This window comes from Pseudomaricurvus sp., from assembly GCF_965662505.1.
Taxonomy (GTDB): Bacteria; Pseudomonadota; Gammaproteobacteria; order Pseudomonadales; family Cellvibrionaceae; genus Pseudomaricurvus.
In genome coordinates, this window is sequence record NZ_CBFIHX010000009.1 from 1 (window position 1) to 56,206 (window position 56,206).

48 protein-coding genes are annotated in these 56,206 nt (G+C 49.5%); 32 read left to right on the forward strand and 16 right to left on the reverse strand.

The annotated features are described in order from the left end of the window. The 12 genes from ACTG33_RS02145 to ACTG33_RS02200 all read left to right on the forward strand — a co-directional run. The coding region (locus ACTG33_RS02145) for a TonB-dependent receptor (protein WP_439133531.1) at window positions 1-2,072 on the forward strand (2,072 nt) is incomplete at its 5' end. A gap of 548 nt (window positions 2,073-2,620) precedes the next feature. After that, window positions 2,621-5,074, forward strand: a complete 2,454-nt coding sequence (locus ACTG33_RS02150; protein WP_439133532.1) for a TonB-dependent receptor — start codon at window positions 2,621-2,623, stop codon at window positions 5,072-5,074. 308 nt (window positions 5,075-5,382) lie between these two features. Further along, window positions 5,383-6,642: an acetyl-CoA C-acetyltransferase gene (locus ACTG33_RS02155; RefSeq protein ID WP_439133533.1), complete on the forward strand. Its 1,260-nt coding sequence runs from the start codon at window positions 5,383-5,385 to the stop codon at window positions 6,640-6,642. 128 nt (window positions 6,643-6,770) lie between these two features. Next, on the forward strand, window positions 6,771-7,442 hold the full coding sequence (locus tag ACTG33_RS02160; RefSeq protein WP_439133534.1) for a TetR/AcrR family transcriptional regulator: 672 nt from the start codon (window positions 6,771-6,773) through the stop codon (window positions 7,440-7,442). Window positions 7,443-7,540: 98 nt separating this feature from the next. After that, window positions 7,541-8,284: a 2-oxo acid dehydrogenase subunit E2 gene (locus tag ACTG33_RS02165; protein WP_439133535.1), complete on the forward strand. Its 744-nt coding sequence runs from the start codon at window positions 7,541-7,543 to the stop codon at window positions 8,282-8,284. Between the two features lie 322 nt (window positions 8,285-8,606). Further along, window positions 8,607-9,632 carry an NAD-dependent epimerase/dehydratase family protein gene (locus ACTG33_RS02170; RefSeq protein ID WP_439133536.1) on the forward strand — a complete coding sequence of 342 codons (1,026 nt, stop codon included), beginning with the start codon at window positions 8,607-8,609 and terminating at the stop codon, window positions 9,630-9,632. Window positions 9,633-9,844: 212 nt separating this feature from the next. Beyond that, complete coding sequence (locus tag ACTG33_RS02175; protein ID WP_439133537.1) at window positions 9,845-10,486, forward strand: TetR/AcrR family transcriptional regulator; 642 nt, start codon at window positions 9,845-9,847, stop codon at window positions 10,484-10,486. Between the two features lie 284 nt (window positions 10,487-10,770). Further along, window positions 10,771-11,532, forward strand: a complete 762-nt coding sequence (locus tag ACTG33_RS02180) for an SDR family NAD(P)-dependent oxidoreductase (protein ID WP_439133538.1) — start codon at window positions 10,771-10,773, stop codon at window positions 11,530-11,532. Window positions 11,533-11,591: 59 nt separating this feature from the next. Next, window positions 11,592-12,821: a CaiB/BaiF CoA transferase family protein gene (locus tag ACTG33_RS02185; RefSeq protein WP_439133539.1), complete on the forward strand. Its 1,230-nt coding sequence runs from the start codon at window positions 11,592-11,594 to the stop codon at window positions 12,819-12,821. A 28-nt stretch (window positions 12,822-12,849) separates the two neighbouring features. Further along, window positions 12,850-13,611 carry an SDR family NAD(P)-dependent oxidoreductase gene (locus ACTG33_RS02190; protein WP_439133540.1) on the forward strand — a complete coding sequence of 254 codons (762 nt, stop codon included), beginning with the start codon at window positions 12,850-12,852 and terminating at the stop codon, window positions 13,609-13,611. A gap of 34 nt (window positions 13,612-13,645) precedes the next feature. After that, window positions 13,646-14,056, forward strand: a complete 411-nt coding sequence (locus ACTG33_RS02195; protein ID WP_439133541.1) for a nuclear transport factor 2 family protein — start codon at window positions 13,646-13,648, stop codon at window positions 14,054-14,056. Window positions 14,057-14,108: 52 nt separating this feature from the next. Further along, the gene (locus tag ACTG33_RS02200; RefSeq protein WP_439133542.1) at window positions 14,109-15,707 is read left to right on the forward strand and encodes an SMP-30/gluconolactonase/LRE family protein; all 1,599 of its coding nucleotides are present in this window, start codon (window positions 14,109-14,111) and stop codon (window positions 15,705-15,707) included. Window positions 15,708-15,789: 82 nt separating this feature from the next. Here ACTG33_RS02200 and ACTG33_RS02205 read toward each other — a convergent pair whose 3' ends face one another. Then, entirely contained in the window at window positions 15,790-16,443 is a 654-nt protein-coding gene (locus tag ACTG33_RS02205) for a carboxymuconolactone decarboxylase family protein (RefSeq protein ID WP_439133543.1), read from the reverse strand. A gap of 84 nt (window positions 16,444-16,527) precedes the next feature. Between ACTG33_RS02205 and ACTG33_RS02210 the strand changes: the two genes are divergently transcribed. Next, window positions 16,528-17,127: a pentapeptide repeat-containing protein gene (locus ACTG33_RS02210; protein WP_439133544.1), complete on the forward strand. Its 600-nt coding sequence runs from the start codon at window positions 16,528-16,530 to the stop codon at window positions 17,125-17,127. Between the two features lie 111 nt (window positions 17,128-17,238). Next, window positions 17,239-18,543, forward strand: a complete 1,305-nt coding sequence (locus ACTG33_RS02215; RefSeq protein WP_439133545.1) for an MATE family efflux transporter — start codon at window positions 17,239-17,241, stop codon at window positions 18,541-18,543. 36 nt (window positions 18,544-18,579) lie between these two features. Here the strand turns inward: ACTG33_RS02215 and ACTG33_RS02220 are convergent, their stop codons facing one another. Continuing rightward, on the reverse strand, window positions 18,580-19,386 hold the full coding sequence (locus tag ACTG33_RS02220; RefSeq protein WP_439133546.1) for an IclR family transcriptional regulator: 807 nt from the start codon (window positions 19,384-19,386) through the stop codon (window positions 18,580-18,582). A 152-nt stretch (window positions 19,387-19,538) separates the two neighbouring features. Between ACTG33_RS02220 and ACTG33_RS02225 the strand changes: the two genes are divergently transcribed. The 5 genes from ACTG33_RS02225 to ACTG33_RS02245 all read left to right on the forward strand — a co-directional run bounded on the left by ACTG33_RS02225 (window position 19,539) and on the right by ACTG33_RS02245 (window position 25,197). After that, entirely contained in the window at window positions 19,539-21,104 is a 1,566-nt protein-coding gene (locus ACTG33_RS02225; RefSeq protein WP_439133547.1) for an acyl-CoA synthetase, read from the forward strand. Window positions 21,105-21,121: 17 nt separating this feature from the next. Next, a complete protein-coding gene (locus ACTG33_RS02230; RefSeq protein WP_439133548.1) occupies window positions 21,122-22,249 on the forward strand; it encodes an FAS1-like dehydratase domain-containing protein in 1,128 nt (375 codons plus the stop codon). Window positions 22,250-22,470: 221 nt separating this feature from the next. Next, window positions 22,471-23,688 carry a CaiB/BaiF CoA transferase family protein gene (locus ACTG33_RS02235; RefSeq protein WP_439133549.1) on the forward strand — a complete coding sequence of 406 codons (1,218 nt, stop codon included), beginning with the start codon at window positions 22,471-22,473 and terminating at the stop codon, window positions 23,686-23,688. A 172-nt stretch (window positions 23,689-23,860) separates the two neighbouring features. Continuing rightward, window positions 23,861-24,772 carry an SDR family NAD(P)-dependent oxidoreductase gene (locus ACTG33_RS02240; RefSeq protein WP_439133550.1) on the forward strand — a complete coding sequence of 304 codons (912 nt, stop codon included), beginning with the start codon at window positions 23,861-23,863 and terminating at the stop codon, window positions 24,770-24,772. A 26-nt stretch (window positions 24,773-24,798) separates the two neighbouring features. Next, complete coding sequence (locus tag ACTG33_RS02245; protein ID WP_439133578.1) at window positions 24,799-25,197, forward strand: PaaI family thioesterase; 399 nt, start codon at window positions 24,799-24,801, stop codon at window positions 25,195-25,197. 200 nt (window positions 25,198-25,397) lie between these two features. Here ACTG33_RS02245 and ACTG33_RS02250 read toward each other — a convergent pair whose 3' ends face one another. Together ACTG33_RS02250 and ACTG33_RS02255 are read right to left on the reverse strand one after the other, a co-directional pair. Continuing rightward, window positions 25,398-25,685: a hypothetical protein gene (locus ACTG33_RS02250; protein ID WP_439133551.1), complete on the reverse strand. Its 288-nt coding sequence runs from the start codon at window positions 25,683-25,685 to the stop codon at window positions 25,398-25,400. A 166-nt stretch (window positions 25,686-25,851) separates the two neighbouring features. Continuing rightward, window positions 25,852-26,025, reverse strand: a complete 174-nt coding sequence (locus ACTG33_RS02255; protein WP_439133552.1) for a YqaE/Pmp3 family membrane protein — start codon at window positions 26,023-26,025, stop codon at window positions 25,852-25,854. Window positions 26,026-26,301: 276 nt separating this feature from the next. Here ACTG33_RS02255 and ACTG33_RS02260 point away from each other — a divergent pair, with 276 nt between their 5' ends. Beyond that, entirely contained in the window at window positions 26,302-27,381 is a 1,080-nt protein-coding gene (locus ACTG33_RS02260; protein WP_439133553.1) for an alpha/beta hydrolase, read from the forward strand. A 101-nt stretch (window positions 27,382-27,482) separates the two neighbouring features. Continuing rightward, window positions 27,483-28,292: a CLCA_X family protein gene (locus ACTG33_RS02265; RefSeq protein ID WP_439133554.1), complete on the forward strand. Its 810-nt coding sequence runs from the start codon at window positions 27,483-27,485 to the stop codon at window positions 28,290-28,292. Between the two features lie 4 nt (window positions 28,293-28,296). Here the strand turns inward: ACTG33_RS02265 and eutC are convergent, their stop codons facing one another. The 6 genes from eutC to ACTG33_RS02295 form a co-directional block, all read right to left on the reverse strand. After that, the gene (gene eutC / locus ACTG33_RS02270) at window positions 28,297-29,226 is read right to left on the reverse strand and encodes an ethanolamine ammonia-lyase subunit EutC (protein ID WP_439133555.1); all 930 of its coding nucleotides are present in this window, start codon (window positions 29,224-29,226) and stop codon (window positions 28,297-28,299) included. Then, window positions 29,223-30,644 carry an ethanolamine ammonia-lyase subunit EutB gene (locus ACTG33_RS02275; RefSeq protein WP_439133556.1) on the reverse strand — a complete coding sequence of 474 codons (1,422 nt, stop codon included), beginning with the start codon at window positions 30,642-30,644 and terminating at the stop codon, window positions 29,223-29,225. Before ACTG33_RS02275 ends, eutC begins: the two co-directional genes overlap by 4 nt. Before the next feature lie 50 nt (window positions 30,645-30,694). Then, complete coding sequence (locus ACTG33_RS02280) at window positions 30,695-31,741, reverse strand: mechanosensitive ion channel family protein (RefSeq protein ID WP_439133557.1); 1,047 nt, start codon at window positions 31,739-31,741, stop codon at window positions 30,695-30,697. 280 nt (window positions 31,742-32,021) lie between these two features. Continuing rightward, window positions 32,022-33,332 (reverse strand): GGDEF domain-containing protein, encoded by a 1,311-nt coding sequence (locus tag ACTG33_RS02285; RefSeq protein ID WP_439133558.1) that lies wholly within the window; start codon window positions 33,330-33,332, stop codon window positions 32,022-32,024. Between the two features lie 88 nt (window positions 33,333-33,420). Continuing rightward, window positions 33,421-33,807 (reverse strand): hypothetical protein, encoded by a 387-nt coding sequence (locus ACTG33_RS02290; RefSeq protein WP_439133559.1) that lies wholly within the window; start codon window positions 33,805-33,807, stop codon window positions 33,421-33,423. A gap of 58 nt (window positions 33,808-33,865) precedes the next feature. After that, complete coding sequence (locus ACTG33_RS02295; protein WP_439133560.1) at window positions 33,866-34,741, reverse strand: alpha/beta fold hydrolase; 876 nt, start codon at window positions 34,739-34,741, stop codon at window positions 33,866-33,868. Between the two features lie 320 nt (window positions 34,742-35,061). Here ACTG33_RS02295 and ACTG33_RS02300 point away from each other — a divergent pair, with 320 nt between their 5' ends. The 10 genes from ACTG33_RS02300 (at window position 35,062) to ACTG33_RS02345 (ending at window position 48,066) form a co-directional block, all read left to right on the forward strand. Beyond that, complete coding sequence (locus ACTG33_RS02300) at window positions 35,062-35,388, forward strand: glycine zipper domain-containing protein (protein WP_439133561.1); 327 nt, start codon at window positions 35,062-35,064, stop codon at window positions 35,386-35,388. Window positions 35,389-35,712: 324 nt separating this feature from the next. After that, entirely contained in the window at window positions 35,713-36,210 is a 498-nt protein-coding gene (locus tag ACTG33_RS02305; protein WP_439133562.1) for a nuclear transport factor 2 family protein, read from the forward strand. Between the two features lie 234 nt (window positions 36,211-36,444). Then, window positions 36,445-37,200 carry an IclR family transcriptional regulator gene (locus tag ACTG33_RS02310; RefSeq protein WP_439133563.1) on the forward strand — a complete coding sequence of 252 codons (756 nt, stop codon included), beginning with the start codon at window positions 36,445-36,447 and terminating at the stop codon, window positions 37,198-37,200. Window positions 37,201-37,362: 162 nt separating this feature from the next. Beyond that, window positions 37,363-38,211, forward strand: coding sequence for a TauD/TfdA dioxygenase family protein (locus ACTG33_RS02315; protein ID WP_439133564.1), 849 nt, complete (start codon window positions 37,363-37,365; stop codon window positions 38,209-38,211). Between the two features lie 65 nt (window positions 38,212-38,276). Continuing rightward, window positions 38,277-39,056, forward strand: a complete 780-nt coding sequence (locus ACTG33_RS02320; RefSeq protein ID WP_439133565.1) for an SDR family NAD(P)-dependent oxidoreductase — start codon at window positions 38,277-38,279, stop codon at window positions 39,054-39,056. 363 nt (window positions 39,057-39,419) lie between these two features. Continuing rightward, the gene (locus ACTG33_RS02325; protein WP_439133566.1) at window positions 39,420-41,276 is read left to right on the forward strand and encodes a flavin-containing monooxygenase; all 1,857 of its coding nucleotides are present in this window, start codon (window positions 39,420-39,422) and stop codon (window positions 41,274-41,276) included. 94 nt (window positions 41,277-41,370) lie between these two features. Further along, complete coding sequence (locus tag ACTG33_RS02330; RefSeq protein ID WP_439133567.1) at window positions 41,371-42,771, forward strand: aromatic ring-hydroxylating oxygenase subunit alpha; 1,401 nt, start codon at window positions 41,371-41,373, stop codon at window positions 42,769-42,771. A gap of 100 nt (window positions 42,772-42,871) precedes the next feature. Continuing rightward, entirely contained in the window at window positions 42,872-44,623 is a 1,752-nt protein-coding gene (locus ACTG33_RS02335; protein ID WP_439133568.1) for a thiamine pyrophosphate-binding protein, read from the forward strand. Between the two features lie 202 nt (window positions 44,624-44,825). After that, the gene (locus ACTG33_RS02340) at window positions 44,826-46,262 is read left to right on the forward strand and encodes an aldehyde dehydrogenase family protein (protein WP_439133569.1); all 1,437 of its coding nucleotides are present in this window, start codon (window positions 44,826-44,828) and stop codon (window positions 46,260-46,262) included. A gap of 109 nt (window positions 46,263-46,371) precedes the next feature. Further along, window positions 46,372-48,066, forward strand: coding sequence for a class I adenylate-forming enzyme family protein (locus ACTG33_RS02345; protein WP_439133570.1), 1,695 nt, complete (start codon window positions 46,372-46,374; stop codon window positions 48,064-48,066). A gap of 267 nt (window positions 48,067-48,333) precedes the next feature. Here ACTG33_RS02345 and ACTG33_RS02350 read toward each other — a convergent pair whose 3' ends face one another. The 4 genes from ACTG33_RS02350 to ACTG33_RS02365 form a co-directional block, all read right to left on the reverse strand. Further along, on the reverse strand, window positions 48,334-49,665 hold the full coding sequence (locus ACTG33_RS02350; RefSeq protein ID WP_439133571.1) for a malonyl-CoA decarboxylase: 1,332 nt from the start codon (window positions 49,663-49,665) through the stop codon (window positions 48,334-48,336). A 286-nt stretch (window positions 49,666-49,951) separates the two neighbouring features. Then, the gene (locus ACTG33_RS02355) at window positions 49,952-51,418 is read right to left on the reverse strand and encodes a class I adenylate-forming enzyme family protein (protein WP_439133572.1); all 1,467 of its coding nucleotides are present in this window, start codon (window positions 51,416-51,418) and stop codon (window positions 49,952-49,954) included. A 75-nt stretch (window positions 51,419-51,493) separates the two neighbouring features. Next, window positions 51,494-51,784 (reverse strand): hypothetical protein, encoded by a 291-nt coding sequence (locus ACTG33_RS02360; protein WP_439133573.1) that lies wholly within the window; start codon window positions 51,782-51,784, stop codon window positions 51,494-51,496. A gap of 112 nt (window positions 51,785-51,896) precedes the next feature. After that, complete coding sequence (locus ACTG33_RS02365) at window positions 51,897-53,123, reverse strand: CaiB/BaiF CoA transferase family protein (RefSeq protein WP_439133574.1); 1,227 nt, start codon at window positions 53,121-53,123, stop codon at window positions 51,897-51,899. 220 nt (window positions 53,124-53,343) lie between these two features. On the opposite strand from ACTG33_RS02365, the gene ACTG33_RS02370 reads away from it, so the two are divergent. Next, window positions 53,344-54,123 carry an SDR family NAD(P)-dependent oxidoreductase gene (locus ACTG33_RS02370; RefSeq protein WP_439133575.1) on the forward strand — a complete coding sequence of 260 codons (780 nt, stop codon included), beginning with the start codon at window positions 53,344-53,346 and terminating at the stop codon, window positions 54,121-54,123. Window positions 54,124-54,211: 88 nt separating this feature from the next. On the opposite strand, the gene ACTG33_RS02375 is transcribed toward ACTG33_RS02370, so the two are convergent. After that, window positions 54,212-55,264 (reverse strand): alpha/beta hydrolase, encoded by a 1,053-nt coding sequence (locus ACTG33_RS02375; RefSeq protein ID WP_439133576.1) that lies wholly within the window; start codon window positions 55,262-55,264, stop codon window positions 54,212-54,214. Window positions 55,265-55,529: 265 nt separating this feature from the next. After that, window positions 55,530-56,057 (reverse strand): chemotaxis protein CheD, encoded by a 528-nt coding sequence (locus ACTG33_RS02380; RefSeq protein ID WP_439133577.1) that lies wholly within the window; start codon window positions 56,055-56,057, stop codon window positions 55,530-55,532. Window positions 56,058-56,206 lie beyond the last annotated feature (149 nt).

The window sequence follows — 56,206 nt, forward strand, 5'->3', positions numbered from 1 at the left end:
AGAGCGTTCAAGTACTGAAAGGGCCGCAAGGGACACTGTTTGGTCGTAACAGTACTGGTGGTGCATTGTTAATGACGCCTACCCGCCCGGGGGATGCCCTTGGTGGTTATGTTGAGGCGAAAATAGGCGACTATAATCTGACAAGCATTGAAGGAGCCATTGATGTCCCTCTCACCGATGAGTTGGCAATCCGTCTTGTCGGACGGAAAGTAGATCGCGATGGTTATCAAAAGAATATTGCTGATAATGTGCTGAATGGCGAGAGGGCTCGCGGAGAAGATTCAGAAGGGCTTCGATTGAGTGTGAGTTATCAAGGCGATAGTCTGAGTAACTTAACCGTGCTGTCCTATGATAAGAATGAAATGAATTCGCCGGTTCCTCAAATTAGAGCATTGAATACATCAACTCAGGGTGGAAGCACTATTAATACATTCTTCCCTGAATATGTTGGTGCTCTTCAGGAAAATGTGGATCGTGATGATCCCTGGAGATTTAAATCCGACATCCGTGCTAAAGATTCAATTGAAAACACCTTTGCTTCAAATACTTTTGAATTTGAGATTACGGATGGCCTGTCTATTAAAAATATTCTGGGTTATCGAAAATTAAAAGCCTCAACAGGAAATGATGCGGATGGCACAGCATTACCCGTTGCTGGTAGCGTGGTGTCCACTTATGATCCTACTCAGACTGATTATGTGGATAATGGCTATGGGTTGGGTATCACCGGCGCAGATTTGAATCCGGTTGAGGCTGACCCGACTATTTCAGAGCAATACACTGCTGAGTTGCAGCTGCTGGGCAATTCTTTCGACGAGCGTTTAGATTGGATTGTGGGCGCTTACTGGTCAAAGATGGAGGGTACTGCTAGCCAGGAGTTGCAACAAATTGGCGCACGTCTTGATTTTCCGGGTTTTGCCTGGCCGGGCGTATACGAAACCACTGCAACTTCAGCATTGAATACGGGTTATGCGGTCTTTGGTGAGGCAACTTATCACTTTTCAGATGCGTGGTCTTTGACGGCTGGATTACGTCAAAGCTGGGATGAGCGAGAGTTGACCGTTCGTAAATTTGCCAGTGCACCATTTGGTGGCTATCCGGATAATTTACCCTGCGCAGTGACTGGACCTGGTGGAGCCGTGTTGACCGAGTGTGCTCGTACAGTCAGTGAAGAGTTTGATAAACCAACAGGCCGAATTTCCGTTAACTATATGCCTAGTGATGGAACGCTTGTGTACGGTAGTATTTCGACGGGCTATAAAGCGGGCGGTTTCAATTCCCGTGGTGTTGATGACGCGACACTCGAGCCGTTTGAGCCAGAAACTGTAACCACTTATGAGTTGGGCAGTAAAATCGACTGGAATATTGGGGGCGCACCCGTACGTACTAACCTGGCGGTCTATCTGCAGGACTACGAGGATATCCAGCAAACCAAGCCTATTGATGTGAACGGCACCTTGGCAACACAAACCGTGAATGCAGCCAAGGCCCAAATTAAAGGGTTTGAAGCTGACATCACTGTGTTACCGACAGATAGTTTGTCTTTGAGTTTTTCATATTCGTATGTGGATGCAGGGTATGATGAGAATGTAGCCAGCGTCCCAAATGGTAGTGGCGGTCTTTACGAATTTGATACATCAGATAATGATTTTGTCTACATTCCTGAACAGTCCCTGACTGCCTCGGCAACTTATACTTTCCCAATGGATGGTGATTTGGGTGAGATGTCGCTGACGGCCAGCTACTACTGGCAAGATGACATGACAACTCATGCTTTGGCGGGTGACTTTAGTCAATTCCAGAGTGGTGCTATTGCTCCGGCGGCGCGCTGGACCGATGAAAACGTTGCCTTGGCAGAAAGCGTTTCTCAAGTGGATTCCTACGGTGTCTGGAACCTGCGTTACGATTGGCGCAACATTATGGGCTCGAACTTTGACTTTGCGGCCTACATGAACAATGTTTCTGACGAACAATATGTGCTGGGTGGATTGAATGTGATCGATGTGTTCTACACCGGTTATACCTACGGTGCTCCACGTACCTTCGGTGCCTCAGTGCGTTATCAGTTCTGATCGTTAAGTAATGTTCATTCCCCTGCGGGAGAACAACTTTGTTGTTCCGCAGGGGCTTTATAGAAAACCTGGTAAGATAAAAACCTGATAGGCGGCCTGGCTGTTTTTTTTGGGTTTACCCCTATTTTTCTTCGCGAGCCGAATCCTAGTCGCGCTCTCCTTTGTCTATTGCCTTCACTGCAGGGCTAGATCATTTAGTTATACCCGCCTCAATAATATCTTCAAAACTACTGGATGCCCTACCCATTGTTTCTCATTTGAGATGCATGAATTGTCTCGTTGTGTAATGCAGATTGACCCAATTTTAAATAGACAGTACTGTTGACTATATATACATAATCCGAATAAATAGTGTTCTAATAATTTAGTTTTTGTCTATTAACTTTTTAAAACTCATGGCGATAACAAGCCATCAAATAGCCGATAAGAGCTCTGAGTTTTCTTAGGTACGAGGTTTCCTGTTTGATTTGTGGGTTTCATAAGATGTAACTCATCAGGTTGTGATAGCTGACACCCGCAATAAGACACCAATAAGAGAGAGAGTCATAATGAAAAGTGAAAAGTATCAAACCGAAAGTCTGAAGAAGTCTTCCAATAAGCCCTTACAGTTTGCGAGCCTGGCTTTGGCCATTGCGTCTGCCAACTGTATTCCTGGCGCTGTAGCTCAGGAGCAGGGACAAGGATTTGGTTTCCTGGAAGAGATTGTTGTAACCGCTCGTCGTCGTGAAGAAAGTCTGCAGGATATTCCTGTCGCCGTGACCGCGATGGATTCCGAGGCTTTGCGTTCTCAGGGTGTTGGAGAGTTGAGTGATCTGGGTACTCAGGTTCCGTCTTTGCGTATCTCCAATGCGGGGGCGTCAACCAATGACCCTATTATTTCTCTGCGCGGTCAGCGCCCTACGACTGCGGGTCTGAATCAGGAAGCTGCAGTTCCCATGTATTTTGGCGATGTAGTGATGACCCCGTCTCAGGGTAGCAACCTGGCGATGTACGATCTGCAAAGTGTGCAGGTATTGAAAGGGCCACAGGGAACTCTGTTTGGTCGTAACAGTACCGGTGGTGCCATTTTGGTTCAGCCTAAAACCCCCGGTGTTGATATGGGTGGCTATCTGGAAGCTACCGTGGGTGATTACAACAAGCGAGGCGTGGAAGGTGCTGTTGATTTGCCCGTAAGTGATGTCCTGCAATTCCGTTTGGCGGGTCGTATGATCGATCGTGACGGTTATCAGGAAAACGTTGCTGATAATGCCTTGCATGGTGACGATTATTGGGATGAGCATTCACGCAGCTTGCGTTTAAGCACCAATCTGGAGATCTCGGAAAACCTGAGCAACCTTTTGGTGTTGTCTTACGACAGAAACGAAATGATGGCTCGGATTCCCTCTCCGATTGTGTACAACAACGAGACTGGCCTAGGTGGTCTGATTGGTTCCATATACGGTGCTGGAGATATTCAGGATGCGGTGGCTGCGGCTAATGCGCGTGATGAGTTTGACATTGCTACCGATATGCGTGCGAAAGAGATGGTTGAGAACCAGTTTGCCGCCAACACAACTGAGTTCCACATTAATGATAACCTGACTGTGAAGAACATTTTTGGTTATCGCAAAATGAAGCTGGTCACCTCGGCTGACATCGATGGCACTGCGTTCCCTCTGTTTGGTGCGAGGACTTCGCCTACCGACAGTGTCACTTATGACCCAAGCACCACAAAGAGAACCTCCGAGCAATTCAGTAATGAGTTTCAGTTGCTGGGTAGCTACGATCAGGTGGATTGGATTGTCGGTGGTTATTGGTACGAAATGTCCGCCACTGCTGAAGATTATTCACAGGTCTTCGGTGTTAACCCGGCAAATCCGACAATCTGGATGCCACAGCGTACCCCTAACGGCGACGTAAAAAATGAAGCGTTGGGCTTGTTTGCTGAAGGGACTTACACGTTTAATGAAACTTGGTCGACGACCGTGGGTATTCGTCAAAGTTGGGATGAGCGTTCTGTAACTGCGCGGAATTATACTTCCAGTGTTGGTGGTGCTCCTACTGGCGCCAATAACTTGCCAGTGTGTGCCATGACCGATGTAGACGGCAACCAGTTGCCTGCTAACGCTTGTGAACGTGAAGAGAGCGCTGACTTTGACAGCCCTACCTGGAGGGCGTCACTTAACTACACGCCACGTGATGGTCTGTTGATGTACGGTAGTGTCTCCACGGGTTATCGTGCGGGTGGTATCGATTTGCGCGGCACCGATAACGTATCGTTAACGCCGTTCGATGAAGAAACTGTTATTACTTATGAGTTTGGTCATAAGGCTGACTGGGAGTTGGGTTCTGGTTCCTTGCGTACCAACCTGGCGGTTTATTTGCAGGAATACACAGATATCCAGAAGACCGAGTCCGCCCTGAAGGGGGGTACGTTCGGTACGCAAACGGCCAATGCGGCTGAGGCCGAAATTAAGGGTCTGGAGCTGGAAGCAACTTACTTCCCGACCGCTAATCTGTCCTTTAACCTGTCGTATTCCTATGTAGATGCGGAGTATAAAGAGTGGGATAAGGCAGTTCAGACTTCTACCGGTCTCGCTACTGTTGATTATTCAGATGCTAAGTTTACCTATATTCCTGAGAACTCTCTGACGGCGTCGGCAAAGTATACCTTGCCACTGGATGTCAGTCTGGGTGAAGTGACCATCATGACCAGTGTTTACTGGCAGGATGAGATGGATACTGTAGCGGATGCGTTCAATTATGCGTCTAAAGGTTGGAGTGCGGGGACCTATCAGAAAGCTATGGGCGCCAGCACTGCTGATGACTACGCTGTTTGGAATTTGCGTCTGGACTGGTTCAACGTGATGGGCTCTAACTTTGATGCTGCGGCTTATGTAAATAATGCTACGGATGAAGCTTATGTTGTCGGTGGTCTGAACGTGCTGGATTCTTTGGGTTGGGCTTCTGCCACTTACGGAGCTCCCCGTACCATTGGTGCATCTCTGCGCTATCAGTTCTAAGTTCGAAGTGTGAGTCGTCAGATCGGGTATTCTCCGGTCTGACGGCGCCTTCTCTCCATTTCATGATTTGGGCGACAGTGGGTTACCACTGTCGCCTTTTTTTGTTTGTAGGATTTGCGCTTTAACTGTGCGCGAGAGCCCGGATTATCGCCTATACATATAAACAACACTGTCGTACAATAAGTGAAAGATGTGTAAATTTTGATGCCATTTTGTTGGTTGCTTTTGTGAGTCGGTATGGGCATCCGCCAGCGATGCAAAGGTATAGCACAAATCGCATAAACAGTTGTGGTGATAAGGAGAATAAGATGTCCGAAGCGTTCATTATTGATTCTGTAAGAACCCCCCGAGGCACGGGCAAAGTGGGCAAGGGCGCACTGGCTCATATGCATCCCCAGCACTTGGCTGCCACTGTGCTGAAGGCGCTTGCTGATCGCAACGGTTTCAATACCGCAGATGTGGATGACGTTATCTGGGGCACCAGTGCCCAGAAAGGGCTGCAAGGCGGGGATATGGGCCGCATGGCGGCTCTGGATGCGGGGTACGATCCGTCTGTCAGTGGTATCACCATGGATCGCTTTTGTGGCAGTGGCCTGTCAGCAGTCAATTTTGCAGCAGCCCAGCTGATGTCCGGTATGGAACAGCTGGTGGTGGCCGGTGGCACGGAAATGATGTCTCACATCACCGATTTTGGCAATAAAGAGCGCGAGGCCGGTCTGCGTATTCCGGGTGTTGGTCTGGGAACTGGCAACCTGCGCCTGCAAGCCAAGTACCCGCAATCCCACCAGGGGTTGTGCGCTGACGCCATTGCCTCGATGGAAGGCATTAGCCGCGAAGACCTTGACGCGTTTTCGGCTGAAAGCCAACGTCGCGCGGCGATAGCCATTGAGAATGGCTATTTTGACAAGTCAATTGTTCCCGTTCTCGATGATGACGGCAAGCTGGTGTTGGATAAAGATGAGCATCCTCGTCCGGGCAGTACCGCTGAGAAATTGGCGGAATTGGAGCCCAGCTTTGCCAAGCTGGCTGACATGCCATTGGATAAAGACGGCACGACCTTCCGCAAAATGATTAACTCCCGCTATCCCGATCTGGATATTCAGTGTGTGCATCATGCGGGCAGCTCTTCCGGTGTGGTGGACGGCGCTGCGGCCATGCTGTTGGCATCCGCTGAGTATGTTGAACAGCATGGATTGAAACCCCGTGCCCGCATCATTGCGACCGCGAACATGGGTGATGATCCGACGTTGATGTTGAATGCACCAGTCCCGGCTGCCAAGAAAGTATTGGAAAAAGCCGGTCTAACAAAAGACGACATCGATTTGTGGGAAGTGAACGAAGCATTTGCCGTTGTGGTTGAAAAGTTTATCCGTGATATGGACATTGATCGCGACACGATCAATGTGAATGGCGGTGCCATTGCTTTGGGTCACCCTATTGGTGCCACAGGTGCTGTGTTGATTGGCACGGTATTGGATGAGCTGGAACGACGTAATCTTAAGCGCGGCCTGATTACCATGTGTGCTGCAGGTGGTATGGCTCCTGCGATTATCATTGAGCGGGTCTAAGCTTTAGATTGAACCCGTATTGCATAACATCACACTAGAAGATGATGAAATCTGGATATTGCTCAGAGGCAGTCAAGGAATGACTGGATAATATCCCTTGTCGTATGACCTTAATTTAAGGAATTCACATGAGTGAAGTTGAAGCACCAAAAACCAATAAGCGTCGTAGAGATCCTGAGCGAACTCGAGAGGCTATTTTGGAGGTGGCTGGTAAACTGTTGGCCAGTGATGGACCCGAAGGGTTGAGTGTGTCAAAGGTTGCACAGATGGTCGGAGTGAACCGCGGCACGGCTTATCATCATTTCCAAACCCGCGACCAACTGTTGAGTGCGACTGTTTCCTGGGTGAGTGAAAAATTATGTCGTGAGTCTTTTGGTGAGGCTGATTCTCTGTCGCCTGCTACCAAGATGCGTCCAGGACAGCTGGCGGAAAATCTGGCCAAATTTGCCATTGAGAATCCAGAGTACGGCCGAGTTTGGTTGGTATCGATTCTGGACCCGGTAAAGAGGGCGCAGGATCCGTACTGGAAGCGTTATACCGCGATGATGGAAAGGTTTCTAAAATCGGACCGGGCGGAGCCGGGTATTGATACCGAAGTTCATGCGATGATGATGGTCGTCAGTTCCGTACTTTGGCCGGTTTGGTCTGGTGCAAGTAAGAGTAGTGATACAGAGCGAGATCGTCTGGTGAAACAGTTCACGGGTGAAGTATTGAGGCTTAACTTGAATGGCATCATCAAGGGCGGTCAATTGCCCGATTATGATGATGACGAAGCTGTGCACGAAGAAATTAAGTGGTAGGCCTGGAATTTATAAAACCAGGTGTGTTTCAGAATCAAGCGATGATTACAGTGTCGCTGTTATAGAAAAGTGCAGAATTTGGCTGCAGGAGTTTAAAAATGAGTGATCAGTTTACAAAAATGATGCCTTGGCCAGAGATGGACTTCTCTGTGTTTGGTGAAGTAGAAGAAAAAGCGGTTGGTAAAACTCAGGCGTATGTCGCCAAGGCCATGCATCGTAACTGGGCATCTATTCCCCATGTAACCCATAACGACGATGCGGATATCACTGAGTTTGAGTCACGTCGTAAAGCCTGGAATCAGGCGAATCCAGACAAAAAACGTACGTTGTTACCGGCTTTGATGAAGGCCACCGTCGCTGCGTTAAAAGAATACCCACAGTTCAATACGTCTTTAAGTGCCGATGGCACCAAGCTGTTTCAAAAGCATTATTACCACATTGGCATTGCGGTGGATGTTCCCAGTGGTTTGCTGGTACCTGCCATTAAAGATTGTGATAAGAAAACCGAAGACGAGTTGGCTGCAGAGCTGGCCGCGACATCAGAAAAGGCTCGTACTAAAGGCCTGTCGATGGCGGAGATGTCCGGTGGTTGTTTCACCCTGTCTTCACTGGGACACATTGGCGGCACCAGCTTTTCGCCAATCATTAATGCTCCAGAAGTCGGTATCTTGGGTATTACCCGTGCTCGCAGTCAGTTTTTACCCGATGAAAATGGTCAGCCGGAATTGCGTCAATTGCTACCTCTTTCATTAAGCTACGATCACCGCGTGATTAACGGTGCAGACGCCGCGCGTTTTGTACGTTTCGTGGCGGACTTTTTGGCTTCTTACGAATTCAAGTAAGAGGCAAGCTGTCTAAAACAACTTCTGTGCCTGTATTAGGGGGCAGAAGTTGTGGTCTGTCAAAGGATTACTCATAGGTTAATTGAGACATAAACTCTTAGATAATACTCAATAGCCTATAACGCAGAACAGCATTCCAGCCTGATTATCTTCAGTTCTTCGTTCTGCACCTGACCGGGTTTAACACTGGGCTGCATGCAGAAATTAGAGCGATCGTCATCAAATGACAGACTCCCTACAAGTTTCAACTGCCTTTCATCATAAAAATTACTGTTGAAAGGAAAGGTCCGTGTGAGTCAAATTTGAGGGTAGGGGTAAAACAATGAGTGAAGAAACTTCAGAATACCTGTCGAAACCGGTACTGGTTACAGGCGCCAGCGGATTTATGGGCAGTCATATTGCCCGCAAGCTGGTCGAGCAAGGGCGTAAGGTCCGGGTTTTGTTGCGCAAAACCAGTAATACCGAAGCGGTGAAAGACTTACCCGTGGAAATTTTTTATGGCGATGTGCTGGACTCTGAATCCATGCGTCCGGCCATGGAAGGCTGTGGAACGGTCTTCTACAGTGTCGTCGATCCTCGCTTTTGGTTAACCGATCCGGCCCCTATCTATCGCAACAATGTTGAAGGCCTGGTAAATGCCATGGAAGTGGCTCTGTCCGTTGGTATTGAGCGTTTTATTTTTACCAGCAGCATGGGAACTTTGGGTTTTAATCCCGACGGCCCAGTGACGGAAGACATCGAATTCAATTGGCGTGACAAGGCTTCGCCTTACATATTGGCGCGCTTGGAAGCAGAAGTGCAGTTGTTGAAATACGCCAAGGAAAAAGGTCTGCCGGGTATTGCCCTGTGTGTGGCTAATACTTATGGACCGCAAGATTATCAGCCTACCCCACACGGTGGTGCTCTGTGGGAAGTGGCTAGCGGGAAAATGAAAGCCGCGCTGGATGCCAGTGCGCCTTCAGTGGACATTCGCGATGCAGCCGATGCGGCTTTGTTGGCTGAAGTACACGGAACAGTGGGTGAGCGTTACATCATCGCTAACGAATACATCAGCAACCGGGATTTCTATGGTGTTGCTACTGCTGAATACGGTACTCAGCCACCCAGGTTTATTCCCTTAAAGCTGGCTTATGGGATCGCTTGGGTGACCGAGCGAGTGTTTAAGTTAATGGGCCGCAAAGATTATTTGGTCAGCACCGATGCTGTGTATTTGTCCAATGCATTTAAGGAAATGGACAACAGTAAAGCACGTCGGGAGTTGCACTGGAATCCTCGACCTGTGGCTGAGACGGTGAAAGATGCGTTGGCGTGGTACGCGCAAAGAGAGAGAGATACGAATGGCTCTTAAAAGTCACGCCTTTAAGAGTGATTAAGACAGCTCAGTTGGGTGTACGCTTGTCTTCGCTTGTATCTAGATGACATGAAAACTTGATTCATTGGGTATTGTGGCAATTACTTACCGGAGATTGGTTGACAGCCAGCTTGGCGAGAACCAATATTCTTCATTGAGTGAACGACACTGATGTCTATTCGAATAATCATAAAAATAGAGGGCGCAGGGTGCGTAAATCCAGCAAAGAAGTAACACGCGAAGCCATATTAACGGCAGCACGAACCGTGCTCGCATCCGATGGCCCTGAAGCGCTTAAAGTATCCAGAGTTGCCAGCCTGGCTGGTGTCAACCGGGGTACTGCCTATCAACACTTCCAGACTCGTGAAGACCTCATCCATGCGACGGTCGCGTGGGTTGGCGAGCACCTCTCTAATACCGTTTTCGGCGATGTTGAATTGAATGAAGAGGGTGAGGCTAAAGAGCTTAAGCAGGGCGATATCTATAAAGTCATTTCCACACTGGTGAATTTTGCGGTGGAAAATCCGACCCTGGGACGGGTTTGGCTGTTCGAATTGCTAGCGTCTGAAAACCCGGGCGAAGATGCTTTTTTCCGCAAATTTAAACAAACCACAAAACAGTTGGCGGAAAGTCAATTCAGTCAGGATGGTATCGATGTTGAAGCTTTGTCAGTGATTGCTTTGTCCGGATACTTTATTTGGCCTGAGTGGGTCAGAGCCCATGCGAATACAGATGATGAGCGCGAAGCTATGGCTGAACGTATGCGTCGTGAAATGCTGCGTTTGTTTCTTCATGGTGTTCTAAAAAATGAAGAGTTCCCTCAATTTGAGGACATTCTTAAAGGCGCCTGAAGGCGCCTTTGTTGTCTCTGTGACGCAATTATAATTCGCGCTGATCTTGTTAGGCTGGAGAGTTGTAACGGACTTCTCGGCGTCCTTTCCCCTCTGCGCCGCTCCTTTGCCAAGCTGTCAAAAACAGGTCTTATCAGGCCGTTTGTCAGGTTTTTCGGCGCCCGAAATGATGGGAATATTAGGGCGATTAGTATATATTAAACAACAGTGGTGTTTATATGACGCGCATCTGTAATTTTAAGATCGGGCTTGCCTGGTAAGCCATTCAATGTAAGGAATTGATAATGACCGAATCTGCAAAAGTTGCCGTAGTCACTGGCGGTGCTTCCGGTATTGGAGCCGAAGTGTGCCGCTTTTTGGCCAAAGACGGCAACGATATTGCTATCTGGGATCTCAACGAGTCGCTGATGGCCGAGATTGCTGAAGAAATCAAAGGCATGGGTGTGCGTGTCACAACCGCTGTTGTTGATGTTTCCAGCCGTGAATCTATTGAGGCTGGCGCAGCAAAAACCCGCGCTGACTTGGGTCCAGTTACCATTTTGGTGAACAGTGCCGGCATGCACTCTACAGCGCCACTGGCTGAAATTGACGATGCCACCTGGAACAAGGTCATGGCCGTTAACCTGACCGGCTCTTATCTGGTAGCGCAAGTTCTGGTTCCGGATATGGAAGCTGCGGGTTGGGGACGTATTGTCTTTATTTCGTCTTCCAGCACCCAAACGGGCTCACCCAATATGGCAGCCTATATCGCTTCCAAAGGCGGGGTGATTGCATTGACCAAAGCGCTTGCCGTTGAATTAGGTCCCAAAGGCATTACTGTTAATAACGTACCTCCGGGTATGGTGGTTACACCGATGCTGAAAAACTTGGAATCCCAAGGTGGTTTGGGCCCCGGTGGTGCTGAAGCTTTGGGTCAACATTTACCGGTACGTAAAGCAGGTAGACCTGAAAACCTGGCAAAAGCGGTTTCCTACCTGTGTTCTGAAGACGCAGATTACGTTACCGGTCACACCTTGAGTGTGAACGGTGGTCGTTACATGAATTGATCAGGCGTCACCTTGAGCCGCTAACGACTGTTTTATTTTAGGTAGAGAGAGGATTACAAATGAGCGATTCACAAGCTCTTGCGGGCGTCCGCGTACTGGATCTGACCCGTGTTCTGGCTGGCCCTATTTGTGGTCAGATACTTGGTGATCTGGGTGCGGATGTGACGAAAATCGAACGCCCCGGTGTCGGTGATGATGGCCGTATGTATGGTTTTTCATCCTTGACAGACAGCGAGGGTAACAAAACTCGTGAATCGGCGTTTTATTTGACGGCGAACCGTAACAAGCAATCGGTGACCTGCAATATCTCAAAGCCTGAAGGGCAGGAATTGATTCGTCGTTTGGCGGCTGACAGTGATGTTCTGATAGAGAACTATAAAGTCGGTAACCTCAAGCGTTACGGCCTCGACTATGAAAGTCTGAAAGAAATTAATCCCAAGCTGATTTACTGTTCCATTACCGGCTTTGGCCAAACGGGTCCTATGGCGACTCGCCCTGGCTATGACGGTCTGTTTCAGGCTACAGGTGGCATGATGGCAGTAACCGGACATCCAGAAGGTCAGCCAGGCGCTGGCCCCTTGAAAGCTGGTCCGAGTCTGGTTGATGTGTTTACCGGTCACAACGCCGCGCTGGCGATTTTAGGTGCTCTTAATCAGCGTCATAATACCGGTGTTGGTCAGTACATTGATGTTGCCCTGCTGGATTGTTCCGTGGCGATGACTTCCCACATTATGCAGGACTATCTGGTATCCGGTAATGCGCCGCCGCGTTTGGGTAATGGCGGTAATGGTGGCGGTCCAGCGGATCTGATCAACTGTTCAGACGGTATTATCTACATTACAGCGGGTACCGATGAGCACTGGCGTCTGCTGTGCGAATTGATGGAGCGTCCGGATTTGTTTGATGATCCGCGCTTCAACTCCAATCCCAAACGCGGTACTAACCGCAATGAGTTGGTGGCTATCATCAATCAGTGGAGCATGGGCTGGAAAGCCGCAGATCTGCTTGAGTCTCTGGACGGTATTGGCTTGCCCGCGGCACGTTATAACGAATTGCCGGAAGTGTTTGATGATGTTCAGGTTCAGCATCGAGAATTGAAGGTCACTGTACCGCATCCGGTTTCTGGAGAAGTGACGATGCTTGCGAGTCCATTGGCTTATATGTCGGGATCACCGATGAAATACCAGGCACCTCCGACGATTGGTCAGCACACGGATGAAATCCTCAGTGCGCGACTGAACATGTCCGCCGACGAGATCAGCCGTTTGCGTGAAACAGGCCTTATCTGAATCGATTACAGAACAGGGTAGAATTCCAATGAAAGTAGCAATTATTACCGGCGCTGGCAGCGGCATTGGCTTGGCCACCGCAAAACAAATGCACGAAATGGGAATGGCCATTGTTGGTGTAGGTCGCAGCCAAGACAAACTCGACGCGTTGGTATCCGAGTTGGGCAACAGTGATCGTGTTGCCACAATCTCCGTGGATATTACTGCGGTAGACGCGCCCAAAAAAATCGTGGATTTCGCACTGGAGCGCTTTGGCCAGATCAACTTCCTGGTGAACAACGCAGGCATCGGTGCACCAAAACCACTGCACGAAACCGATGACGAAACTCTGGATTATTTCCTCGATATCATGTTGAGAGCGCCATTCCGTTTGTGTCGCGATGTGATTGGTCACATGAAAGATGGCGATGCCATTGTCAACATTACCTCGACCTATGCCGTCATTGGTGGTCGTCGTGGTGGCGCCTATTCTGCTGCGAAAGGTGGATTGGCTTCACTGACCGAACACATGGCTTGCGAATACGGCCCACAAGGTATTCGCTCCAACTGTGTGGCGCCTGGGGTGACCATGACCGATATGGTGAAAGAGCGCATGAATGATAAGGCGTTCCGCCGCACAAATATTGAAACTACACCATTCCCTCGTTTGGGCACAGCGGAAGAAGTCGCCGGTACGGTTGCGTTTCTTTGTTCTCCAGCGGCTGGTGCTATCAATGGTCAGCAGATCGTAGTGGATTGTGGTTGGACCTCAACCAAGTATTTGTCTCAAGCGGTGCTAGATCTGGATTAATACAACCAACAGTCTAAGTCGGAGGAGAGAGTAAATGAGTAAAGGTTCCGTAGAAGAGCGTTTGGCAATTCGTGAGTTAATTGAAACGTTCGCGGTAGGCGTTACGACCATTGACCCTGAATTGTGGGCCAGCACCTGGGCTGACGAGGGCTGTTGGAAAACGCCTTCAATGCCAGCCCTTGTCGAAGGCAAAGAAGCCGTGGTCGAAAAGTTCAAAGAGATGATGGCTTATGTCAAGTTTATGAGCATGAGCGCCATTCCATCGCCCACAGATCTTGTTTTCGATGGTGATAAAGCCAAAGGGCGTGCCTATTGTCGTGAACTGATCTTTCCAAAGGCGGGTGGTCAGAAAATCGTCATTGGCTTCTTCGATGATGAATACGTGAAGCGCGATGGTCGCTGGTTGTTTACCTCTCGAATTTATACCGTCATTGGTGCCGAATAACTGCTGAGACGATTACCGGCCTGAACACCGGGGAATAATAAGAGGACTATGTATGGCAGAGCAATCTGGGCGTTATACACTTCCTGCGGACACCCGTCTTGCAGAAAGCTGGAGCATGAAGCGCATCACCCAGCCCAGCCGCTTGTTTGGTGCGAATGGTATTCGGACCGGACAGGATGGCCGTATTTATGTGGCACAAGTTTCTGGTAGCCAGATCAGTGCCGTGGATGTTGATAGCGGGGAAGTGAGTACCGTTAGCCCGATGGGTGGTGATATCGTTGGCCCTGATGACTTGGCGTTTGATGATCACGGCAACATGTTTGTCACCGAGTTTACTGAAGGTCGGGTGAGCGTACTTGAAACCAACGGTAAAACGCGCGTTGTTCGCGCTGAGATGCCTTCTGCCAACCCCATTACTGTTTTCAATGGTCGTTTATTTGCCGGTGAATGTCGTCCTGATGGTCGCATTATGGAGCTGGATTTGTATGGCGGTGAGCCACGCATCATTCTCAATAATGTGCCCATGCCTAATGCGATGGAAGTGGGTCCGGATGGCAAGCTGTACATTCCTATCATGGGCACCAACGAAATCTGGCGAGTCAGTCTCGATGGCGGTCAGCACGAAGTGGTGGCCACAGAACTGGGCGTTCCGGATTCTGTTAAATTTGATGCTCAAGGATTTATTGTGTCCACGCAGGTGGGTAGTGGGCAGGTTTTGCGCATTAACCCGAATACCGGAGAGAAAACGGTTTTAGCCGATGTGGCGCCCGGTTTGGATAACTGTACTTTTGTCGGCGACCGATTGTTTGTATCCAGTATTTCTGGTCAGATCAATGAAGTATTGGCGGATGGAAAACTGCGGTCTCTGGTTCCTGACGGTATGCAATGGCCTTTGGGCTTGGCCGTGGATGAAAACGGCGTATTGTTTATTGCCGACGGTGGTTACACTTATACCATGACGCCTGACGGTGCGCCTCAGTGTGTGGGCATGCTGTTTACTCCGGGGTTTCCTGGTTATACCCGCGGTGTGATATCTATCGGTTCCGGGGAATACATTGTGACGACGGCTAATGGTCAGGTCTCACACTGGAATCCGGCGAAGATGGAGAGTGAAGTTCTGGCCGAAGGCTTTGATCGCCTCTACGGTCTGGCTCGAACGGACAGTGGCGCTGTGGTTTTTGCTGAAGGTGGCGGAGGACGTGTCCTTGCGGTTAAAGATGGACACGTCGATGAGCTGGCCACCGACCTTAATGAACCTATGGGCGTGGCACTCACTTCAGGTGGTGAGGTTCTGGTTGCTGAGAGTGGAGCTGGACGAGTCGTGAAACTGGTGTCCGGTGGAACTGAGGTTGTGGTCGATGAACTGCACACACCGCAGGGTATGTTGGTGGTAGACGATAAGCTGTATATCGTTGATGCTGGCGCGAAAGAGCTGGTTGAGTTTGACCTCAATTCCAGCTCTCGTAGTCTCATTGCCACAGACTTACCGGTGGGGCCACCAGAAGGTGTGGTGCCTAAACCTCTACAAGCAGTGCCACCCTTGTCGGGACCGATGGGGCCCTTTGCCGGTATTGCTGTAGACTCTCATGGCACGCTTTATGTGTCTGCGGATGCTGACGGCAGCGTGCTGACCTTCTCTGCGAATCGGTAAGTAATGAGAAAAAATAAGTAAGTAATGATAAAAAAGGCCACATTGCTTCTGCATTGTGGCCTTTTTTTATCGCTTGATGATGTTATCTTGCATCAAGACCTTGTTTGCCTTTAGGAATAGGCAGACGCAAACTATTTTGCATATAGGCGACAGTTTTGTATTGCCCGGCAATCACCGTCAGTTCGATCAATTCACGTTCTGAATAGACTTCGGCCAAGTCGGCCCAGGTTTTATCGGTAATCATAGAATCGAAATGCAGCTCTTCCATGGCGCGAATGGTGGCACGGTCTTTTTTGTTCCAGCCTGCAGCAGATGACCCTTCAATCATCCACTCGATTTCTTCGGCGGAAATGCCATTGCGTTTTGCGATGACAACATGCGACCCCCATTCAAACGGAGCTTGTGACAACCAGCCAATACGCAGAATGGCCAGCTCGCGATCTCTGATGGAAAGGTCGCATCCTGACAGAAATTGTTTACCCACGCCCAGATGCGCCAGGTAAAGTTCTGAATGACGGATCAGAATTTCAAGACAGTCAATGTCTTCACGGGGTTTGCGCACACCATCCACAACCACCATGCTAATCTCGTCCAGCGTCTTTTGTTGAGCCTCGGTTCGCTCTTCCGGTGCCAGAGGCGGGATGCGAGGTGGTTGACCAAGAATATATTCTTCACGAGCGGAGGTGTCGGGGGTGAGCGTTTGGAATTGACTGTTTGGGTTATTTTTATCTGACACGGAAACGATCCTCAGGCAAACTGGATAATGACTGGCATAGTAACATTTAATCTTCTAAACATTTAACCTTCTATAAGGTACCTCATGACTTCCCATCTGGATAAACCCGAGTACTACGATGAATCCTTTGAAAAAGTTGATTTTTCCGCTTGCGAGATAGACTCGGTAGAATTTGAAGAGTGTACATTTATTGATTGTAACTTTAGTGAAGTGATATTTAATCGTTGCAACTTTGTAAGTTGTGATTTCAATAAATGTAATTTGAGTGTGGCCAACATCCAGTACAGTAGGTTATTTGAAGTGACTTTCTCTGATTGCAAACTGGTGGGTATCGACTGGACCAAGATCAATTGGTCAAAGTTATCATTTACGTCACCGGTTAATTTTCATCACTGCATATTGAACGATTCTTCTTTTTCAGGATTGAGTTTTCAGGAGTTGGTTATGGAGGGGTGTAAAGTTCACAACGTCGACTTTCGGGATGGTGATTTCAGCGAGGGAAATTTCACCTACTCCGATTTTACAGGTTCCCTTTTTAACAACACTAACTTAAGTCGCGCGGACTTTTCTGAAGCAACAGATTACGATATTGATGTGTTGAATAACAAAATCAAACACGCAAAATTCAGTCGATTTGAAGCGGTCAGATTGTTGGAAAGTCTTAATATTGAGCTGGTTAATTGACGCGTATCGCAATAGTGCCGTAATAGCTGCGTAATTATGGTTTAATGGCCGGCTTACTTTTTCGGGGAATCGAACTCAGTGACTCAAGCTATTTCATATACGCAGGGCCCCGTGGGGCGTCAGCTTTACCGATTGGCAATGCCCGGAGTATGGGGGCTCGCAGCGACCCTCACTTTTAGTGCCGCAGATGCGTTCTTCGTCGGTCAGTTGGGCAGTCACTCGTTGGCAGCGATGAGTTTTACGTTTCCGGTCGCGCTGCTGGTCACCACTATTGCTGTTGGGTTTGCGACAGGTGCGTCTTCTGTTTACGCACGTTTACTAGGCAATGGCATGCGACCTGAGGCGCGACGTGTGGCTGCTGACACTCTGGTTCTAAGTGTGTTTGTTTCCCTGGTGGTCATGCTTGCGGGTTGGTCACTGATGAATCCGACCTTTCAGTTGCTGGGTGCAGGTCCTGAAGTATTACCCCTTATTGAAGCCTATATGTGGCCTTGGTATTGGAATGCCCCGTTTTTTGCCTGTTCGACAGTCATGGCCTCAATACTACAGGCATCCGGTCACACCAAAGTGGCGGGAATGATGATGGTGGGGGCCGCGCTGGTGAACATTATTCTCGATCCTTTATTGATCTTTGGGTTAGGTCCCTTCCCGCGAATGGAGATTGCCGGTGCAGCCTGGACAACGGTATTTTCCCGCGTTTTGTTGGTGGTGGTTGGTGCGTATTTTGTGGTGTGGCGGTATCAACTGATCAGCCTGCCTCATGTCAATTTGACGCCCTTACTGAAGTCCTGGCGTTCGGTTTTGCATGTCGGTTTGCCTTCTGTTGCGACGGGCGTAGTGGTGCCAGTGGCAGGCAGTATTATTCTCATATTGGTTGCCGGTTACGGTCCGGATGCCGTTGCGGCACTGGGTGTAGTGCAGCGTCTTGAACCATTATTACTGATTGTGTTCTTTTCCTTGTCAGGGGTGGTGGGACCGTTCTTTGGTCAGAATATGGCCGCGACCCATCGCCATCGGCTGGATGAAGCGGTGCGGCTGCTCTTTAAATTCAGTATGGTCTTTAGCGCCATTGTCGCCTTGGTGTTGTGGCTATCCGGCCCCGTCATTGGCAGTTGGTTTTCCGATTCGGAAGAGGTGATTGCCGTAGTGGCGCTCTATTTCGTCATTATGCCGATCAGCTATGGCTTCATAGGTTTGTCTATCAGTGCCACATCGGCTTTTAATGGCATGGGTAAGCCTTTGCCGGGCATGGTGTTGTCGATGTTACGGGTGATTGGTTTTAATGTGCCTTTTGCTTTGGCTGGCCAGTGGCTCTGGGGTTTACCGGGTTTGTTTTTAGGTGTTTCTCTGGCGAATGTGTTGGCGGGCGGACTGAGCCAAGTCTGGATCAGCCGCGCATTAAAGAAAATGGCTTGAAGCTGTTTGCAGTCAGTGTAAGCGGCTACAGTTTGATCAGACATCATCACCGCTGAGCTGATTCGACAGTGCCCGCCCGGCCGCGGCCATTGCGCTCTGCAGTTCCGGCAGCCCTTCGCGTTGAATGGCGCTGCCGATACCAATGGCTACCAGTGCGTGGCTTAATTTATCGCGGCTTTTCCAAACCGGTGCTGCGAGTACCGTAACGCCGGAAATGTAATTGCCGGAATCAATCGCAAAACCCTGTTCGCGGGTTTGCTCAACCTGAGATTTCCACTCGTCAAACGCGGGCGCATCATCCCAGCGCAAGGTGTGAAACCTCGTTTCAATTTCTTCTTCCGAGTGATTACCGAAGGCGGCAATGCAGCGGCCAGTGGCGCTGATTAACGCCGGGAAACGGCTTCCCACCTGGGCGCTGATCTGAAAGCTGTTGCCATTAGCTTGAGATGTCGCCACCACAACGATGTGCTCCAGACCCACAATATGTACACCGAGCATGGTAACCCCAAACTGCTGGCTGATGCGTTCCAGGAAGGGTTGTGCGAGGTCAGTGAATTGATTGCGTCTGAGCCAATGGCGAGCCAGTGTCAGTACGCCAGCTTCCAGTGCGTAGCGTTTGGTGTCCGGATCGAAGGAAACCAGCTCTTCTACAACCAGAGCCCGCAGGACGTGCAAACAGGTGCTGGGCACCAGGTTCAGTGTGTTGGCAATGGTCTGCAATCCCAGAGATGAATCGCTTTTTCCCAGCAGCCGCAAAATGGCTGCTGCGCGAGCAATGGCGGGCGCTTTGCTGGTTTTTACAGATTCGGCAAGTTTCCGATCTTGTGTGGTTTTTGAAGACATATTGTTGAGCTCGTTTGGTCGACTGGGATGCCAGTTTGTTCCCTTTATTCTAACATTGCATATATAAAATACAATTCTATATTTACAATAATCTGAGTTTGTGAGATTGTTTGGTTTCTAACAATAAACACCAATGTTGAATGGTTGACTAAATGGCTAAGCTCACAGACTACACTTCCTATGCCGATGCCCAGGCTCACGCCAACTCCACGGCTCTGTGGGAATTGTTTGATGGCGATAAGGAATACCTCAATATCGCCAATGAATGTATGACTCGCCATGCCGATGGCAGTGGTCGCACAGCCGTGCGAATAGCCCACGACAATGGCGCTGACGAAATTCTGAGTTTCGACGAGATCGCTACCCGCTCAGCTCAGTTTGCACACTGGTTGGTAGAGAAAGGCATCAAGCCGGGTGACCGTATTGCTTTTATGCTGGAACCTTCGCTGCCGTTTTACACCAGCTTGTTTGGGGCCATGATGATGGGCGCAATCAGCGTGCCCTTGTTCACTCTGTTCGGCCTTGACGGTCTGCGTCTGCGTGTCGATGACTGTAAGCCCAGTTTGTTGGTGACTAACGAAGAAAAACTCGGGATCGCGGAGCAGGTTGAAGGTCTGAATGTGGTTGTTGCCAACGACAGCTTGCTGGAAGAGATCGGTCATTATCCGACATCCTTTGAGGCGCAATCCAAAGCCAGTGATCTGGCAGTGTTTCAGTACACGTCCGGCACGACCCGTGAATTACCGGCTGCGGTTAAGCACACTCACAAATCGCTGGTGACGTTAATGTTCGCTGCCCTTTACGGGACTGGCATTCGTCCGGGAGATGAATACTTCTGTCCATCCTCTCCTGCCTGGGGTCACGGCTTGTGGCATGGAACCCTGGCACCTTTGGCGATGGGGGTGACTACCGGTACCTTTGCCGGTCGCTTCGACGCCGAGCGTTTGATGAAAGCGATGCAGGATTACAAGATCACCAACATGTCGGCTGCCGCCACACATTACCGCATGATGAGAAACTCCGGCACCGCAAACAAGTTCACTTTTGCCATCAAGAAACTGTCCTTTACCGGCGAACCTTGTGATTCGGCAACGCTGGATTTTATTGAGGACACTTTCCACGTTCCTGCCTGCAGCATGTACGGCACCACCGAAATTGGTGTTGTATTGGTCAACTTCCCGGGAGCAGAGGATTACGAAGTTCGTCCAGGCTCCCTGGGTAAACCGATTCCGGGTCTGAAACTGGAAGTCCAGCGCGCGGACGGTACACCGACATCGCCGGACGAAGTGGGTGAGTTGATGTTGTGGAAACGCGATCATTGGGAAACCACCAAAGATCTGGCTCGTGTGGATGCCGACGGTTATCTGTATCACTGCGGCCGTGCGGATGATGTCATCATTTCTGCCGGTTGGACCATGAGCGCTGTCGAAATTGAAAACACCATGCTGAAACACGAGAACGTGCAAGAGGTCGCCATCATTGGTGTGCCGGATGAGGCACGTGGTCAAGTTGTCAAAGGCTTTGTGGTTTCCGATCGTTCGGAAAGCGATGAGTTTGTCAAAGAGTTACAGAATTTTACCCGAGAGCGATTGGCTCAACATGAGTTCCCACGGGTGATTGAATTTGTGAATGAGCTGCCGAAAACGCCAGCAGGCAAGGTTCATCGCAAAATTTTACGTGACCGCGAAGCTGCGAAAGCAGCAGTGGCCAGCAATTAAACTGAGGAGAAGAGAGAATGTCTACCAACAAGTTTCCAAAAATTACTGAAGAAGGCCTGGCCTCTCTTCGCGAGCGTATCGGGGTTAAAATCACCAATACTATTGAACCGTGGAACTACGAAGCCACTCGCGATGCGATTCGTCACTACGCACATGGTATCGGCGATAACAACCCTTTGTGGTGTGATCCAGAGTATGCCAAGAAAACCCAATATGGTGATGTCGTCGCACTGCCAAGCTTTATGTTTACCACTAGCCGTATTATCTCCGGTTACTGTGGTGGTCTGTCAGGCGTTCACGCCATGTGGGCCGGTGCTGACTGGAACTGGCACAAGCCGGTTCTGCGTAACGACACCATTACCACCGAGGCTTACCTGAAGGATTTGGTTGAGCACAACACCAAGTTTGCCGGTCGTGCGTTCCAGCAAATTTACCACGTAGATTTCTACAATCAGGACGGTGATCTGGTCGCAGATGCGGACAGCTGGGTATTCCGTACCGACCGTGACGAAGCTCGTGAGCGCGGCACCAAGTACACCGAAGCTCGTGGTCGTGTTGAGCCTTTCACCGATGAGCAGCTGGCTGAATGGGGTAAGTTATACGACGAAGAAGAAATTCGTGGTGCTGAAAAGCGTTATTGGGAAGATGTTAACGAAGGCGATGAACTGCCACGTATGATGAAAGGTCCAATGACGGTAACCGGTTTCATCTGTTACGCTCAGGGCTGGGGCGGTCTGTATATTCGTGCCAACAAACTGGCTCACGAAATGCAGAAGAAGCATCCGGGTACTGGTATTAAAAACCGTTTCAATGTGCCTGACTGCCCTGAGCGAGTTCATTGGGATGAAGAGTTTGCTCTGGAAGTTGGCGCACCTGGTGCTTACGATTACGGTCCCGAGCGCTGCTCCTGGTTGACGCATCAGGCGACCAACTGGATGGGTGATGATGGCTTTCTGCGTAAGAGCAAGAGCGAAATCCGTCGCCATAACCCGGATGGTGATGTAATCTTTATCGACGGAACTGTGACTCGCAAGTGGGTTGAAGATGGCAAGCATCTGGTTGAAATCAAGCAGGTTGCCAAGACCCATCGCGATGAGTTGTCTGCTCAGGGGTATTCTATTGTTGAGTTGCCGACTCGCGGATAATACGTGAGGTAAAGGTAAGTTAAACAATAATGGCGGTTCCTTATTCTTCTAGGAACCGCCGTTTTTATTAAAAAATATTCTGCAGCACAATGTTATATTGATAGCGTATTTTTCAATAAAAACTGAACGAAACGTTCACTGAAATAATCATAATAAAATGGATTGCTGTTCTCGAGGCAATCTTCATACAGAGTTGTCACTGACTGCAGGGTTGCCCATCTATGCAAGAAGAGAATGACGCCCCAACCTGGGATGGTCCTTTACAGGGAATCAGAGTTCTGGATTTTACGCGCGTACTGGCGGGGCCTTCGGCTTCTCTGGCGCTGGCGGATCTGGGTGCAGAAATTATCAAGGTTGAACCACCTGGAATCGGTGATGAAACCCGTACCTTCCCGCCGTTTCGCAATGGTGAAAGCCACTACTATCTGAGCATCAATCGCGGCAAGAAAAGTATTGTGATTGATTTAAAGACGGAAGCGGGTATTAATTTAGCGAAAGATCTCGCATCGAAGTGTGACGTGGTCATTGAGAATTATCGCCCAGGAGTCATGGATCGTTTGGGGTTAGGTTATGACGTATTGTCAGCCATGAATCCGAAACTGATTTACTGTTCCATTTCTGGTTTCGGGCAGGATGGTCCAATGCGTGACAGGCCTTCGTTTGATATCGTCCTGCAGGCGTTGTCTGGCGCGATGAGTATCAATGGTGAGCAGGGTGGAGCGCCAACCAAGATGGGTATTCCGTTAGGCGACTTGATTGGTGGAATAAACGGTCCGATTGGTATTTTGGCGGCACTCCACGAGCGGAATACCACAGGCCGCGGTCGTCTTATTGATGTCAGTCTTCTGGATGGCATGATGGGAATGCTGGGGTATTTGGCTCAGATGGCCTTTTTCTCAGGAGAAGACCCTAAGCCACAGGGTTCTCAACACCCCAATCTGGTGCCTTATGGCAGTTTTCCCGCAGCCGACGGCTCTATCATTATTGCCTGCTTAACGAACAGTTTCTGGGTGCGTGTCTGTCAGGCGCTGGGCTGCCCTGAGCTTGCTACAGACCCTCGGTTTGACATGATTGAGAAGCGGCGCGATGCTCGAGAGTTGGTCAATAGTATCGTGTCAGACTTCACGCAACAGAAGACAGTTCAGGAGCTGGTAGACCTCTTCAATGAGTTTCAGGTTCCCAATGCCCCTATTCTGGGGATACACGATGCCTTATCTCAGCCTCAGGCGGTTGCTCGTAACATGGTGGTTGAAACAGAGCATCAGTCATTGGGTAATATTCCGATTGTGAACCGACCGATTAAATTTCCTGGCGATGAACAGCCAGTGCCCTCTGCGCCGCCAGTTTTGGGGCAGGATACCGATGGCATTCTCAAGGACGTGCTGGGTATGAGTGAGGCTGATATTCAGGCCCTTAGAACCGCTCAAACAGTCAATTGAATTGGTTGTTATTTGATCAAAATTAACCTGTATTAGGTTTCTGTTGATGCTCGTGGTGATTTGACCCTGTGTCCATGACTTCCCCGACTTTAGAGCATAGAATCTGGAGCATAAAACTTGCTCGGCAAGTGATGTTCAAAGACAAAATACAGCAAAGAGACAGGGGTAAAGCATGTCAGAATTGAGATTTGATGATCGCGTAGCGGTAATTACTGGTGCCGGACGAGGACTGGGTCGAGCCTACGCTTTGCTTCTTGCGTCCAAAGGGGCCAAAGTCGTTGTCAATGACCCCGGTGTCAGCATGAAGGGCGATGGGGTAGACGCAGGGCCGGCGGAAGAAGTGGTTCAGGAAATCAAAGCCGCCGGTGGCGAAGCCGTTGCCAATACCGATTCAGTCGCGACCCCCGAAGGTGGTCAGGCCATGATTGATACGGCGCTGAGCAACTACGGACGAGTTGACATCCTGATTCACAACGCTGGCATTGTGCGTCGTGCCACATTGGATGAGATGAGTATTGACGACTTTGAAGATGTACTCGATGTCCATTTGCGCGGTGGTTTTCATGTGGTGCGCGCAGCGTATCCACACATGAAAAAGGCTGGCTACGGTCGCATCGTGATGACCGGTTCCATCAACGGTCTGTACGGCAACGCTGGCGCTGCCAATTACAGTGTGGCCAAAGCGGGCCTGCAGGGCTTGTCCAATGTGGCTGCGATTGAGGGCGAAGAGTTTGGCATCAAGAGCAATGTGATTCTGCCTGCAGCGGTGACCCGTATGTCTGAAGGCGTCGATACCAGCGCCTTTCCGCCGATGGATCCGAATCAAGTAGCACCGGCGGTGGGCTGGTTGGCTCATGAGTCCTGTTCAGTCACTGGCGAAATGCTGATTTCTGCTGCTGGTCGCGTGGCCAGAGCCTACTCAGTTGAGACACCAGGGGTTTACCAACCAACCTGGACTGTCGAGCAGATCAGTGAGCAGATGGAGAATATCCGCAATGCGGATGAGACGCAGGTATTTGACCCCGTGCCACTCGGCCATATTGATCATCTGAAGTTCAGCTTCGCCATGGCCAGTAAAAAATAAATGTTCCGAAGGATAGCAGCGTGACGATGGAAAACTGGACGCGGAAAGAAATGAAGGGCATTCCAGCATCACTGAATGCCCTGTGGACGCAGAAAGGTGAAGACGGCTGGCGTTACGCTGTGCAGTTGGATGAAAGTCACGCTAATGCTCAGGGCGTTATCCATGGTGGTGTCTTGATGACCTTTATGGATCACGCTTTGTCTTTGATGGTGTGGGAAAAGTCAGATCGAGCCTTATGTTCCACCGTTCATTTAGACAGTCATTTCCTCAGCGCCGTCCATCCTCCAGCTTTTGTCGAGCTTGAAGGCGAGATCCTGAAACAGGGACGAAAGCTGGCCTTTGCCCGCGGTGTCCTCAAAGTGGATGGCAAAGCCGTGATGGAAGGTAAGGGTGTGTGGAGTATTAGCCGCCCTTCTAAAAAGTAGTCGTCCTCCTAAAAAATAGACGCCCTTTTAAAGAGTCGTGGTCAATACATTCTCACTCTAAGTTAAAATCCTAAGTGAAAAATCCAAGGTAAGGGCTACCCGCCCTTACCTTGGATTATAACGAGCCGTCAGCTAGTGGCCACATATGTATCTCTGACGTTTTATCAGTGAAGATATGCCGATGTGTGGCGAACCATTATTTAGTCGTTAACATCATCGTCTTCAGGCATATCGACATTTACGTCGGGTACACTTATCGTCTCGGTCTTGGTATCCACGTCGACGTCGACGTCTGGCACTTCCATTTCGACCTCTTTAGACTCCACAGAAACATCTGCAGTATCGACATCATATTCGGGCATATTCCCTCCTTCCATGGAAACATCCACATCGGGAAGTTCGCCCTCTTCAGTTTGGTCGACGTCACAAGCTGACAAAGTAGCTACGGCACTCAATAACATGGCACTGTAAATCATTTTACGTTTCATTTGTGGAACTCCTTTTTTGGGGGTTACTTAGGTTTAAGCAAAAGTCACACCAAACCAAAGTGCTAAATTTCTGATCTTAAAAGGCGATGTGAGCTGCCCATTTAATTACTTGAGCGAGATATATGACGTGTATGCTCTCTGATCTCTAACACGGTCGGGTTAGCCATCAATGCTTCAAGATTACATACAAGGCGTGAATAATCCCTGGGACAAAACCAAGCATTGTAAGAAGAATATTCAACCAGAAATGGCCTTTCAGCCCAATTTCCAGAAACACTCCAAGGGGAGGGAGTAATATGGCAAAGAGGATTTTTATGGGGTCTGTCGCTGTGACTGGCATGTAAGATCCTTATTGAGTTACTAATTCTTACCTTGAGTATATATGCACTTATCATGCCATAGCCTATCCCGCGGAGTTTAAGCGCATTTGGCAGGTTTATTGTGTCGTTTTTACAGTCGAAATTGTAAATATGATCATTGATGTTTTATAAGGTGGAATATTGAGCTTGGGTGTGGACTCTGAAAGTCGTTAAGAGTAACTGTGTTAGTGGATATAATTTTCAGGGCGTCAGTCTTAACACCAATAATTTTCAGCATAATAATTACGGAGAATAAAATGAGAAGATTAAATAAATTATTGTTGTGTATGGCGGGAGCCCTCAGTCTTCTGCACTCGGGTGGTTTTGTCTCGGCCAATCATCATGAAGAGAACGCCAACAAGGAAGCACCAGTGGAACACGCAACAGGGCCTTATATTAAACCCGATGTACGTGCGTATCTCGATAATCTTAAAGCGCACCCCCGTCCTAAATTTACTCGCCAAATGTTGACAATGATCCACAAACTGCCGCCCGAGAAGATGAAGAATACCGATGATCTTCCCGTGGGTGATTTAGCAACGGTTGAAGATGTCATCATGCCGGGTCCAGACGGCGATATCAGAATGCGTTTATACGACTCTCGTGCTGAGCGTGAGGCAGGGCCGGTGGTTGTATTTTTCCATGGTGGTGGTTTTGTTGTGGGTAGTATCGAAACCCACGAGGGGCTGACTGCGGAAATGGCTCGACAGCTTGATCTCCCCGTTATCTCGGTGAACTACCGATTAGCGCCGGAAAGTCCTTGGCCAGCTGCAGTGGATGATGGCGAAGCAGCCGCTCGTTGGGTGGCCGAAAATAGTAAAGCATTCGATCGAAACTTTACCGGGCTCATCATCAGCGGCGACAGCGCGGGCGGAAACATTACTCTGGTCACGACGTTGGCGTTGCGTGATAAACCAGCGGCTTTGCCAGTAATCATGCAGCTGCCTATTTACCCTGCCTCAGACAGCACAAAAAAGTATCCCTCTGCCGAACAATTCGGCCAAGGCTTTGCTCTCGATATATCTGATGACAAGAATGACTTTTATGCTGCTGACCCGCAAAGCGTTCGTACTTCACCTTTGCTCGCCAACCTTGAAGGTTTGCCGCCTACGGTGCTGGTCACTGCTTCGCTAGACCCTCTTCGCGATCAGGGACGAGCTTATGCGGCCAAGCTGATCGAAGCTGGCGTGCCCACCATCTATTATGAAGCCAAGGGGAATATTCACGGGTTTGCCACTTATCGCAAAGCCATTCCGTCTGCTCAGCAGGATACGTTAGCGTTTTTGAGGCTGGCGAATGCGATGCTAAAAGAGGTGTTGAGCGACGTGAGACGTTAAGCCACCTTGTCGGGTAGGCACAGCTGAGAGTTCTTGCTCAGAATAGTTTGCTGTATTAATATACAGTAATTAATTCTGAGCAATTTCTTAAAAAACTAACCATGAATCCATCTCGTCAGTTTTATCGCCGAGGACTCAACCACAAAGGTTTGAATGAAAGCTTGGTTGACTCCGTGGACGCCACCCCTGTCAGCTTTGTCGACGTCAGGAGGCGGTTTGGCTTTCGCTCCATCAGTGTCGGACGCTGGGTTACCGAGCAAGAGCGCGATCGTGCGGCAGGGTTGTTTTACGATGCTCTGGTGGATTTAATGACGATTCTACAAGGGCCTGAAACCTTGATTTCGCTGCGAGGTGCGCTGTCTTTTCAGTATGGGATTGGCGGCCGACCCGGTATTTCGGCGTTTTATAACCCTTCAGCCAGAAGTTTTTCTCTGGCAAAAAATGCTGGCCCCGGCTCCATTGCCCATGAGTGGTTTCACGCGCTGGATCACTATCTGGCTGATAAGGCGTTCAGTGATGTGTCTTCTGACTGTTATGCGTCCGAGGCCTGGCTGAGTGAGGCGACGCCAGTTGCACATCCGATTAACGATTACCTCTTTGCTTGTTTTAGAGCAATTTTTCTGGATGAAAATTCCGATAAGCCCAGTGAACTGGTTCGTATTTCTCTTCAAGTGGATAAAGCGCAAGGCTGCAACTACTTCAGCAAACCGGTAGAGCTGTGTGCCCGCGCCTTTGAAGCCTTTGTGCAAGATTCTCAGATCAGTAATAATTTTCTGGTGTCCGGAACGAAAGCCACGGAAGAGGCGCGTATGGGACTTTATCCTACAGGCGCTCACAGAGAGAGGATTAACTCGGCTTTCCAAAACTATTTCTCGTGCCTGGGTTATGCGTTACAGGCCCGATCGGGTTAATGCGTTATACGCTTGTATCTTCTCTGCCAGGTGAGGGTACTAAAAAATTGTTGTTAGGGTTGTGGCTTTTATCTTCAATATTGACCTCCTCCGACCGTTCTTTAAGTTGAACTCCAGAGAGCTGGCGCCTTCGGGCTTCCGTCAAAAGATAGACCGCTTTGTGACAGGCGTCAGAGTATTGCAATCCCGCGGGTCGAATATTGGAAATACAATTGCGCTGAGCATCACTGCGACCCACCTTGGGATTCCAGGTCAGATACAAGCCCATACTGTCGGGAGAGCTAAGACCGGGACGCTCACCGATCAAGACCATCACACACTGTGCTGACAACAGTTCACCTACCATATCGCCAATCGCAACTCGTCCCTGTTCAACAATGCACAAAGGAGCGATGCGCCACGGTGAGGGACTTTGCAATAGTTTAGGAATTAACGTTTCCAAAAAGGGTACAACGTTTTCCTCAATGGCCAGCGCAGACAGACCGTCGGCAATTACAATAACCAGCTCGACGGGTTCTTCTGATTCTACTACTTCTGCTTCTACTAGATGACCGGTGAGCTTTTGTTTCGACGCAGTGTTTAAGCTTCGACCATAATCCGGGCGTTGCAGGTAACTGGCACGATCAGGTGCTTCGCTGTGCAAACAGAAAACCTCGTTTGAGGCTGACCATGGCTGTTGTTCACCAGATTGTTGTTCAAACGGTTGCTTAAGTCTTCGTTTTAGCTCTAGGGCCAGTCTGTCCACATCAAAAGGATGGTGAACGGCGTCCTGCGCCCTGGCATGATCCAGCTGAAAGGCCAGTAAGTGTTGCGTGGGAAGGCTGATACCCGCGCGGCCGAGGCCAATACGGGCATCGGTGAAAGCCTGCAGTCGCTGCCAGGTATTCTCAATAACCGGGCTTTTCGCTTTAGAGACAGAATCGGGTTTGATCATAGTTGCCGGTCAGATAAATGATTTAAAGGACGCTGAAATACCTCTGGAACATTTGGGTTAAGCGTGAAATTGTCACGATTGCGTAATATATCCATGGACTGCAGCCAGTCATAAAATTCTGGTGCGGGTTTTAAACCCAGTGCACGGCGAAGATAGAGTGCATCGTGAAACGAGGTGGTTTGGTAGTTGAGCATGATGTCGTCAGCACCGGGGACGCCCATTATAAAATTGCATCCGGCGACGCCCAGTAAGGTCAATAAATTATCCATATCGTTTTGATCGGTTTCGGCGTGGTTGGTGTAGCACACATCGCAGCCCATGGGTAAGCCGAGTAATTTTCCACAGAAATGATCTTCTAGACCGGCGCGGGTTATCTCTTTGCCGTCGTATAGGTATTCAGGACCAATAAAGCCCACAACCGTATTCACTAATAACGGATTAAACTTTCGAGCCACGGCGTAAGCGCGGGCTTCGCAGGTTTGCTGATCCAGATTGTGATGCGCACCGGCCGACAGAGCGCTGCCCTGGCCGGTTTCAAAATACATGACGTTGTTGCCCCGGGTGCCGCGGTTGAGTGAAAGGGCTGCGTCCTGTGCTTCCGCCAGAGTGGCAAGGCTAAACCCAAAGCTGTCGTTGGTTATCTGTGTCCCCCCAATGGATTGAAACACCAGATCCACAGCAGCGCCCTGTTCAATCGCTTCGAGGGTATTGGTGACGTGAGTCAGGATGCAGGATTGGGTGGGAATCTCATAATGCTCAATGATCTCAGCTGTCATGTTTAGAAGTCGGCAGGTTTGTGCGACGTTATCAGTGGCGGGGTTGATGCCAATAACCGCATCGCCGTTGGCGAATAACAGTCCGTCTAGAATACTTGCCGCGATACCGGTTAAATCGTCCGTGGGGTGATTAGGTTGTAGGCGGGTCGATAAGTGGCCGGGCAGGCCCAGCGTATTGCGAAAGGCGGTTGTCACATGGCATTTTTTAGCCACCAATATCAAATCCTGATTGCGCATGATCTTACTGACCGCGGCCGCCATTTCAGGGGTAGTACCAGCCCGAATCTGGCTCAATAACTCAGGGGACGCCAAATCACTGAGCAGCCAATCTCTGAAATCTCCTACGGTTAAATGAGAAATGGGCTCAAACGCCGCTTTCTCATGATCATCAATGATTAATCGAGTGACGTCATCTTTCTCGTAAGGAATCAAAACATCGTCTAAAAACTGTTTCAGTGGTACAGATGCCAGTGTCATTTGGGCGACGACACGTTCTTCAGCTGAGACTGCGGCTATACCCGCAAGCCGGTCTCCTGCCCGGTCGGGCGTTGCTTTGGCCATCAGTTCCGCGAGATCTCGAAATTGATATGTCAGTGCTCCGACGGTGTTGTGAAATTGAAACCTGCGATCCGACCTTGTCATGGCTTATTCGCCTGATGGAATATGTTGTATAAGATATCCTGGTGTGAGCATTATTTGATGGCTTCTGCTTGATGACTGGATGAGGCCTCATGAACATCCTGTGTTTGTGTGGCTTTTGTCGGGTTTTGGGCCTGCAGAGCATTGTTAACGGGTACCTTTTCCTGGGCGAGGTTGACGGCACGAATCGGATAAGGAATGACTATGCCCTCACTCTTGAACCGTTTATGTAACGCTTTGATAAATGCGGAACGAATAAAAAATTGGTGAAAGTACTCCTGGGCTCGCAGCATTACGGTAAAGTTGATACTGGAACTGTCGAACGTGTGATAAACCACAAAAGTATCGTAGGTTTCGACACCCCAGGGGTGATCGTTCAGAATCTCTCTGGCGACTTCCAGCGTCACTTCCTCAACCCGCTCTAAATCGGAGTCGTAATGCACACTGACTTCGACGGGAACTGACATTTCTTTTGCCGGATAAAAGTAATTAATAATTTTTGATTTGGATAACTCACTGTTTGGCATGATAACTGTGTTGTTTGGCAGCATCTTGATCCAGGTAGAACGCCAGCCAATATGTTCAACAAATCCCTGTTCACCAGAATCCAACTCAATAAAATCGCCCACCCGAATGGGCTTGTCGATGATCAATTGCACACCGGAGAAAAAATTCTCCAGCGTAGGTTGCAAGGCTAGTGCAACCGCCAATGAACCAATGCCCAGTGACGCGATAATGGGCGTGATCGAAATACCCAATGTGCTCAGCAACATCAGCAGGCCAATGCCGATAATAAACGCGCGGCTGAGACCTTTTACAATGGTTTGGCTGTCGCGCAAGACTTCGGATTTCTTGACGTGGCGGCTGATCGAAGCCACGCACACGCGATCAATAAAAATCACTATCGCCAGTACGAATAAAATAATACTGGCAATATGGCTGTATTGAGAAATTCCTGAGTGAACAATATCGCTCGCAGTAAGCAGGTGATTTAAAAGGTTTATATGCAGCAGGATAATAAGCAGTGTAAGTGGCAAACTGCTGGATTCAATAATCAGACTGTCAAACCAGAAACTGGTTTTGCTTATCCAGCGGGTCAAATGTCTTAATACTATCCTTTTCAGCAACAGGAAAATAAGTAATGAGATGAGGCTGATGAGCAGGCAGGTAACCAGAGGAGAATCAATTATAGAAGCAAGATCGAAGCTTTGTATGATCGGTTCCTTCATAGATCTAACCTGATTTCACGAAAGAATGATCAATACATTATGCAAGCTCTATTCCGTTAATGACGTAAGGAATAAGTAGTGATATGACAAAATACTGCATCAATAGGCAGCGTTTTAGAGGAGGGCGAACACATTTGGTGCCTGCCAAGCCCTATGAGTGAATCTCGCTGATGGTTCGGTTGCGTCCTGCTTCCTTGGCCTGATAAAGATGGTTGTCCGCGGTATCCAGCATTTTCATTGAATCCGATGGGTCCAGTTGAGTGCACAGGCCAAAACTGATCGTGACTTGAAGATCTGGATGGATTGTCTGCCATGGGTATTGCTCAACGGACTTTCGTATACGTTCAGTGATGGTAAATGCTTCATGTGCATCGGACTCAGAAAAAATGATGGCAATTTCCTCACCACCGTAGCGAGCCACCACATCACCATCTCGCACACTCTTCTGAATGATATGTGCTACGGCGGTTAGCACTTGGTCGCCAATCAGGTGAGAGAAGTTATCGTTGATGGATTTAAATTTATCGATATCACCGAGGACGATTACAAACGGATGGTTATAGCGTACGGCATTGGCGTGTAACAAAGTAAACTGTTCATTAAAAAAGCGGCGGTTGTGCAAACCGGTGAGCTCATCGCGAACACTGAGTTCTTTTAATTCCAGAGCCTGCTTTTCGATGGTTTGATGAGACGTTTTAAGTTCTTGATAGGCACTGGCCAGTTCGTTGTTCATTCGATTGAAGGCGCTCGCAAAGACACCAATCTCGTCATTAGAGGTAATGTTCACTTGTTGACGTAATTCACCATTACCCATGTTCTTAACTGCAGAAGTAAGCTTTTTAAGCGCTGAAGACAGCCGCGTTCCCAAGAAAAAGCCCACAACCAGATTGATAGCAAGTGCAATGATAAGTCCTGTGTAAAGGGAGGTCTTTAGTACATCCAGATAGGCTTTGTCATTATCATTTAGGGGAGGGTCTTCATGGGTAATGACAAAAGCAACCGTGCTGCCATTCACCTGGAGGGTATCTTTATGGGAGAAGTCTGCAAATTTCACTTGCTCTCCCACATCATGGGTTTTTGTGGGTACAAGAACATGACCAACCGGATCAACCACCAAAAATTCAAAGGGAGGAGAGGTTCGACGCTCCGGACGAGGTGGAGGGGGTGATCCGGGGCCCATTCTTGGAGGCCCAAAAGAATGCCGTGGTCTCTGTCGGTTGCGGTCCATATACCCCCGCAAAAAGCTGGAAAACTGCCGTGCTTGCTCTGAAGTGCCCAAGCTGGCACCCGTGCCCAGAAATGCCCCAATACTCTGTTGAAAGACCTGATAATGCTGCTTTTTGGCCATCGACACAAAACGCTGCTCGATCAGACGAGGAGTAATTATAGCCACTACAGTCAATGTCAGAAGACTGGTGGTGAGCATGGCAAGGGTCAGTTTGACCGTTAAAGAACGTAACATATTCAGTCTGGGGGTGAATTAGTAAAGTTTCACATGATAGCGGGATTGGTGGAGTTGTTACAGGGGATGCTGATGCGGTGAACGCGTGTCAAGGCTTGGCTTCAAAGATGTAAGTCCCCTTGTGATCCATCAGTGTGGCATGGCTGACATTATGAAATTGCACTTCTTCACTATCCAAATCCAGGGTCCCGGTAATGTGAGCGTCGAGGATGTATGGTGTGGTAGGGTTCTTATTAGGAGACAGGTTGCGGCGAATAAATTCCAACAGAGCAGAGTCCGAAATTTTTATACGTTCATTCTTTGCATCAGGTATCGTTACAGAATGTAAAATATCTTCTAGGGAGTGTTGTGAAAACTTGGCTTTATTGTTCTCTGACCCGTCCAGTAAATATAGATTCAGCACACCGTATTCGTCTTCGTAGCCGATAAGTAACCCTAATACATCGACCACACAGAACTTGTGATTATTAAACATACCAAACCTACTTGGATTGATGTTAGGCGCATCCCTGTTTTTAAAAACTAGTCAAACATTATTGATCGTTGAAGAAGGTGTTTAGAGCCTTCATAAATTCATCGAACTGATCGTGATGAATCCAATGGCCAGCGTTTTCGAATTCCACACTTTGATGATTGCAGAAGTGTGCTGCACTACCATCTATGGCTGGGCTGCTGGTCCAGCTGTCAGAGCCCCAACAGATTAACGTGGGTGATGTGATTTCACGCCAGTAGGCTTCAAGGCTAATGGCAAAGTCTTCGGGTAGAAAATTGCCGGTGGCCGGATCGTACTTCCAGCCATAGCCATCATCGTATTGACACACGCCATGGGTGGCCAAGTGACTGACTTGCTCGGCGGATAAATGTTTATTGACCTTGGCCATACGGGCAATGGCTTCATCCAGGGTTGCGAAACCTCGTGGAACTTTGTTCGCTGTTTTCTGACTTTTTTCCAGCCAGTAGCGTGAGCGGTTAACAACGCCATGCTTGTTCCAGGCTTCGACAACCGAAGGGTAGGGGCCCATGGCATCCACCAGTACCAGTTTGTCGACTCTCTTAGGATATAACGCGGCAAAGCGTGTTGCAGGGTTTCCCCCTAGTGAATGGGCGACGATGGTTACGGTTTCAGCATCGAGACTGTCCACAAGGTCCACTAAATCGTGCAATAGGTAAGGGTTGTGGTAGGCGCGGTCTGGCGACCAGCCACTGTCACCATGACCTCGTAAGTCCACAGCGATCACGTGCCAGTTTTGACTCAGGTCACGAGCTACCCAGTCCCAGCTGCGGGCATGATCATGCATGCCGTGCACCAGTATCAGCGTCGGAGCTAAGGTATTACCCCAATCCAGATAGTGCAGCTTTAACCCTTGAGAATGAAAGAATTTTGATGTGGGCTCAGTGTTGTCGGACATTTGTGTGACTCTGTTTGCAATTATTTTAGCTATCTGATGCAGATTTCTATGATCGTCGAGAGTTATATCCTACTGGAAACTGTCAGAGTTCGCATCGAAAGTGTTTGTTCACCCTCTATAAAGGTTGGCGTTAAGAGTTTTGTGGTTTCTACATGCGGTGTGATATTGGTCAAAAATTTCAAAAGCTCACCGAAATCATTTCGCAAATATTGAAACCTATATCTGTCCGTTCACAAATGATACAGCTGCTCTATTTATACTGGAAGTTATAGCGATACGACTATTTTCAATAACACAAATTATTAAGCGAGGATAAAACTATGCGATTACATGTGCTAGTGACCATACTGTCGTTAACCGCAACTTCCTTTGCAGTGGCCGATGATAAAACGGTAGATGCAGCTATTGGCGGCGGAATCGGCGGTGCCATTGGTGCGGCGGTCGGTAATGAAGTGGGCGGTCGTGACGGGGCTATTCTTGGTGGCGCGATTGGTGCGGCAACAGGTGCTGCGGTAACAACTCAGGACAATGACCGTGATCAATACCGGGATGAGCATCGTAAACATCGGCATTATGAACATCACGGGAAATACAAAAAACATAGCCACTTTTGTCCGCCGGGACAGGCGAAAAAAGGGAACTGCTAAAACCCTGAAATCATCTGGTTAAGACATGTTCTTAACCAGATGATCATTTCAATTTATCCCGTTAGCTCCCTTTGGAATGTGCAAGTTCCGTGAGAGTGTGCTTATCTATTCGAGCAGCTATTTGACTGCTGAATTGGTATTTCCGTATTCATTGTTCCTGGCGATATTTCCAGCGCCAATCAAGCGATTCAGTTTGTATGATTGTGCTCTATTACGGCTCTTCTGCGGTGATGGGGTAGTTGCTCCTTGCTGTACACGGATGTTGAACTATAGAATCCAGAGTATAACGATCATAGATTAACGCAGAGTTGAAAGGAGCAGAATATGTCTGAATTACTGGTTGCAGATTACGAAATCCGTCAATTGTACGGCCGCTTTATTGACGCCGTATATCGCAAGGATGGTAATGCTTATGGAAATCTATTCGCGGAAAACGGCGAGTGGAAGCTGGCGGGAATGCATATGAAGGGTCGTGATGAAATCCGCGCAACTTTTGACAAGCTACTGGGGTATACCGCTCAGGTACAAATGATCCTGGGTTACCCAACCCTGAAAGTGGATGGTGATGAAGCCATTGCCCGTATTCATTGTACTGAAATTACCAAGATGCCGGATGGCAGTTCGTCCATGGCGCAGGGGGTTTACTATGACCGCTTTGTGAAGGAAAACGGTCACTGGGTATTTCGCTGGAGACACTTCTCACTGGGCTATCGCGGACCGATCGATTTTTCTGAAGAGCTGGTGGACGGGCCGGATTACGGCCCATTCCCCGGTATGCCCGAGTGGGATGAGGTGACTCAAACCCGCCTCAAGCAGGACTGATTTCGCAGTCTGCACTGTACTACCCTCAGTAACAAAACCCTATTGGTCAGTATGTCCAGTGTAACCGCTGTGCATACTGACAATATCGCCAAAATCACATCTCGCCAGCAATGTAATGGCTTCTGTGCGGGAAAGCCTCGGTTGTGTGGGAAAGTCTCGGTCGATTTTTGGCGCAGAACCCGTGATCAAATACCGATACACTGAGCTCATAAATAATTGTAATCAGAGATAAGAATGATGAAAAACTCCGGTTCACCCAAACTGGTGAAGTCTGCCATTCGCACCATGGAATTGTTTGCGGCGTTTGCCGAAGCCAAGCGACCGCTGTCTCTGGCTGAAGTGGCGGAGGCCATGGCAGCTCCGAAAAGCAGCTGTCATGAATTGATTCAGACACTGGTGCATCTTGGTTACGTGTTGGTGATTGATGGCGGTAAACATTACTACCCCTCGCGACGCTTGATGGATTTGGGCGAGCAAATAAACCGCTTCAATCCGATCAAGGAACGTGTCGAGAATATCTTGAAGCGTCTGCGGGACGTTACCGGCGAGACCATATTTATCGGTCGCCTTCAGGGACAGCAAGCGGTATATACCGAAGTGTTTGAGGGCATTCATGCTATTCGGTTTACCGCGAGGGCGGGAGACTTAAAAGATCTACACGTCAGTTCCATGGGGAAGGCATTGCTGGCCATCATGGAGCATGGAGAGCGCGATCGATTGATTTCAAAATTGGAATTGACCAGCTTTAATGACAACAGCATCACGGAAGCAGCGGCATTGATACAAAGTCTTCAGGCCGGTTTAGAAAAAGGCTTTTTTACCTCTGAGGGTGAATCACTGTCGGATGTGATGGGGGTGGCTGTACCGGTCAGAATACAGGGGCACCAACTGGCTTTTGGTCTTGCGGGGCCTATTTCGCGGGTGAAGAAAAACCTGCCTTCTTATGTGAAGGTGCTGAAAGAAGGGAGAGAGAAGCTTCAGCGCCAATAACCTGATTTCAAGATGATGAATGACAAAATGCCTCTTTAATGTATTCAGCAGGGTTGATTAGTCGTTCAGACGTTGTACTATCTCATCAGTTGTTTGTATCTGCATAATATTGTTCGTATATGCGAACATAAAGTTATAATAATAGCCAACCAGGAGCAGAGTATGACTGAGCTATCCGTAGAATCCATTTCCCCGGAATTGGGTGCACGAGTCTATGTCGCACCGGATCATTTGCTGGATGAAGGCGTGCCGGAACAGTGTCTGGAGTTGTTGAATAAGCATGGTGTGCTGGTGTTTCCCGCTATTGGCATCAGTGATGAATTGCAGGTCGAATTCAGTAACCGCGTGGGAAAGATGAAGCCTTCTAAGATCTATTCATCCGGTAATGGCGAGGAGAAATCCTTGGGCATTTACAAAGTGACTATGGATCCGAAGCGCGCCAAATTTATCGATTACATCGTCTCCAATGAGTATTGGCATATGGATGGGACGAGTTATGCCATTCCCCCCAAAGCTACCAATCTTAAATGTGAAATGCCTTCCAGCAGTGGCGGCGATACCGAGTTTGCCAACCTGTACCTGGCTTACGAACAGTTACCCGCGGAGAAAAAAGCACAGATCGACGATCTCAAGGTTGTGCATGGCGTTGTGGCAGCGAATCTGCGTTGGTGTAAGAACCCGTCCCTGGTTGACCTGGAACGCTGGATGCGCGATGGCCCTGCCACAGAGCAACCGCTGGTGTGGAAGCAGGCCGATGGTCGGAGCGCGCTGGTGGTAGGTTCCACCGCAGATCATATTGTGGGGATGGACCTGGACGAAGGTCGTGCTCTACTGAAAGAGCTGCTCGATTGGTGTACTCAGCCACAGTTTTGTTATCGCCATCAATGGCAGCAAGGCGATATGGTGATCTGGAATAACCCTGGCTTATTACACCGTGCGCACCCTTACACTCAGGATTCTGGGCGTCTTATGCATCGCACCACCATTACGGGTACGGAAGCGCTGTCTTGAGGTTATCCATCATTCTGACGGCCACTTATGAATCTCTAATAAATACAATACAGCAGGAGTAGAGCATGTCTAACTCAGAATCGGTAGCACCCAAAAACAAAGTCGCCGTTGTCACCGGTGCTGGCCGCGCCATTGGTTTGGGCGCCGCCATTTGTAAGTTTTTAGCCCGTGATGGTGCGGATATCGCTATGTGGGACTGGAATGTGGATGAGGCTGGCCCGATTGTGGAAGAGCTTAAAGCCATGGGGCGCAAAGTGGTTCTTTGTCAGGTGGACGTATCCAGTCGCAAATCGATAGAGGCGGCTGCGGCCACTACCCGCTCAGAGTTGGGACCTATCAATATTTTGGTGAATAATGCCGGTATCTCACCGGAAGAGGATTTTGTCGACATCAGTGATGAAGAACTGGATAAGGTTATCGATATCAACCTGAAAGGCGTGTTCTATTGTACCCAGGCTATTATTGACGACATGATCGAAGCCAAGTGGGGACGTGTGGTGAATATCTCCTCGTCCAGTGCGCAGACGGGAGCCAAACGCATGGTGCACTATGCGGCAACCAAGGGTGGCGTGATTGCGTTCACCAAGGCGCTGGCTCAGGAAATGGCGCCGCTGGGTATTACTGTCAATAACGTACCGCCGAGTACTGTCTATACTGATGGTCTGAAATCGGTGGAGGATCGTTTCCCGAATGGTTTGCAAGGGTATGTGGATCAAACGATTCCGGTGAAGCGCATGGGGCAGCCAGAAGATATTGCTAACGCGGTTGCGTTTTTGGCATCTGAAGCATCCGGATACATTACTGGCCATACGTTGAGTGTGAACGGTGGCCGCTTTATGGGGTAGTGTTTGGCGCCTCCGGCTTATATTGTCCGGGCGTCAGACTCCTGGCGCTCTTCAGTCTTTCCTGCTTTTTCTTGCGGCCATTTATGACTGGCTTTCTGTGCCTGTTGGGGGTGGTCCAAGGCTGTGTATCCATCCTCCGTGTCGATTAAAAGTCACCCAAAGTAACACCTAAGTGAAGTAAGTACCCTCAAAAGCAACGCCCCGGGCCGGTGGAGTGGCTTAACGTATTTGTTAGTAGACAACACTGTTGATTTTCTATTAACATCGACGCATGTATTTATACAACACTGGTGGTTATTTGGGCCTCATTTGGTCAAGATACACATCAGGACAGCGAACAGAATCGGATCAGAGAGGTTGGTTATGAAGTGCGAGCCCACAAAGGTGCCTTCACCAGAAGAGATTGACATCGAGGCAATCAAGGAAAAATATACCGAAGAGCGCAATAAGCGTATTCGTCCTGACGGCCAAAAACAGTACGTTAAGACGAAAGAAGAGTTTTCTGAGGAATATTTGCACGATCCTCATACACCAGTTGAACCGCGTGATCCTATCTCTGAAGATTTGGAAGTGGCCATTTTGGGAACTGGTTGGTCAGGCATTCTGGCGGCCTATCATCTGAAAAAAGCGGGCGTGACCGATTTCCGTAACATTGATCACGGCGGTGATTGGGGTGGTGTTTGGTATTGGAACCGTTACCCTGGCATCCAGTGTGATAACGACGCCTATTGCTATCTGCCGCTGTTGGAAGAAACGGGCTTTATGCCCAGCAAAAAGTATTCGGACGGTTTTGAAATCTACGATTATTTCAAAATTATCGAGAAGAAATTCTCTCTGGGCGAAAAGGCTTTGTTCCACACGTTGATTACCGGTCTGCGTTGGGATGAAGAGATCAAGCGCTGGCGCATCAGCACCAATCGTGGTGACGAAATTCGCGCGAAGTTTGTGATCATGGCTAACGGCCTGCTGAACATTCCGAAGCTACCTAAGATTCCAGGCATCCACGAATTTAAAGGCAAGATGTTCCACACTTCTCGCTGGGAATACGATTACACCGGCGGTAGCTATCGCAGCCCGGTACTGGACAAGTTGAAAGACAAAAAGGTGGCCATTATCGGCACCGGCGCCACGGCCATTCAGGCGATTCCCTATCTGGGCAAATATGCGAAGCAGGTCTATGTGCTGCAGCGGACGCCTTCACCGGTGGATCAGCGTAACAACAACCCGACCGATCCCGAGTGGGCTGCATCCCTGAAACCGGGATGGCAAAAAGAGCGCATGGCTAACTTCCACCGTGCGGCACTGGAAGGTCGTTTCCAGCCGGGCGAAGAGGATTTGGTAGGTGACTTCTGGACCGAGATTACCCGCAACCTGATGGCGGAAATTCGCGCTGAAGGTCGTGAGGACGAAATTTCCATTGAAGAGTACTACGGCCGTCGCGACACCATGGATTATCAGGTGATGGAGCGTATGCGTCGTCGCGTTGAAAGTCTGATCGAAGACAAAGATACGGCAGAAGCGTTGAAAGTCTGGTACCGCTTCCTGTGTAAACGTCCATTGTCTAACGATGATTACTACGACACTTTCAATCGTCCGAATGTGAAATTGATTGATGTATCTGGCACCCAGGGTGTCGAGTGCATGACTGAAAGAGGCTTTATTGCCAACGGTGAAGAATACGACATTGATTGTATGATCTTTGCCAGTGGCTTTGAGGTGACCAGTGATCTGGATCGTCGTTGGGGCATTGATACGTTCGAAGGTCGAGATGGTATTTCTATCTACGATCACTGGAAGTACGGTTACAAAACTTTGCACGGTACCATGACCTCCAACTTCCCTAACCAATTCTTTATTGGCTACTATCAGGGTGGTGTGAATGCGACTACCACTGAGCAGTATGGCGGTCAGGCTGCGCATTCGGCCTATATCATTAAAGAAGCGTTGGCGCGCGGCTACTCTGCTGTTGAGCCGAGCCAAGAAGCCGAAGAAGCTTACGTGAAACACATTCGCGAAACCGCTGTTGATATCAGCGAATTCCAGGCCCAGTGCCCCCCAAGTTACTACAACAACGAAGGGCAGAAGGTAAAAGGTGAGGACGGGGAATTGAAATTCCGTAACTTCCTCGGTGAACCCTACGGTCTGGGTTGGGATGCGTTTGAGAAGCTGTTGGCAGATTGGCGCGAAAAGGGTGATCTTGAAGGGCTGAAAACTGAGTAAGCCTGTTAGCGAAACTTATAACTATTAATATCAGTGAAAACATTAAGGGTAGCCGTTCTGCGTCTGCCCTTAATGTGCAAGCCAGGAGAATGTGATGCGTATTCCAACCGTTACCGATCATGGAGAGCTCAGCGACGAGGATCTTGCCGAACCGTTAACGTATCCAGTTGAAGCTTTTATTTCTCCAGAATATGCCAAAGCCGAAAAGGACCTGCTGTGGCCGAAAGTCTGGCAGATGGCCGCTCGCTTAGAAGATATCCCCAATGTGGGTGACTTTATTACCTACAACATCTGTGATGACTCCTTTGTCATCATGCGCTCCAGTGAAGATACGATTCGCGCGTTTTATAACGTCTGCCCACACCGTGGTCGTCAATTGGTGAACACGCCGGACGATGTGAATTGTGTGAAAGGTCGTAAAAAGAACTTTGTCTGCGGCTTCCATGGCTGGACCTTTAATCGGGATGGTGAAAATACATCTGTTCTGGATAAAGACGACTGGAAAGGTGTTCTGGAAGATAAAGAACTGACTTGCCTGTCACAGGTGAAAGTGGATACCTGGGGTGGTTGGATCTACATCAATCAGGATCCTGACTGTGAACCGTTGAGCGAGTTCCTGGGTGAAGCAGGACGCATTCTGAGTCACTTTGAATTTGAAAAAATGCGCTACAAATGGCGTCAGTGGGCAGTATATCCGTGCAACTGGAAAACTGCGATTGAGGCTTTCATGGAGCCTTACCATGTGGCGGGCACTCATACCCAGCTTCTGAAATACGGTGAGTTCTATGCCTACAGCAAACCTTACGGTTTGCATGGTGTGAGTGGCTTTGATGAGCGCGATGCGGCGAACAAAAACAGCCAAAGCACGTCGGTTACCCGTACTGGCCGTAAAGATCAGGATCCGCGTATTTCGACCTACGAACTGATTCGAGAAAACTACGAAACCGTAAACTACGCAGCGTCTACTGAAACACTGGTGAATGCCGCCAAGCGTTTGGTTGATGAACTGCCGGAAGGCACGCCCGGTAATGATGTCATTGCGCATCTGATGAAATCCGCCAAGGCTGATGATGCGGCTCGCGGTGTAATCTGGCCGGAAATCCCGCCAGAGGTGATGTCTGAAGCGGGTCTGGCCTGGAGTATGTTCCCGAACCAGACTATCTTGCAGGGTGTCACTTTTGCGCTGTGCTACCGTGTACGTCCATACAAAGATGATCCGGACAAGTGCATATTCGAGTCTTACGCGCTCGAACGTTTTCCTGAGGGCGAAGAGCCTAATGCAGAATGGGTTCACGCAGAACCGACTGCTGAAAATTGGGGATCCGTTTTGGCACAGGACTTCGACAACATGGAATGGGTTCAGAAAGGAATGAAGTCTCGCGGTTTCCGAGGGACTCTGCCGAATCCGCATCAGGAGCAAAAGATCACCAACTTCCACCGCCATCTGTCTCGTATTATGGGCGCTGGTGAGCCGAAACTTATTAAGAAAAAATAAAGACATAACGTTATAGGCCAGACTCAAATCCGACTCCCAGGCATGGGAACCACCGAGGTTTGGCGTCTGCCTGGCACATTAAAATTTTGGAGAAAAGAACATGTCTGTACCCGTTCATGAGCGAATTATTGATCTATTGGAAGCCGAAGGCATTGATACTCTGTTTGGTATTCCTGATCCCGGCTTTATTCACATGGCGATGAAGTGTGAGCAACGTAATTGGAAAGTCATTGCCCCCAAGCATGAGCAGAATGGTGGCTTTATGGCCGACGCCTGGTCTCGTATGACCGGCAAGCCCGGCGTGTGCTTTGGTACGCAAGGTCCTGGTGTGACTAATTTGGCGTCTGCAATGATCGTTGCCAAAAAAGAAGCAACGCCAACGATCTTTTTCGGTGGCAATCGCTCCCGTACTGCCAACCAGCGTGCCCGTGTGGGGCGTATCCAGTTTATGGATCAGATTGAGCATTTCCGTCCACTGGTAAAATACGCCGCCATTATTGAAGAGCCGGATCAGACGGATGAGATTATCCGCGAGGCCATTCGTCAGTGCACAACCGGCAAGCCCGGTCCTGTGTATGTAGAGCTGCCTCTGAGCGTGATTCACGAAACGTTCAACTGGCCGCCGCTGATGCAGCCTGAGCAATACCGCATGGTGGAACAAGCTGCCAGTGGCACGATGATTAACAAAGCTGTAGAGCTGATCAAGGCGGCTAAGCAACCTGTAATGCTGGTAGGACAGGGTATGTTTACCTCCCGTTCTCACGCTGCTGTTGCTGCCCTGGCTGAAAAGCTGGATTGTCCTATTTTGCAAACCTCTGGCTGCGCCATGACCATTAAAGGTCAGGAAGATCGTACCTTTGCTTATGGTTTCTCTCCTGCGGGCCGCGCTGCCGCCAGTGAATCGGATCTGTGTATCGCTATCGGTACTGAGCTGGGCGAACCTGTGCATATGGGTATTGGTCGTCACTGGGAAAAAGGTGATGCCAACCGTAAGTGGATCTATCTGGATCGCGATGCATCAGCTATGGGTGTTAACCGTCCTATCGACGCACCATTGGTCGGTTGCATGCGCGACATTCTGCCGCAACTGTCGGAAGCGTTGGGCGCCGATTATCAGCGTGAAGGAACGAGTGAGTTTGCCGACTGGAAAGTCATGCAAAAAGAGTGGAAGGCAAAACTGTTGGATGAAGTACCTACTGGTGGCTCTCCCGTGCATCCTGCTCGCTTGATCGTTGAGGCGACTAAAGTTATTCCTGATAATGCGATCTACGCTGCCGATGGCGGTTCAACCACCATCTACGGTTGGACTTACAGCCAATATAAACCTGAAGATCTGGTTTGGAACCAAAACACAGGTCAGTTGGGTACGGGCTTGCCTTACGCTATTGGTGCTGCGCTGGCTACTGACGCCACACGCCCTGTTGTCTTCGTGACCGGTGACTCTTCGTTTATGTTTTCACTGAATGAACTGGAAACCGCAGTTCGTAAGAAATTACCTATCGTGACTGTGGTAGCGTGTGACTACGCCTGGGGTCTGGAAGTGGGTGTTTGGAAGAAGCAGATTGGTCCTGATTCTCCTGAAACAGAAGCCCAGTGGGGTAATTGGGTGCGTTTCGACAAGATTGCAGAAGGCTTTGGTGCTCATGGCGAATACGTTGAAAACGAGGCTGATATTGCACCTACCGTTGAGGCTGCTATTGAGCGTGCTATGGCCGAGAAGAAGCCTGTTGTGATTCAGGTTCCAGTTGATGCCTACGCCAACGCCATGGACGCGCCTAACTACGAAGAATTTAAATCCTGGTATACCGATTTTAAAGCGGGTTACGGTGCAGACGCAGAAGACGCCTACTAAGCCAGCGATGCATTTGCTATGAACCCCACCCAACACCTTTAAAAGGTGTTGGGTGAGGTTGTCACAGTTTTAGTGACTGCTGTAGTTAAAACGTAGTCATAGCTTACATAACGTAGTCATAACTTAGTTAAAACGTAGTCCAAAACTTAGTCCAAACTTGGATAAAACAGTCGTTGCGAAACCACTGCGGGGTGAGAGAATTATGCGCGAATCATTGCAATTTTATATCGATGGACAATGGGTTGATCCTGTTGACGAACTGAAAACCGTAAATACTATCAACCCTGCAACCGAAGACGTTTCCGGTAAAATTGCTCTGGGTGCTGAAGCGGATGTTGATAAAGCAGTACAAGCGGCACGTAAAGCGTTTACAAGCTGGTCCCAAAGCTCTCGTGAAGAACGTCTGGCCCTGTTCGAAAGAATCCTGGACGAGTACAACAAGCGTTCTGGAGATCTGGCAGCTGCAATCACTGATGAGATGGGCGCGCCTCAAGGCCTCGCGAACAGCTTTCAGATCGGCCTGGGTCTGGGACATTTAACAACAGCCATTGATGTGCTGAAAAATTTCAAGTTTGAAGAGTTGCACGGTGCAAGCTTGATTGTGAAAGAGCCTATTGGTGTCTGCGGTCTTATCACACCTTGGAACTGGCCAGTGAACCAGGTGACAGTCAAGGTCTTCCCGGCCATTGCCACCGGCTGTACTGTGGTACTGAAAGCGTCACAGGAATCTCACTATTCCGCACAGGTTCTGGCTGAAATCCTCGATGCTGCCGGCGTCCCGGCGGGCGTATTCAACATGGTTCAGGGCAAAGGTTCTGTTATTGGTCCGGCCATGGCCGAGCACGCTGAAGTGGATATGATTTCGATCACTGGTTCTGAAACCGCTGGTGCGGATGTCGCTGCACGTTCTGCCAAGAGTATTAAGCGTGTTTGTCAGGAGCTGGGCGGCAAAGGCCCCAATATTATTCTCGACGATGACAACTTCGCGGAAAATGTGTCCGGTGGTGTGACCACCATGATGGTGAACTCCGGCCAAACCTGTAGTTCGCCTTCACGCATGCTGGTGCCTAACTCCCGAATGAATGACGCCATTGCCGCTGCCAAAGAGGCCATCACTCAAGTGACTGTGGGTGATCCAAATGGTGATTTTGCGATGGGACCTGTGGTTTCTGAAAAGCAATTTTCTTCTATTCAGACATTGATTCACAAAGGCATCGATGAAGGCGCTGAGTTGATCGCTGGTGGCCCTGGCCGTCCAGAGGGATTGGATAAAGGCTTTTATGTCAAACCCACTGTATTTGCCAATGTCAGTAACGATATGACCATTGCCCGCGAGGAAATCTTTGGTCCGGTATTGGTCATTATTGGCTATGACGATATTGATCACGCCATTGAAATCGCTAACGACACTGAGTTTGGATTGGCGGGTTTTGTCGCCGGTAATGATTTGGATGTATGTCGTTCAATTGCTCGCCGAGTGCGTGCAGGCTCTCTGTCCATCAACGGCGGTTTTGATTTTCATGCGCCTTTCGGTGGTTACAAGAAGAGCGGTAACGGTCGTGAATGGGGTGAGCATGGTTTTCATGAATACCTGGAAATCAAAGCTATTCAAGGGTATGAGCCCGCTGCAGCCGAGTAATTTAATTCGGTATCTGAGCCACGGCATCTCTTGTTGTGGCTAATGGTTGGTTAAGTGGCCAAATGGCCAGTGATCATAATAACTAATATTAAGATTGATGGAGTGGATCATGTCTCCTCAGAACATGAATGGCGAACAGGCGTTGTCGATATTTCAAGGACCGCCTCTCGCTGATGACGCTTTAGGCTCACTGACTATGGGTGAGTTTATGAGAGAGGTTGCAGAGAAGTTTGGTGATAATGAGGCTCTCTGTTGGAAGGATTTATCTGGCCAGGTACGTCGTTGGACTTACAACGAAATGTACGCAGAGTGCCGCAAGGTTGCCAGTGCCTTATTGGCCGCAGGTGCGACCAAGGATACCCGTGTTGGTGTTTTAATTAGCAACCGTCCGGAGTGGGTGTTCAGTACCTTTGGTGCTTCAATGGCCGGTGCAGTGGTCGTGGCATTGAATACGTTTTCTACCCAGCAAGAGCTGCAATATCAGCTGAAAACAGCCGATGTCGAGGTGGTGATTCTGGAGAGCGGCGTCGCTTCTAAAAACTTTGTCGACGACGTACACGCGATTATCCCTCAGCTCTCTGAATCCGTTCCCGGAAGCTTGAAAACAGCGGAATTGCCCTTCCTCCGTCGGGTTATCAACATTGATACTGATCGTGGAGAGAAAGGTATTCAAGGTTGGGGCGAGTTCATCGAAGCTGGCGAAAATATTAAGCCTGAGTTGGTCGATGCAACCATTGAAGCGGCGTGTCCATTAGACCGTGGACTGATTTTCTTCTCTTCAGGTTCTACTGCACTGCCCAAAGCGATTCAACAAACTCAGCGTGCGGCCATGATGCAATGCTGGCGCTTTGGTCGCTACTATCAGGCAGACAGTTCAGTACGGGTTTGGAGTGCCAATGGCTTCTTCTTTTCCGGCAACTTCTGTATGGCGTTTGGCAGTACCTTTACCGTTGGCGGTTGTTTGGTCTTGCAGAGATTCTTTGACCCAGAAGAAGCTTTACAGTTATTCCTGGATGAAAAAGTTTCTTTGCCACATCTTTGGCCCCATCAGGAGGCGCGCCTGACCGAGTGCCCGGGCTGGCTGGATGCTGACTTATCTACATTGAAGTATGTCGATGCCAATCTTATTTTACAGTCACATCCGGCGATTAATTCCACATGGCATCAGCCTGCCGGTTATGGCATGACTGAGACATTTACCTTTGTGGTTGGTGGTCCGGGTAGTGAGATTACCGACGGCAGCAATGGTCCGGTACTGCCAGGTAATACGATTAAAATCGTTGATCAGGATACCGGTGAAACCTTGCCTGTTGGCGAGACCGGTGAAATTGTCGTCAAAGGACCCACTCTGACAACAGGCTATTTGAAAATAGCGCCGGAAGATACCTTTGATGCCGAAGGCTTTATACACACGGCGGATGCGGGCTATTTTAACGAGCAGGGTAATCTGTTTTGGAAAGGTCGCCTTGGCGACATTATTAAAACAGGTGGTGCCAATGTGTCTCCCACCGAGATCGATTCAATCCTGATGCAGCATGATGCAATTCAAAGCGTCTTTACCGTAGGGATTGAGCACGATACGTTGGGTGAGATTGTTGTGTCTTGCGTTCTGTTAAGTGAAGGCAAAGAGCTGGATGAAGCCGGCCTGAGAGCTTTTGCAAAAGAATCTCTGGCCAGTTATAAGGTTCCTCGTCGCGCATTTTTCTTCAGTGAAGAAGAATTGCCTATGACCGGCAGTAATAAGATTCGTCGTCCAGAGCTGAAGAAGCTGGTGGCGGAGCGTATGGCTGCAGAGCAGGCGTAAAAACCTATCTTACCTGCTACCATTACCAGCTGCCTGTAGGCAATCAATCAGGAGCGCATACTTTATGCGCTCCTGATCTCAACCCAAAGAAGACAAAAACTGTAAAAGCAGTCCCCCCCCATCTGTCATAAATTAAATGGCTAAGTCTCTTTCGTGAACTCAATATCCATTTTGCCGTGAACTCAATATCCATTTTCCGTGAACACGGCGTTCCTTTCGTTGAGAATGCAGCATCCGTTTCCGGATACTGTCATCCTGATTCCCTTCTTATTTCAGCAATTTTTGAAACTCGGGTGAGATATCGATCTGGCCGGCGTTGACGAAGGCTTCGTGGTTTTCTTCGACCGACTTCAGATCGTAAGCGTAGTTCACCAACAGACCAGCGGATTGTTTAACACCGTTGGGCGATGTGTCACCCAGCCAGTTCAGGCGGGCAATGCGGGCACCGTTACCCAAGTGGAAGCGTGCAACAGGATCCAGCGGCTTTTGACCTCTCTTGGCGTTAAACAGGTAGTGAGCGCAGAGCCGTGTCAGCAGGGGTTGCAGAAGTTCACACTGAGCCGTGTCTTCGACCCAGGAGGAGGCGTCCAGTAGTTGCAGATTTTGCCGGTCTTCTTCGGAGAACAGAGCGCTGTCGGCATTTTCCAGTTCTTTCTTAAGCCATTTACGAAAACCTGGTATCGGCGACAGGGTAGCAAATTGCTTCAGTTGTGGAAATTCACTGCGCAGTTCCAGTACTACCTGCTTGATCAGGAAGTTACCGAAGGAGATACCTTTCAAACCTTCCTGACAATTGCTGATGCTGTAGAAAATCGCGGTATCAAAGTCGTTATTTTTGTCGTTACCGTTTGTGTCGGAAGTCTCCACAGAATCAGGCTCTGCCAGTAAGGCTTGCACGTTGCCGGCCATGCCTTTAACCAAGGCAACTTCTACGAAGATTAGCGGCTCATCGTCCAGTGCAGGATGGAAGAATGCAAAGCAGCGGCGGTCTTCGGCGAGACGGCGACGCAGGTCATCCCACCCGGTCATTTCGTGTACGGCTTCGTACTCGATGAGTTTTTCGAGTATTTGTGCCGGAGTGCGCCAGTTGATTTGTTCCAGAGTCAGGAAGCCGCGGTTGAACCAGGAGATCATCAAGTGCTTCAGATCGTAATCAATACCGGCCAAATGCGGTTGCTGGTCTAGCAGAGTCAGCAGCTGGGTACGCATTGAGATCAAGGCTTCGGTACCATTTGGTGCCATGTTAATGCGGCTGAACAGTCTTTGGCGTGGAGCTTCTACGGCGTGATAAAGAGCACGGTAGGTTTCCATGTTGGTGTTTTGCTTAAAAGCTTCTGCGCAAGCCAGAATGTCTTTGGGTTCTGGACTGAACTCTTTGTAGAGCAGATTGAAAAAGTCCAGCTGTTCCTGATCCGTCAGTGCCTGATAAGCCTGCACGACTTCGTGGGCAATGGCTGTACCCATGGCTTCACCTTTACTGGTACACAGTTGGTGGCAAAGGGCGGAGAGGGTTTGTTTTTTATCTTGACGGTTGCGAAGGGGGAGAAACTCACGGCCTGCTTCGGCGATTGAGCTGACCCATTGGCTGAACTTTTTCATAGACGAAATCTCCTGCCTGACAACAAATTGTATGAAACTTCCTTGAGTGATGTTCTTGCTTAAAACTTTTTTGTCTAAAACTTTCTGTGTATATCCTTGGCCGTATCATAGATATGCAGCACAGGGGTTGTTTATGCGCTGGATCGTGGAGTCTGGCTGGAAGGATAAGGCGGTATGGTTGACGTTAATCAACGTGTGCAGACAGGTGGTCTGCAAGAAAAAGGCCGCAACCTACGCAGCGGCCTTTTTCAGTGGCTGTGTTGATGATTCCCCTAAGTGTGGGCAATCAATCCTCAAACAGCTTTTTAACTTCGCGACGAAGTAACTTACCCATTTCGTTGTAGGGCAGTTCATCGACAACAGCGATTTGCTCCGGCACGCGAGAAGAACGCAGGTGATCCTTGATCAGCTTGCGCAATTCATCGTCGCTGGGTGTTTCTGCGTCGGGTTTGATCACCACCGCAACCGCAACCGCTTCGCCCCATTCAACGGAGGCAGCACCGACCGCCACAGCTTCGGCAATCGCTGGGTGAGTATCCAGAACATCTTCGATTTCACCCGGTGAAATGTTTTCACCGCCGCGTACAATCACATCGTCAGCGCGGCCCGCGAGGAACAGGTAGCCTTCGCTGTCCAGATAGCCTGCATCGCGAGTCGGGAACCAGCCTTCGGCATCCAGAACACTCTTTTCGCGATACTCACCGGAAACTTGTTCACCGCGAACGTAGATCTCACCACGCTCACCGGCAGGCAGTACTTTGCCTTCGTCATCGCGGATTTCCAGTTCAATCGTAGGCAGGGGTTTGCCTACAGAGCCCAGACGTGCACGAACGTCTGGATCATCAGACTGGTGCGCAGTTCGGTGATCTTCCGGGGTCAGTAGAGCCACGGTAGAACTGGTTTCAGTCAGGCCGTAAGCGTTTGTGAAGTTACAGTTCGGGAACAGATCCAGTGCCTTGGCGATCAGCTCCGGAGGCATACGTCCACCACCGTAGGCGATGGATTGTACCGAAGGCAGGGTGGCATTACCGGTTTCTTCCATGCGCGAAATCACACGGGCCAGCATGGTCGGTACCAGGAAGGCATTGGTGACCTGTTCGTCTTCAGCCAGTTTGAGCCAGACGTCCGGATCGAACGCAGGCAACATAACAATACGACGCAAGGAGTAAAAAGAACTCAATAGCGCGGAAATACCGGCAATGTGGTAAGGCGGTACACAGACCAATTGAGCGTCGGATTCTTCTGCAGTCATAAACTCGTAAGCGCCGAGGATATAACCGAGCAGGTTGGTGTGTCGCAACAGGGCCGCTTTGGGAGCAGCCGTAGTACCACTGGTAAAGATTTGGGCAGCAATGCCTTCGCCTTCACGTTCTTCGCCGGAGGCAGTCGGGGCAGCTTCTTCAGCGGCTTTGACGAAGTCTTCACGAGTCGCGCAGGTGTGGCCTTCACTCAGCCGATTGGTGCGATCGATATCGCCAATGACGTAAGCGGGTTTGATACGGTCGAGCAGGGCGCCCAGTGCGTCGTCCGCGAGACGGTAATTCAGCGGGACGTAAGGGATACCAGCCATGGCAGCGCCAAACAGAGCAATAGGCGCTGCTTCACTGCTTTCATCCAGCAGAGCGACGTGCTCACAACCACTGTTGATGAAAACTTCGGCGGCACCTTTGGCGGCTTCCAGTAGCTGACCGTAAGTCCAGCGACGTCCGTCGCAAACCAGGCCCACACGGTCGGCGCCTGCTTCGGCAGCCATTTGTAATATCAATACAATGTTCATAGATCAAACAACGACTCAGTCAGTAAAAGGCAATTAGTCAATAAAGGGCGTTTAGTCGGAAGACGGCAGAGGCTTGGCGTCTTTAGTCGGCAGCACTTTGCCATCAATGGCCAGAGCACCTTCACCCGCTTTTACGCACAGCAGCTCAACAGAATCGTCTTCGTTAACGTAACGTTTGCCCATCAGAGTACCGGCAGCAAAGTCTGGATTAACGCTGCCTTTCTCTTCGGCACCTTCTGCGGTCATTGGGGCGCCACCACACTCAACAACCAGACCGCTGCCTTTGATGACCATGACTTCAGTATTACAAACCGTACTTTTGAGTTTCGTTCCTGGTTTCATAATGTTCTCGTTCCACAATTTTTAAGAGTTAAACGCTCGTAAAGGTTAAACGCCCTGACGATTGACTCGCCCGGGCGTACTTTATCAGGCACTGTGCCTTTAGGCTTAAGGATCAGGCAATTGCGCCTTTCGATTTCAGATCTTCGATCTTGTCCCACTCGATGCCCAGTTCCATCAATACCAGTTCAGTGTGCTCGGACGCCAAAGGAGCGCGATCGGTTTTCACGGCTTCGCCGTTGAACTGTACCGGGCCGCGAACCAGCTTGATAGGCTCTCCGCCATCGGAAGCTTCCACTTCAAACAGCATATCATTAGCCAGAGCCTGCTCATCAGTAGCGATATCCAGTAAGCTTTGCACCGGAGCCCACTGTCCCGAGTAAGTTTTCAGGTGCTCACGCCAGTGGTTAAAGTCTTTCTCGGCAAAGGCTGCAACGATAATCTCGCTGGCTGGTTCCCAGTTCTTCATCAGGGCTTCTGGGGTGGAAAAACGCTCGTCAGTGGCGCATTCAGGACGGTCAATGTGCTCAAAGAAGCTTTTGATGTGCTTACCTGGGGTCAGGGTGCACATATTGATGACGCCCTTGTCAGAGGTGTAATAGTTGCCCATCAGCGGATTACCGGGGTTGGCGCCGGATTGAGGCATGCGGTTGCCCATCACCTGACCGGTCTCGATACCCATATCAATGGACGTACCGGAAGCCCACCAGGCGGTACTCAGCAGGGAAACGTCCACTTCTGTCGCTTCACCTGTCTGGGCGCGGTGGAACAGTGCACCTGCAATGCCACCGGCGATGTTCATGCCGCCAATGGAGTCGCCAAAGGCGGGAATGCCCTGAGCAATAGGGCCGCCCAGCTCTTTGGGAGACATGGCATCAGCAATACCGCTGCGATTCCAGAAGGCAGTGCCGTCGAAGCCGCCTACATCGCGCTCTGGGCCTTTGTCGCCAAACGCGCTGCCGCGTGCGTAAATAATGTTGGGGTTCACTGCGCGGATGTGTTCGATATCAAACTTCATCTTCTGGCGCTGGTTTGGCAGGTAATTCGTCAGGAATACGTCGGCAGTCTTGGCCAGTTCGTAGATCACTTCCATGCCTTCAGGCGTAGAAATATCAACACCCACACTGCGCTTACCGCGGTTGGGATGCTCAACAAAGGGACTGCGGTTGGGGTTGGTGTCGACACCGCCCATTTTGACGAAACCACGCTGGGTGTCCCCGCGTACAGGGTGTTCGATTTTAATGACGTCAGCACCCCAGTCGGCCAGAATAGCTCCGGCGGCAGGTACAAATGTAAATTGCGCCACTTCGAGGACTCTTACCCCTTTCATTACTTGTGTCATATTATTATCCACCTCCGGAATCACTTTTTAGGCGAGTATACTATTCAACAGCGTTGTTGTATATGCCTGATTTTTCCGGTATAACTTCACCCCTAACATAGGCCAAAACAGCATCTGAATGGCGATTTCTTGTCGAGTCAGATGTAGTTGCCGCGGCAGTCAAAATAAACAGTTTATGCCGTGTATAGAAGGTCATTCACAGCTATCAGGAGATTAGTACATGAAAATTGATTCTTCACTGTCCGCAGTGGTAACCGGAGGCGCATCAGGCCTGGGTTTGGCAACGGTTAAGGCCCTGCGTGCTGCTGGCGTTAAAGTTGCCATTTTTGACCTTAATCCGGAAACTGGTGAGAAAGCCGCTGCAGAAACCGGATCGGTCTTCTGTGAAGTGGACGTACTGTCTGATGAGAGCGTTGATGCGGCTTTTGCCAAAGCGCGTGAAGCAAACGGCCAGGAGCGTGCTTTGATCTGCTGTGCCGGTGGCGGTAACGCGATTCCTACCGCTCGTCGTAATAAAGAAACAGGCGAGATCGATATCTTCCCTACCGACAAGTTCGAGTGGGTATTAAAGCTGAATACTGTGGGTACCTTCCGCTGCATCACCCGTGCGGCTGCCGGCATGATGACTCTGGATCCGATCGACGGTGAGCGTGGCGTATGCATTAATACGGCTTCTGCCGCAGCTACTGAAGGTCAAATGGGACAAGCAGCCTATTCTGCTGCTAAAGCGGCGATTGTGGGCATGACATTGACCGTTGCCCGCGATCTGGCACGTGAAAACATCCGTGTTAATACCATCCAGCCAGGTATTTTCGCTACTCCGGCACTGATGAAGGCCCCACAGAAAATGCTGGATGCACTGGGCGCCATGGTGCCAAACCCAGCTCGTCTGGGGAATGCGGACGAATACGCCAGCATGGCTTTGGAAATGGTTCGCAATGGTTATATCAACGGTGAAACGGTTCGTCTGGACGGTGCGATTCGGATGCAGCCTCGCTGATTGATCGAAGCATTGCATGACACAGAAAACGGGCCAATGGGCCCGTTTTTTTTGCGTTGATTTTTTGTTTTTATAGCTTTTTTTCGATCTAAGGGTTCGTAATCTGCTTTAAAAAATCACGCGTTGCATTAAGGGCATCACGTTGTTGCGGAAACAGTTGGATACTCATAAAGCCGTGGATCATCTCGGGGTAGTTTTTCAGGGTCACGGTTGTGCCTTCGCTTTTTAGGCGTTCGGCATAAAGTTGACCATCATCCCGCAGTGGATCAAAGCCTGCAGTTATCATCAGGGCAGGGGGTAAATCCGATAGCCGGGTTGCGTAGAGAGGCGACACGTAAGGGTCGGTTTTGTCAGTGAGGTGGCCAATGTAGGCTGTGTCGAAGGCGTTTCTGGCAGCCGTGGACAGGCCATATCCGTCAATAAAGAGTTCTTTACTGGGGTAATATTTGTCGGTCAGGTCTGTAGCCGGGTAGTAAAGGATCTGAGCGTGAATCGCAGGCCCGTTTTCATCGCGGGATCTTTGAGCGATGACAGCGGCCAGATTAGCACCGGCACTGTCACCGGCAACAATGATTCGATTTGCATCGCCGTTCAGTTCGGTCGCGTGTTGAGCGGCCCATTGCAATGCCGCGTAGCTGTCATTCATGGCTGCCGGGTAGGGGTGTTTGGGGGCCAGACGATAATCGACCGAAATAACAATAGCCTGCGTAACGTTACTCAACTGCCGTGCCAGGGGGTCATAAATATCGACGCTGCCCACGACAAAACCACCACCGTGGTAATACACCATAATGGGAAGTGCTTGGTTGTCAGGAGATCCACTTTCTTTGTTTTCCGGCCAGTAAATCCGCGCAGGGATTTCAGTTCCGTCACTGGGGATTGTGATGTCTTCAGTTTTACTGACCGACTCATTAGGAAGTGCCGCACTCAGGCCATAAATTAAATTGACCGGTAACTTAAACTCGAAGTTGACGTCTGGGTCGGGTTGGTAATCAAGCTCAAAACTTAGTAGGTGCAGCGATAAAGCGGCTCGATAATCCAGGCGTCCGTGAGGAGTATAGGTCCAGCTGTAAGTAATGGCAATAAAGATCAGGAATGCCGCCAGGAATGTATAGAGAATAGGGTGTTTTTTCAGCGTCATTATTTATTGTTCTTGTGTAGGGGATAGTTATTGCCAGAACGTGACATCACAATCTTGAGTATACGAGATTACAGATGTTTTATCCGTCTAATCAAGTATCCATAGGGCTGCGAACACCTCGACTACCTTTATTGATAGCGTCGTGGGTAATCTAGTACGCGGGTAATTGAGAGTATGGGCACAAATTACTTTGATGTTGATATCCACAAGAACTAGGAATGTTTGAGTGGTATTAAAGCCATGGAAATGTTGGGGATCACGTAGCCTAGTTGCGACCCGAGAGTGATCGTGTGTTGATATGGTGCTCTGCCAGAGAGGTAAATTTAACCCATACATCGCCAGTGCTAATATCAAAGATTATCCGTCGATAACCTTGCTCGCCAACATGCGCGGTGGCAATATTCACACCTGCCTCCATTAAAAACTCGAAAGCGGCTAAGCTGTTCTTGTCGCCAACAGGCATCTGTTCACTTTTGTCAAGCTTTCTTGAGTACTTAGGAAGGGCGTCACCGCCACCAAACACTTTGGCCTCGAAATCGGTTATGGAGGTTTTGTGTCGATCACAACTGCGCTTGAAAAGTGTCATACAGTCACTACCGTAGCGGGGATTGGCTCTACTTGTGGGGTGTGGATTGTGTGGAAGAGCGAAATGACATAGACCACCGATTTTCTTCTCGGGATGCCAAAGTGAGATAGACACGCAGGACCCTAATAAGGTGTGAATATGCGTACCCGCCTTATCAAAGCAGTAATCGCCCGCATGTATTACTACTTTTTTTTTTGCTTTGTGCATAGTTTGTTTTGTTTACTGACAACTTTTAATGCTTACCAACCGCGGCATAAAGTAGACTTTTTGCCATGTTTTCAAGTGATATTTGTCGATCGGTACCACCACGCAGATATGCCTCTCGCGGCATACCATACACCACACTTGTAGCTTCG

Excerpts from the sequence above, each read along its gene's own strand:
- ACTG33_RS02330 (WP_439133567.1), top strand. The coding sequence starts at position 41,371 with ATGCGTATTCCAACCGTTACCGATCATGGAGAGCTCAGCGACGAGGAT.
- ACTG33_RS02325 (WP_439133566.1), top strand. The coding sequence starts at position 39,420 with ATGAAGTGCGAGCCCACAAAGGTGCCTTCACCAGAAGAGATTGACATC.
- ACTG33_RS02335 (WP_439133568.1), top strand. The coding sequence starts at position 42,872 with ATGTCTGTACCCGTTCATGAGCGAATTATTGATCTATTGGAAGCCGAA.
- ACTG33_RS02320 (WP_439133565.1), top strand. The coding sequence starts at position 38,277 with ATGTCTAACTCAGAATCGGTAGCACCCAAAAACAAAGTCGCCGTTGTC.
- ACTG33_RS02180 (WP_439133538.1), top strand. The coding sequence starts at position 10,771 with ATGACCGAATCTGCAAAAGTTGCCGTAGTCACTGGCGGTGCTTCCGGT.
- ACTG33_RS02185 (WP_439133539.1), top strand. The coding sequence starts at position 11,592 with ATGAGCGATTCACAAGCTCTTGCGGGCGTCCGCGTACTGGATCTGACC.
- ACTG33_RS02260 (WP_439133553.1), top strand. The coding sequence starts at position 26,302 with ATGAGAAGATTAAATAAATTATTGTTGTGTATGGCGGGAGCCCTCAGT.
- ACTG33_RS02230 (WP_439133548.1), top strand. The coding sequence starts at position 21,122 with ATGTCTACCAACAAGTTTCCAAAAATTACTGAAGAAGGCCTGGCCTCT.
- ACTG33_RS02250 (WP_439133551.1), bottom strand. The coding sequence starts at position 25,685 with ATGAAACGTAAAATGATTTACAGTGCCATGTTATTGAGTGCCGTAGCT.
- ACTG33_RS02305 (WP_439133562.1), top strand. The coding sequence starts at position 35,713 with ATGTCTGAATTACTGGTTGCAGATTACGAAATCCGTCAATTGTACGGC.
- ACTG33_RS02165 (WP_439133535.1), top strand. The coding sequence starts at position 7,541 with ATGAGTGATCAGTTTACAAAAATGATGCCTTGGCCAGAGATGGACTTC.
- ACTG33_RS02190 (WP_439133540.1), top strand. The coding sequence starts at position 12,850 with ATGAAAGTAGCAATTATTACCGGCGCTGGCAGCGGCATTGGCTTGGCC.
- ACTG33_RS02355 (WP_439133572.1), bottom strand. The coding sequence starts at position 51,418 with ATGGCTGCCGAAGCAGGCGCCGACCGTGTGGGCCTGGTTTGCGACGGA.
- ACTG33_RS02370 (WP_439133575.1), top strand. The coding sequence starts at position 53,344 with ATGAAAATTGATTCTTCACTGTCCGCAGTGGTAACCGGAGGCGCATCA.
- ACTG33_RS02150 (WP_439133532.1), top strand. The coding sequence starts at position 2,621 with ATGAAAAGTGAAAAGTATCAAACCGAAAGTCTGAAGAAGTCTTCCAAT.
- ACTG33_RS02245 (WP_439133578.1), top strand. The coding sequence starts at position 24,799 with ATGGAAAACTGGACGCGGAAAGAAATGAAGGGCATTCCAGCATCACTG.
- ACTG33_RS02345 (WP_439133570.1), top strand. The coding sequence starts at position 46,372 with ATGTCTCCTCAGAACATGAATGGCGAACAGGCGTTGTCGATATTTCAA.
- ACTG33_RS02375 (WP_439133576.1), bottom strand. The coding sequence starts at position 55,264 with ATGACGCTGAAAAAACACCCTATTCTCTATACATTCCTGGCGGCATTC.
- ACTG33_RS02310 (WP_439133563.1), top strand. The coding sequence starts at position 36,445 with ATGATGAAAAACTCCGGTTCACCCAAACTGGTGAAGTCTGCCATTCGC.
- ACTG33_RS02290 (WP_439133559.1), bottom strand. The coding sequence starts at position 33,807 with ATGTTTAATAATCACAAGTTCTGTGTGGTCGATGTATTAGGGTTACTT.
- ACTG33_RS02350 (WP_439133571.1), bottom strand. The coding sequence starts at position 49,665 with ATGAAAAAGTTCAGCCAATGGGTCAGCTCAATCGCCGAAGCAGGCCGT.
- ACTG33_RS02315 (WP_439133564.1), top strand. The coding sequence starts at position 37,363 with ATGACTGAGCTATCCGTAGAATCCATTTCCCCGGAATTGGGTGCACGA.
- ACTG33_RS02160 (WP_439133534.1), top strand. The coding sequence starts at position 6,771 with ATGAGTGAAGTTGAAGCACCAAAAACCAATAAGCGTCGTAGAGATCCT.
- ACTG33_RS02360 (WP_439133573.1), bottom strand. The coding sequence starts at position 51,784 with ATGAAACCAGGAACGAAACTCAAAAGTACGGTTTGTAATACTGAAGTC.
- ACTG33_RS02240 (WP_439133550.1), top strand. The coding sequence starts at position 23,861 with ATGTCAGAATTGAGATTTGATGATCGCGTAGCGGTAATTACTGGTGCC.
- ACTG33_RS02380 (WP_439133577.1), bottom strand. The coding sequence starts at position 56,057 with ATGCACAAAGCAAAAAAAAAAGTAGTAATACATGCGGGCGATTACTGC.
- ACTG33_RS02225 (WP_439133547.1), top strand. The coding sequence starts at position 19,539 with ATGGCTAAGCTCACAGACTACACTTCCTATGCCGATGCCCAGGCTCAC.
- ACTG33_RS02220 (WP_439133546.1), bottom strand. The coding sequence starts at position 19,386 with ATGTCTTCAAAAACCACACAAGATCGGAAACTTGCCGAATCTGTAAAA.
- ACTG33_RS02195 (WP_439133541.1), top strand. The coding sequence starts at position 13,646 with ATGAGTAAAGGTTCCGTAGAAGAGCGTTTGGCAATTCGTGAGTTAATT.
- eutC (WP_439133555.1), bottom strand. The coding sequence starts at position 29,226 with ATGATCAAACCCGATTCTGTCTCTAAAGCGAAAAGCCCGGTTATTGAG.
- ACTG33_RS02155 (WP_439133533.1), top strand. The coding sequence starts at position 5,383 with ATGTCCGAAGCGTTCATTATTGATTCTGTAAGAACCCCCCGAGGCACG.
- ACTG33_RS02365 (WP_439133574.1), bottom strand. The coding sequence starts at position 53,123 with ATGACACAAGTAATGAAAGGGGTAAGAGTCCTCGAAGTGGCGCAATTT.
- ACTG33_RS02235 (WP_439133549.1), top strand. The coding sequence starts at position 22,471 with ATGCAAGAAGAGAATGACGCCCCAACCTGGGATGGTCCTTTACAGGGA.
- ACTG33_RS02285 (WP_439133558.1), bottom strand. The coding sequence starts at position 33,332 with ATGTTACGTTCTTTAACGGTCAAACTGACCCTTGCCATGCTCACCACC.
- ACTG33_RS02255 (WP_439133552.1), bottom strand. The coding sequence starts at position 26,025 with ATGCCAGTCACAGCGACAGACCCCATAAAAATCCTCTTTGCCATATTA.
- ACTG33_RS02340 (WP_439133569.1), top strand. The coding sequence starts at position 44,826 with ATGCGCGAATCATTGCAATTTTATATCGATGGACAATGGGTTGATCCT.
- ACTG33_RS02300 (WP_439133561.1), top strand. The coding sequence starts at position 35,062 with ATGCGATTACATGTGCTAGTGACCATACTGTCGTTAACCGCAACTTCC.
- ACTG33_RS02275 (WP_439133556.1), bottom strand. The coding sequence starts at position 30,644 with ATGACAAGGTCGGATCGCAGGTTTCAATTTCACAACACCGTCGGAGCA.
- ACTG33_RS02265 (WP_439133554.1), top strand. The coding sequence starts at position 27,483 with ATGAATCCATCTCGTCAGTTTTATCGCCGAGGACTCAACCACAAAGGT.
- ACTG33_RS02210 (WP_439133544.1), top strand. The coding sequence starts at position 16,528 with ATGACTTCCCATCTGGATAAACCCGAGTACTACGATGAATCCTTTGAA.
- ACTG33_RS02295 (WP_439133560.1), bottom strand. The coding sequence starts at position 34,741 with ATGTCCGACAACACTGAGCCCACATCAAAATTCTTTCATTCTCAAGGG.
- ACTG33_RS02200 (WP_439133542.1), top strand. The coding sequence starts at position 14,109 with ATGGCAGAGCAATCTGGGCGTTATACACTTCCTGCGGACACCCGTCTT.
- ACTG33_RS02170 (WP_439133536.1), top strand. The coding sequence starts at position 8,607 with ATGAGTGAAGAAACTTCAGAATACCTGTCGAAACCGGTACTGGTTACA.